General features: G+C 49.8%; 56 protein-coding genes (1 of these 56 running past the window's edge). 26 read left to right on the forward strand and 30 right to left on the reverse strand.

Translation table 11 applies throughout. The features are described from left to right. Positions 1 to 165 precede the first annotated feature (165 nt). From ABD07_RS12355 to smc, 3 genes are all read right to left on the reverse strand, one after another. Positions 166 to 411: a CDGSH iron-sulfur domain-containing protein gene (locus ABD07_RS12355; RefSeq protein ID WP_160818537.1), complete on the reverse strand. Its 246-nt coding sequence runs from the start codon at positions 409 to 411 to the stop codon at positions 166 to 168. Between the two features lie 235 nt (positions 412 to 646). Next, positions 647 to 1,822, reverse strand: coding sequence for a cell division protein ZipA C-terminal FtsZ-binding domain-containing protein (locus tag ABD07_RS12360; RefSeq protein ID WP_240142548.1), 1,176 nt, complete (start codon positions 1,820 to 1,822; stop codon positions 647 to 649). A gap of 101 nt (positions 1,823 to 1,923) precedes the next feature. Next, entirely contained in the window at positions 1,924 to 5,463 is a 3,540-nt protein-coding gene (gene smc / locus ABD07_RS12365) for a chromosome segregation protein SMC (protein ID WP_160818539.1), read from the reverse strand. Between the two features lie 96 nt (positions 5,464 to 5,559). Between smc and queF the strand changes: the two genes are divergently transcribed. Further along, positions 5,560 to 5,979 carry a preQ(1) synthase gene (queF, locus tag ABD07_RS12370; RefSeq protein ID WP_108698869.1) on the forward strand — a complete coding sequence of 140 codons (420 nt, stop codon included), beginning with the start codon at positions 5,560 to 5,562 and terminating at the stop codon, positions 5,977 to 5,979. A 308-nt stretch (positions 5,980 to 6,287) separates the two neighbouring features. Next, positions 6,288 to 7,418, forward strand: a complete 1,131-nt coding sequence (locus ABD07_RS12375) for a LysM peptidoglycan-binding domain-containing protein (protein ID WP_240142549.1) — start codon at positions 6,288 to 6,290, stop codon at positions 7,416 to 7,418. A 28-nt stretch (positions 7,419 to 7,446) separates the two neighbouring features. Here the strand turns inward: ABD07_RS12375 and ABD07_RS12380 are convergent, their stop codons facing one another. After that, entirely contained in the window at positions 7,447 to 8,904 is a 1,458-nt protein-coding gene (locus ABD07_RS12380; RefSeq protein WP_160818541.1) for a M17 family metallopeptidase, read from the reverse strand. 172 nt (positions 8,905 to 9,076) lie between these two features. Between ABD07_RS12380 and ABD07_RS12385 the strand changes: the two genes are divergently transcribed. Beyond that, the gene (locus ABD07_RS12385; protein ID WP_160818542.1) at positions 9,077 to 9,871 is read left to right on the forward strand and encodes a thymidylate synthase; all 795 of its coding nucleotides are present in this window, start codon (positions 9,077 to 9,079) and stop codon (positions 9,869 to 9,871) included. Then, positions 9,868 to 10,377: a dihydrofolate reductase gene (locus ABD07_RS12390; RefSeq protein WP_160818543.1), complete on the forward strand. Its 510-nt coding sequence runs from the start codon at positions 9,868 to 9,870 to the stop codon at positions 10,375 to 10,377. Before ABD07_RS12385 ends, ABD07_RS12390 begins: the two co-directional genes overlap by 4 nt. Positions 10,378 to 10,488: 111 nt before the next feature. Here ABD07_RS12390 and ABD07_RS12395 read toward each other — a convergent pair whose 3' ends face one another. From ABD07_RS12395 to apbC, 4 genes are all read right to left on the reverse strand, one after another. Continuing rightward, positions 10,489 to 11,664, reverse strand: coding sequence for a type III PLP-dependent enzyme (locus ABD07_RS12395; protein WP_160818544.1), 1,176 nt, complete (start codon positions 11,662 to 11,664; stop codon positions 10,489 to 10,491). Positions 11,665 to 12,017: 353 nt separating this feature from the next. Beyond that, a complete protein-coding gene (locus tag ABD07_RS12400; RefSeq protein WP_160818545.1) occupies positions 12,018 to 13,283 on the reverse strand; it encodes a TIGR03790 family protein in 1,266 nt (421 codons plus the stop codon). A 34-nt stretch (positions 13,284 to 13,317) separates the two neighbouring features. Next, positions 13,318 to 13,884, reverse strand: coding sequence for a dCTP deaminase (gene dcd / locus ABD07_RS12405; protein ID WP_108698862.1), 567 nt, complete (start codon positions 13,882 to 13,884; stop codon positions 13,318 to 13,320). A 13-nt stretch (positions 13,885 to 13,897) separates the two neighbouring features. Next, positions 13,898 to 14,986, reverse strand: a complete 1,089-nt coding sequence (apbC, locus tag ABD07_RS12410; RefSeq protein ID WP_160818546.1) for an iron-sulfur cluster carrier protein ApbC — start codon at positions 14,984 to 14,986, stop codon at positions 13,898 to 13,900. A gap of 126 nt (positions 14,987 to 15,112) precedes the next feature. On the opposite strand from apbC, the gene metG reads away from it, so the two are divergent. The 4 genes from metG to ABD07_RS12430 all read left to right on the forward strand — a co-directional run bounded on the left by metG (position 15,113) and on the right by ABD07_RS12430 (position 18,916). Continuing rightward, entirely contained in the window at positions 15,113 to 17,218 is a 2,106-nt protein-coding gene (gene metG / locus ABD07_RS12415; protein ID WP_160818547.1) for a methionine--tRNA ligase, read from the forward strand. Between the two features lie 10 nt (positions 17,219 to 17,228). Then, a complete protein-coding gene (locus ABD07_RS12420) occupies positions 17,229 to 17,609 on the forward strand; it encodes a nuclear transport factor 2 family protein (protein WP_160818548.1) in 381 nt (126 codons plus the stop codon). Between the two features lie 24 nt (positions 17,610 to 17,633). Further along, positions 17,634 to 18,389 carry a YggS family pyridoxal phosphate-dependent enzyme gene (locus ABD07_RS12425; protein WP_160818549.1) on the forward strand — a complete coding sequence of 252 codons (756 nt, stop codon included), beginning with the start codon at positions 17,634 to 17,636 and terminating at the stop codon, positions 18,387 to 18,389. Between the two features lie 203 nt (positions 18,390 to 18,592). Next, entirely contained in the window at positions 18,593 to 18,916 is a 324-nt protein-coding gene (locus ABD07_RS12430; protein WP_160818550.1) for a hypothetical protein, read from the forward strand. A 169-nt stretch (positions 18,917 to 19,085) separates the two neighbouring features. Here ABD07_RS12430 and ABD07_RS12435 read toward each other — a convergent pair whose 3' ends face one another. The 3 genes from ABD07_RS12435 to lgt form a co-directional block, all read right to left on the reverse strand. Further along, entirely contained in the window at positions 19,086 to 19,358 is a 273-nt protein-coding gene (locus ABD07_RS12435) for a SemiSWEET family sugar transporter (RefSeq protein WP_160818551.1), read from the reverse strand. A 233-nt stretch (positions 19,359 to 19,591) separates the two neighbouring features. Further along, positions 19,592 to 20,341, reverse strand: coding sequence for an IS5 family transposase (locus ABD07_RS12440; RefSeq protein WP_160818552.1), 750 nt, complete (start codon positions 20,339 to 20,341; stop codon positions 19,592 to 19,594). Positions 20,342 to 20,431: 90 nt separating this feature from the next. Beyond that, positions 20,432 to 21,256 (reverse strand): prolipoprotein diacylglyceryl transferase, encoded by an 825-nt coding sequence (lgt, locus tag ABD07_RS12445; protein ID WP_160818553.1) that lies wholly within the window; start codon positions 21,254 to 21,256, stop codon positions 20,432 to 20,434. A 99-nt stretch (positions 21,257 to 21,355) separates the two neighbouring features. Here lgt and ilvD point away from each other — a divergent pair, with 99 nt between their 5' ends. The 3 genes from ilvD (at position 21,356) to ABD07_RS12460 (ending at position 24,057) form a co-directional block, all read left to right on the forward strand. Next, positions 21,356 to 23,029: a dihydroxy-acid dehydratase gene (ilvD, locus tag ABD07_RS12450; protein ID WP_160818554.1), complete on the forward strand. Its 1,674-nt coding sequence runs from the start codon at positions 21,356 to 21,358 to the stop codon at positions 23,027 to 23,029. A 204-nt stretch (positions 23,030 to 23,233) separates the two neighbouring features. Beyond that, a complete protein-coding gene (locus ABD07_RS12455) occupies positions 23,234 to 23,545 on the forward strand; it encodes a c-type cytochrome (RefSeq protein ID WP_090315797.1) in 312 nt (103 codons plus the stop codon). Between the two features lie 95 nt (positions 23,546 to 23,640). Then, complete coding sequence (locus ABD07_RS12460; protein ID WP_160818555.1) at positions 23,641 to 24,057, forward strand: OsmC family protein; 417 nt, start codon at positions 23,641 to 23,643, stop codon at positions 24,055 to 24,057. A gap of 60 nt (positions 24,058 to 24,117) precedes the next feature. Here the strand turns inward: ABD07_RS12460 and ABD07_RS12465 are convergent, their stop codons facing one another. The 8 genes from ABD07_RS12465 to ABD07_RS12500 form a co-directional block, all read right to left on the reverse strand. Beyond that, positions 24,118 to 24,975 carry an HDOD domain-containing protein gene (locus ABD07_RS12465; RefSeq protein WP_160818556.1) on the reverse strand — a complete coding sequence of 286 codons (858 nt, stop codon included), beginning with the start codon at positions 24,973 to 24,975 and terminating at the stop codon, positions 24,118 to 24,120. 161 nt (positions 24,976 to 25,136) lie between these two features. Further along, positions 25,137 to 26,081 carry a lipoyl synthase gene (gene lipA / locus ABD07_RS12470; protein ID WP_108698850.1) on the reverse strand — a complete coding sequence of 315 codons (945 nt, stop codon included), beginning with the start codon at positions 26,079 to 26,081 and terminating at the stop codon, positions 25,137 to 25,139. Continuing rightward, positions 26,071 to 26,739 carry a lipoyl(octanoyl) transferase LipB gene (lipB, locus tag ABD07_RS12475; protein ID WP_160818557.1) on the reverse strand — a complete coding sequence of 223 codons (669 nt, stop codon included), beginning with the start codon at positions 26,737 to 26,739 and terminating at the stop codon, positions 26,071 to 26,073. Before lipB ends, lipA begins: the two co-directional genes overlap by 11 nt. A 9-nt stretch (positions 26,740 to 26,748) precedes the next feature. After that, complete coding sequence (locus tag ABD07_RS12480; RefSeq protein WP_160818558.1) at positions 26,749 to 27,015, reverse strand: HP0495 family protein; 267 nt, start codon at positions 27,013 to 27,015, stop codon at positions 26,749 to 26,751. Positions 27,016 to 27,052: 37 nt separating this feature from the next. Then, on the reverse strand, positions 27,053 to 27,904 hold the full coding sequence (locus ABD07_RS12485; protein ID WP_108698847.1) for a D-amino acid aminotransferase: 852 nt from the start codon (positions 27,902 to 27,904) through the stop codon (positions 27,053 to 27,055). 30 nt (positions 27,905 to 27,934) lie between these two features. Further along, positions 27,935 to 29,056: a D-alanyl-D-alanine carboxypeptidase family protein gene (locus ABD07_RS12490; protein WP_108698846.1), complete on the reverse strand. Its 1,122-nt coding sequence runs from the start codon at positions 29,054 to 29,056 to the stop codon at positions 27,935 to 27,937. A 93-nt stretch (positions 29,057 to 29,149) separates the two neighbouring features. Then, positions 29,150 to 29,695, reverse strand: a complete 546-nt coding sequence (locus tag ABD07_RS12495; RefSeq protein WP_160818559.1) for an NUDIX hydrolase — start codon at positions 29,693 to 29,695, stop codon at positions 29,150 to 29,152. Positions 29,696 to 29,736: 41 nt separating this feature from the next. Further along, positions 29,737 to 30,585, reverse strand: coding sequence for a DUF2914 domain-containing protein (locus ABD07_RS12500; RefSeq protein WP_240142550.1), 849 nt, complete (start codon positions 30,583 to 30,585; stop codon positions 29,737 to 29,739). A gap of 100 nt (positions 30,586 to 30,685) precedes the next feature. On the opposite strand from ABD07_RS12500, the gene ligA reads away from it, so the two are divergent. Continuing rightward, positions 30,686 to 32,713 carry an NAD-dependent DNA ligase LigA gene (gene ligA, locus ABD07_RS12505; RefSeq protein WP_160818560.1) on the forward strand — a complete coding sequence of 676 codons (2,028 nt, stop codon included), beginning with the start codon at positions 30,686 to 30,688 and terminating at the stop codon, positions 32,711 to 32,713. 58 nt (positions 32,714 to 32,771) lie between these two features. Here ligA and ABD07_RS12510 read toward each other — a convergent pair whose 3' ends face one another. Both ABD07_RS12510 and ABD07_RS12515 read right to left on the reverse strand, forming a co-directional pair. Then, positions 32,772 to 33,338 carry a hypothetical protein gene (locus ABD07_RS12510; RefSeq protein WP_160818561.1) on the reverse strand — a complete coding sequence of 189 codons (567 nt, stop codon included), beginning with the start codon at positions 33,336 to 33,338 and terminating at the stop codon, positions 32,772 to 32,774. 1 nt (position 33,339) lies between these two features. Further along, a complete protein-coding gene (locus ABD07_RS12515) occupies positions 33,340 to 33,963 on the reverse strand; it encodes an MIP/aquaporin family protein (RefSeq protein ID WP_160818562.1) in 624 nt (207 codons plus the stop codon). A gap of 171 nt (positions 33,964 to 34,134) precedes the next feature. Between ABD07_RS12515 and ABD07_RS12520 the strand changes: the two genes are divergently transcribed. The 3 genes from ABD07_RS12520 to def are packed head-to-tail and all read left to right on the forward strand — an operon-like array spanning position 34,135 to position 35,961. Then, complete coding sequence (locus ABD07_RS12520) at positions 34,135 to 34,680, forward strand: hypoxanthine-guanine phosphoribosyltransferase (protein ID WP_160818563.1); 546 nt, start codon at positions 34,135 to 34,137, stop codon at positions 34,678 to 34,680. 11 nt (positions 34,681 to 34,691) lie between these two features. Next, positions 34,692 to 35,438, forward strand: a complete 747-nt coding sequence (locus ABD07_RS12525) for an S-methyl-5'-thioinosine phosphorylase (protein ID WP_160818564.1) — start codon at positions 34,692 to 34,694, stop codon at positions 35,436 to 35,438. Beyond that, positions 35,428 to 35,961 (forward strand): peptide deformylase, encoded by a 534-nt coding sequence (gene def / locus ABD07_RS12530; RefSeq protein ID WP_160818565.1) that lies wholly within the window; start codon positions 35,428 to 35,430, stop codon positions 35,959 to 35,961. Before ABD07_RS12525 ends, def begins: the two co-directional genes overlap by 11 nt. A gap of 380 nt (positions 35,962 to 36,341) precedes the next feature. Here def and ABD07_RS12535 read toward each other — a convergent pair whose 3' ends face one another. The 4 genes from ABD07_RS12535 to ABD07_RS12550 form a co-directional block, all read right to left on the reverse strand. Then, entirely contained in the window at positions 36,342 to 37,967 is a 1,626-nt protein-coding gene (locus ABD07_RS12535; RefSeq protein ID WP_160818566.1) for an NAD+ synthase, read from the reverse strand. Between the two features lie 22 nt (positions 37,968 to 37,989). Next, positions 37,990 to 39,366 carry a phosphomannomutase/phosphoglucomutase gene (locus tag ABD07_RS12540; RefSeq protein ID WP_160818567.1) on the reverse strand — a complete coding sequence of 459 codons (1,377 nt, stop codon included), beginning with the start codon at positions 39,364 to 39,366 and terminating at the stop codon, positions 37,990 to 37,992. A 110-nt stretch (positions 39,367 to 39,476) separates the two neighbouring features. Then, positions 39,477 to 39,680 (reverse strand): zinc-finger domain-containing protein, encoded by a 204-nt coding sequence (locus ABD07_RS12545; RefSeq protein ID WP_160818568.1) that lies wholly within the window; start codon positions 39,678 to 39,680, stop codon positions 39,477 to 39,479. A 25-nt stretch (positions 39,681 to 39,705) separates the two neighbouring features. Further along, positions 39,706 to 40,626, reverse strand: a complete 921-nt coding sequence (locus ABD07_RS12550) for a branched-chain amino acid transaminase (RefSeq protein ID WP_108698835.1) — start codon at positions 40,624 to 40,626, stop codon at positions 39,706 to 39,708. Between the two features lie 288 nt (positions 40,627 to 40,914). On the opposite strand from ABD07_RS12550, the gene ABD07_RS12555 reads away from it, so the two are divergent. The 3 genes from ABD07_RS12555 to ABD07_RS12565 are packed head-to-tail and all read left to right on the forward strand — an operon-like array spanning position 40,915 to position 45,106. Further along, positions 40,915 to 41,661 (forward strand): hypothetical protein, encoded by a 747-nt coding sequence (locus ABD07_RS12555; RefSeq protein ID WP_160818569.1) that lies wholly within the window; start codon positions 40,915 to 40,917, stop codon positions 41,659 to 41,661. A gap of 41 nt (positions 41,662 to 41,702) precedes the next feature. Further along, the gene (locus tag ABD07_RS12560) at positions 41,703 to 43,997 is read left to right on the forward strand and encodes an integrin alpha (protein ID WP_160818570.1); all 2,295 of its coding nucleotides are present in this window, start codon (positions 41,703 to 41,705) and stop codon (positions 43,995 to 43,997) included. Positions 43,998 to 44,053: 56 nt separating this feature from the next. Next, positions 44,054 to 45,106, forward strand: a complete 1,053-nt coding sequence (locus tag ABD07_RS12565) for a TIGR03032 family protein (RefSeq protein WP_193566063.1) — start codon at positions 44,054 to 44,056, stop codon at positions 45,104 to 45,106. Here the strand turns inward: ABD07_RS12565 and ABD07_RS12570 are convergent. Continuing rightward, complete coding sequence (locus ABD07_RS12570; protein WP_160818571.1) at positions 45,103 to 46,020, reverse strand: hypothetical protein; 918 nt, start codon at positions 46,018 to 46,020, stop codon at positions 45,103 to 45,105. The genes ABD07_RS12565 and ABD07_RS12570 overlap by 4 nt on opposite strands. 178 nt (positions 46,021 to 46,198) lie before the next feature. Between ABD07_RS12570 and ABD07_RS12575 the strand changes: the two genes are divergently transcribed. The 6 genes from ABD07_RS12575 to ABD07_RS12600 all read left to right on the forward strand — a co-directional run bounded on the left by ABD07_RS12575 (position 46,199) and on the right by ABD07_RS12600 (position 52,525). Then, entirely contained in the window at positions 46,199 to 47,116 is a 918-nt protein-coding gene (locus tag ABD07_RS12575) for a hypothetical protein (RefSeq protein WP_160818572.1), read from the forward strand. Positions 47,117 to 47,286: 170 nt separating this feature from the next. Further along, the gene (locus tag ABD07_RS12580; protein ID WP_160818573.1) at positions 47,287 to 48,519 is read left to right on the forward strand and encodes a bifunctional alpha/beta hydrolase/OsmC family protein; all 1,233 of its coding nucleotides are present in this window, start codon (positions 47,287 to 47,289) and stop codon (positions 48,517 to 48,519) included. A 7-nt stretch (positions 48,520 to 48,526) separates the two neighbouring features. Beyond that, positions 48,527 to 48,931, forward strand: coding sequence for an RNA-binding S4 domain-containing protein (locus ABD07_RS12585; protein ID WP_160818574.1), 405 nt, complete (start codon positions 48,527 to 48,529; stop codon positions 48,929 to 48,931). A 17-nt stretch (positions 48,932 to 48,948) separates the two neighbouring features. Next, positions 48,949 to 49,734, forward strand: coding sequence for an aldolase (locus tag ABD07_RS12590; protein WP_160818575.1), 786 nt, complete (start codon positions 48,949 to 48,951; stop codon positions 49,732 to 49,734). A 222-nt stretch (positions 49,735 to 49,956) separates the two neighbouring features. After that, positions 49,957 to 51,207, forward strand: coding sequence for a cyclic di-GMP phosphodiesterase (locus tag ABD07_RS12595; RefSeq protein WP_160818576.1), 1,251 nt, complete (start codon positions 49,957 to 49,959; stop codon positions 51,205 to 51,207). A 136-nt stretch (positions 51,208 to 51,343) separates the two neighbouring features. Beyond that, entirely contained in the window at positions 51,344 to 52,525 is a 1,182-nt protein-coding gene (locus tag ABD07_RS12600; RefSeq protein WP_160818577.1) for a vanadium-dependent haloperoxidase, read from the forward strand. 9 nt (positions 52,526 to 52,534) lie between these two features. Here ABD07_RS12600 and trmB read toward each other — a convergent pair whose 3' ends face one another. Genes trmB through thiS form a run of 3 tightly spaced genes read right to left on the reverse strand, consistent with a single transcriptional unit; the run spans position 52,535 to position 54,305 of the window. After that, positions 52,535 to 53,200 carry a tRNA (guanosine(46)-N7)-methyltransferase TrmB gene (trmB, locus tag ABD07_RS12605; RefSeq protein WP_160818578.1) on the reverse strand — a complete coding sequence of 222 codons (666 nt, stop codon included), beginning with the start codon at positions 53,198 to 53,200 and terminating at the stop codon, positions 52,535 to 52,537. 33 nt (positions 53,201 to 53,233) lie between these two features. After that, on the reverse strand, positions 53,234 to 54,058 hold the full coding sequence (locus ABD07_RS12610; protein ID WP_160818579.1) for a thiazole synthase: 825 nt from the start codon (positions 54,056 to 54,058) through the stop codon (positions 53,234 to 53,236). Positions 54,059 to 54,101: 43 nt separating this feature from the next. Next, on the reverse strand, positions 54,102 to 54,305 hold the full coding sequence (thiS, locus tag ABD07_RS12615; protein ID WP_160818580.1) for a sulfur carrier protein ThiS: 204 nt from the start codon (positions 54,303 to 54,305) through the stop codon (positions 54,102 to 54,104). Between the two features lie 359 nt (positions 54,306 to 54,664). Between thiS and ABD07_RS12620 the strand changes: the two genes are divergently transcribed. Beyond that, positions 54,665 to 56,350 (forward strand): methyl-accepting chemotaxis protein, encoded by a 1,686-nt coding sequence (locus ABD07_RS12620; RefSeq protein WP_160818581.1) that lies wholly within the window; start codon positions 54,665 to 54,667, stop codon positions 56,348 to 56,350. A gap of 156 nt (positions 56,351 to 56,506) precedes the next feature. On the opposite strand, the gene ABD07_RS12625 is transcribed toward ABD07_RS12620, so the two are convergent. Further along, complete coding sequence (locus tag ABD07_RS12625) at positions 56,507 to 56,842, reverse strand: lysozyme inhibitor LprI family protein (RefSeq protein ID WP_160818582.1); 336 nt, start codon at positions 56,840 to 56,842, stop codon at positions 56,507 to 56,509. Positions 56,843 to 57,165: 323 nt separating this feature from the next. Between ABD07_RS12625 and ABD07_RS12630 the strand changes: the two genes are divergently transcribed. After that, positions 57,166 to 57,671 carry the 5' portion of a DUF2726 domain-containing protein gene (locus ABD07_RS12630; RefSeq protein WP_240142551.1) on the forward strand. It continues 67 nt past the right edge of the window, so 506 of the gene's 573 nt are visible here — the first part of the coding sequence; the start codon lies at positions 57,166 to 57,168; its stop codon lies off the right edge, out of view.

A 57,671-nucleotide genomic window follows, 5' to 3' on the forward strand; every position in this document is an offset into this window, starting at 1 on the left:
TACGTTTGTGTATGTTCATCTACAGTATTCTCCTGAATACTGTAAACAACGCTAGAAATTCTTACAGTTAATGGGTAACCAAATCTAAAATTCTTATGCTGTGCCCGGGTATTCACTGAAATATTATTATTTTTGTTTTTTTATGGAGATTTTATTTACCGGTACTTATAGTTTGCGATGTGTGCCATCACAAAAAGGAGCATTACCGGTTTTTTTGCAGGTACATAGCCATGCAGTTTTGTCTTCACTCACACTAAATTTCTTGGGTGTAAATTCTGTATTTTTATGCGAGCCGTCGCAAAACGGTTGCGACTTGCTGCGGCCGCACGTACACCAATAATAGTCTTTTCCGGATTCCAGTTTGACTTCGATCGGTGAGAAAGGTTGATTCGTGTTCGAGGTATTGTTCATTATTGTCTTTTATCAATAGGTTGTTTAATAATTGTCTGATAGTGATTCTAGGTATTAAGTATGTCTTATCACTAAATTATAATATTTATCATCATTATAGCTATCATTCTACAATTATCGCTGAACTATATTGGCTAACTATCTATTGTTAATACTATTTATTGAAACAATTGCCAGTTGTCCTAGCGATTACGGATGCTCACAGATTTAACTTTAATTTTTTATCAAAAAATATTTATACAAATAACCGCAAAGCGCTCGGACTACCCGCGTTGATATGATTCTTTTTCATTGCGGATTGTATTTCGATGAGCTGTTGCTTGCTTCTTTGAATCCCGCTGTCACTGAGCGGCACGCGGTTATCGTCAACCATGATTCCACCCAGTGTATTAGAGAAAATCTTCGCCAGATGCGTCATCTGATCGAATACTCTTTCACCTTGCGCGACTCTGGGTACATCCAATAAGAAAGTAACGCCATGTGTTGTTAACGATTTCATATTTTCCGGCAGGAACGGAGGGGATTCATAATTACTCAATATGAACAATACGTTATTGCTTTCATCGCGATATTTGAATAAACCCTCCGATTCCAGCTTAAATCCGGATGCTTCGGCCAACGCGCGAATTTTAGTGCCAACAAACGCGCCGTTATCCTTGCTGATGATGTTAATGCCGATCATGACATCCACATCGGCGCAGAATTTATCCAGCTGGACGGCTTTTTCGTGTGCGCTGACGATGTCCGGGCATTCCGCTGCGGCATGAACTTGCGCTGCGAAATCCTGCACCAGATCGCGGAATTTGGATAAATTGACTTCGCTGATCGGGCCCGCTCTATCGGCGAGCTGTAAGCAGCCCTTTAAATGGCTGTAACCGTCGCTATCGACATTGGATTCATTGGTGATCTCCTCCCAGGGCTCATTTTTATCTTGCTGACCGAGCCAGTATACCGGCTTGCCGAAATCGAATTTCCGTTGCAGTAATTTCGCGATATGGGTATTGGGGATGACGGACTCCGAGCGGATGTTGACGACGTAATTCGTATTGCCGTCGTAATCCAATAGCGGCGAAGCGGCCGATGAAGTTGTAGCCGTAGCGCTGCTGATAGGGATATTGAGCGCGGCTTGAGCAGGCGGTGCTACCGATGGTCTTTTCGGTTCACTCGCGGGCGTATCGATTGGCGCAAAAGTATCTACCGAAATATCCGATGGGACTTTATTGAATTTTGGCTCAATCCGCTGAAACGGCTCATCGGAATTCTGGTCATCGAGCAGAATGTCATCGTGTTCATGATCGAACGCAGCTTGAATTTTCCGCCGGTAACGCAGTTGTTGCAACCAGTTGAAGACAACGACACCGGCAATAACGATGATGCCGATGATGATCAAGCTTATCTGCAAGTCACTCATACTCAATATCTCCATATTATCTCCCTGCTATTTCGCAAAATTGCCATTACGCGCAGTATTAAAATTAAATTATGTCAGCTTTATGGGATTAATCACAGTCATTAGATAGCAGGCTGTTTTTCACGTTTACCCATTTGCACCGCCGCAGCAAGGTCGACGGCCACTATCCTTGATACCCCTTGTTCTTGCATTGTAACTCCAATTAATCGCTGCGCCATTTCCATCGTGATTTTATTATGGCTGATGAATAGAAACTGCGTTTGTTTTGCCATGGTTTTCACCAGTTCACAGAAACGGCTGGTGTTGCTGTCGTCAAGCGGAGCATCCACTTCATCCAACAAGCAGAAAGGCGCCGGATTGAGCCGGAATAAGGAGAAAATCAAGGCCAAAGCCGTCAATGCTTTTTCTCCGCCGGATAATAATTGAATCGAGCTATTTTTTTTCCCAGGCGGTTGCGCGGTCAACAATAAGCCGGCATCTAAGTTTTTATCATCGCAGAATTCCAGCCGGGCTTGTCCACCGGCGAATATGACCGGAAAAATCTCGCTTAAATAAGTATTTACTTGGGTGAATGTGTCCTGCAACCGTAATTCGGTTTCCCGGTCAATTTGCTGGATGGCGCTTTCCAGCGTTGCAATGGCTGCATTCAAATCCTGTAATTGCATCAGCAGGCTGGATTCTCTGTTTCGGCCGGCCTCGAGTTCCTCCAATGCGGCAAGATTCACAGCCCCCAACGCAGCAATTTCCGCATTCAGTTTTTCAATCTCCGAGAGCAGTCCGGCAACACTTTTCTTGGCGCTTAAGGGTAATAACAATCCGCTATCAACATGAGCGTCCTGGATCAATTCGTCAAATTGGCCAATAGCGATACTGGCGGCTTGTTCCTTGAGCCGGGCTTGATTGATGGCTTCACGCAGCGTGTGCGATTTTTGTTCCGATGCCATCCGGGTTTCTTCGATGCGCCGTAAATGGCTGATGGTATCCTCGACGGCTTGCCGTGCTTGCAATGCGGCTTGCTCAATCGATTTGCGCTGTACGCGGGCAGCCTCTAAGCGTTCTGTTACCGGAGCGGCATTTAACTCATCCATTTCGCTGAGCAAATTGGCTTGGCTTTGCGTTAGATGTTGCAGTTCTTCATCCAGCGACTGGATGCTCAGTTCGATTTCTATGATTTTGTTCTGGCAAGTTTGCGCCTGAAATGCTGCTGCTTGCATTGCTTGAGCCGATTGCTGGATGTGCTGCCGCTGCCGTGCCAGTTGTTGATTGGCTGTTTCCCAGGCGTGCTGTGCTTGTTGCGTTTGCTCCTGGAGAGCGGCAATTTTTTGCTGATTTTCCTGCAAATTGGTTGTTGCGGATTTTCGCAGCGCGTACTCGTGTTCCAGGGCTTGCCGGATTTCCGTCAATTCGGCAGCGATCTGGTTATGCCGGTGTGTTGCACGTTCGCTGGCTTGCGACAATTTCATCGCTTCCAGCTGTAACGCATGCCGCTGTTGTTGCAATTGCTTGCTGTTTTTATCGACCGTTTGCATCGCATTGTTCAGCTCCGCGGATTGCTGCTCGGTTTTGGCCAGCAGATCGCGTTGTGCGCGCAGAGCGGGTTCAAGCTGATCGATTTCTTTCTGTATTTGAATGAGCTCCTGCTGTCTTGATAAAACCCCATGCAATTGCGAATCGGGTGCGTAAAAAGCGATGCTGGCGCGGGTCAGGATGTGTCCCTGACGGGTAACGAGCAGATCGCCGGAACCCAGAGAATTTCTGTTGCTGAGACCTTCTTGAATATCATTGGCAATATATACATTTTGTAACCAATGATTCAGTACGGACTGGATTTCAGGCTGATTGACCGTGATGCAGGTGAGTAATTTCTGACCCGTGTTGTTGCGCACGTCACTGGGCTGTAAATCACCGGCGACGCCGGACTTTTCATGTAGCGACCATTTTCCCTGCGGCGCGTTGTCAATCCAATCGAGGGCACTATCCAGCTGCTCGATCTCGATACTGTTAAGCCGTTCACGCAGAACCGCTTCTAACGCGTTTTCCCACTCCGGGGCAATGCTGATCTTCTGCCATAAGCGCGGCAGGGTATCCAGCTGCCGTTGATGCAGCCAAGCGGCCAAGCTCTGGTTGTTTTCCAGTTTTTGCTGCAGATTGTGCAATGCAGTATGGCGCGCCGATGCTTGCGACAATGCCTGCTGCAGTTCTTGAATGGTTCGGACAATATGTTGTTTGGACTGGGTTATTGCCGAGAGTTGTGTTTCGATTTCCTGATGCTTCAGCTGTTCTTCTTTCAGCTTATTCTCGGTGTGATCAATCTGCTGCTGCAATTGCGCCAATTGGTTGGGGTCAATGAGCACAAATTCGCTTTGTTCTTGCAATAAGCGAGCATGGCGCGCCTCAAGCTGCTGAATGTTTTTTGCTGCATGCAGGAGTTGATTGTCTTCCAGACGGTTGGTTTGTTCGACGAGCAGTAAATCCTGCCGGAGCTGGTTCAATTTTTCCTGGCAGGCATGAAAATTTGCCTCAATGGCCGGGAGTTTGCCGTTTTCTTCATGGCATTGTTGAATGCTGTCTTGCTGCGCCGATTCGGTTTTTATTTTTTCCTGCTGCCAATGCTTCAGATTTTCCAGTTTGCTAGCTTTTATCTGATTATTTTTTTGCAGCTGACTTTCAACTTGCTGCGTTTGTTGCAGCAGGCGATCATGCGTGCTATTCAGGTGGTTGATTTCCTGCTCCAAACGACCTATTTCGGCATCAGCCGTATACAGTTGCCCTTGTGTTTGGAGCAGTTGGTCATTAACGGCATGTTCTTTGGTGCGCGCTGCTTCATAGTCTTTTTCCGCTTGCTGCTGACTTGCAAGCACAGCTTCCAACTCGGCTTCCAGTTTTTGAATGTCTTGTTCCGCGCGCTGCTGCTGTTTTTGCGCCTCGGTTCTACGCAACAGCCATAGCAAGGATTGCGAGTGATGCAGGTTTTCCTGCAATTGTTTGTATTGTTGCGCGATTTTGGCTTGCACTTCCAGATGCTGGAGCTGTGCGCCCAATTCCTGGCAAATATCTTCCAAGCGGGTAAGATTTTTTCTCGATTCAGCAAGCCGGTTGGATGTTTCATGCCGTCTTTCACGATACTGGGAAATTCCGGCGGCTTCTTCGAGGAAATTTCTTAATTCCTGCGGCTTGGCTTCAATAATCCGGGAAATCATGCCTTGTTCGATAATGGCGTAACCCCGGCCTCCGACACCCGTGCCCAGAAAGAGATCGGCAATATCTCGGCGCCGTACGGGCAGATTATTGATGTAATAACTTGAGTTGCCATCGCGTTGAATGACACGTTTGATGGCGATCTCGGCGTAGCTGGACCATTGTCCGGTAATTTTATTGAGATGGTTGTCAAACACAATTTCCACACTGGCGCGGCCAACCGCTTTGCGGTTATCCGATCCAGAGAAAATGACATCCTGCATCGAATCGCCCCGCAATGCGGATGCTTTCGATTCTCCCAGCACCCATCTTACGGCGTCGATGATGTTCGACTTACCGCAACCATTAGGGCCGACGATACCAACCAGATCTTGCGAAACGGGAACTACAGTGGGATCGATGAATGATTTGAAGCCGACGAGCTTGATATGAGCTAGGCGCAATTTTTTGTTTATTGGGTAAGGCAGTTATAATAAATAAAGCGCATGACGCATTTTATCATTGTAACCGAATTAATTTAACCACGAGCATGAAGAAGAATGGCCAGCAAACCTGAAAAAACACTTGAGACCTTCCCGAATCCGTTTACCGGCAGGGACTACCATATTCATATGGAGATTCCCGAATTCACCTGTTTATGTCCGAAAACAGGACAACCCGATTTCGCCACTTTGATTCTGGATTATATTCCGGACAAAAAATGTGTCGAGCTTAAAAGCTTGAAACTCTATATCTGGTCGTACCGGAACGAAGGGGTGTTTCATGAAGCCGTGACGAATAAAATTCTCGACGATCTCGTCGCTGTTTTAAAGCCCAGGTATATCCGTTTAACTGCACGTTTTTATGTGCGCGGCGGTATTTTTACCAATGTTATCGTCGATCACCGGAAAAAAGGATGGCAGCCAGAACCGGTAGTTTTGCTGCAGGAATTCAATAGTCAGTCGAATATTCGCGAATGATTCTTAATAAGTATCTTGAAGATAGTCATATAATACTATGATTATTGATTAGATTTATTAAATTTACATTTTCTTTTTTGTAAAAAATAGTTTGCAAATGCGAAAAATTTATATATCCTGTTAGTCGATATGGATATAGAAAATAATATATGTAAATGATTTTAAAAAGAAATAGCCTTGTTTTACTGATATCGTTAGTACTTGGGTTTTGTTCATTTATATCGCTGAATGCATTTGCGGATACATTAGTACAAAATAAAATTCAGTATCATGCAAATCTGTGGAGTCGTATTCAAAGCGGTTTTGCATTGGCACTGCCGCCCGATAGCAAAACAATCCGCAAAATAGGCGCCTCCTATACACAGAATCCGGAGTTATTTAACCGCATTATTGCCAATAGTGAGCGGTATCTCTTCTATATTGTGGAGGAGGTTGAGCGCCGTGGCATGCCGATGGAAATCGCATTGATTCCGGTCATCGAAAGTGCTTACAATCCGCTGATTAAATCCAACAGTCAAACGGCGGGTTTGTGGCAATTTCAACCCGAAACGGGGAAAATCCTCGGGCTAGCGCAAAATGTATGGCACGACGACCGTCGTGACGTTATCGCTTCTACCCAAGCCGCGTTGGATTACCTGCAATATCTGCATGCGAAATTTGATAACTGGAAGCTGGCCATCGCGGCTTACAATTTAGGCGAGGGCGCAGTCAGCAAGGTATTATCCCGAAGTCTTCATAAAGGCAGGTCGAGCAATTTCTATGATTTGAATCTGCCCAGCGATGCCAAGCATTATGTGTATAAGCTATTGGCGGTTAAAGATATCATCGTCAATACCAAGAAATATGGGATACAAATCCGGCCGATAGCGAATCGACCGTATTTTGATGAAATCAAAATACATGAACACATCGACATTCCTCTCGTTACCCGCCTTGCCAATATTTCCGAAGCTGAATTCAACGCATTAAATCCCGCTTACAATCGTTATGTCATCAAAGTGCTGGACGAACCTCGCACGTTGTTATTGCCCAAAAGAAATAAAGATATTTTTCTGAAGAATCTTGAAACATATCAAGATCCTAGAATCTCTTGGCAAATTTATCACGTGAAGAAAGGGGAGAATATCAATGAAATTGCAGCGCGCCATCAGACTACCGTGAAACAATTGAAGGCAATTAACGGTATTGCGCGCAGCAAAAACCTTACCCTGGGACAAAAAATATTGGTGCCACAGATTGTGGCAGAGAATCATGGCGATACTGCTGCACTGAAGAAGCAGCTACAGATTTATCAATCCAATGTTTATGTGGTGAAAAAAGGAGACACCTTATATGAAATCGCCAAGCGTCACGGTACAACCGTCAATCAGATCAAGCTTTGGAATAACAGCGATGAGAACTTATCCGTTGGCCAGAAGCTCGTGCTTGTGAAAGGCTAACCGCAATTTTCGATTGCACATATCGATTTCAAACACTTTTCAGCAGTTCGATCGCCCAACTGACCCCGAATCCGGTAATATCGCTATCCACCGCGCCTAAACCGTCCTTATGACTGCTGGCCGATAAATCCATATGTAACCATGGCGTATCGCCGACAAAGCGCCGCAAAAAACAAGCCGCGAGAATATGATCGAATTCGCCGCCTAGCTCACATTGCTTGATATCCGCAATGGTGCTTTCAAGACTTTCTTCGTAATCGGAATCCATCGGAAAAACACACACGCGTTCACCGCTTTCTTTGCCTGCGGCAATGGCGACTTGCAACAACTCATCGCGATTGCTGAAAATCCCGCTGTAGCGCGATCCCAAGGCGGTTATCATACTGCCCGTCAACGTAGCGAAATCGATGATCAAATCGGGTTTTAATTGGTTGGCCAATGTCAACGTGTCCGCCAATACCATTCTTCCCTCGGCGTCGGTATGCACGATTTCGATCGATAATCCGCTCAGTGCCGTAATGATGTCATTTTGCTTATACGCACGAGGGCTGATGTGGTTTTGCGCTATGGCTAACCAGCAGTCCATTTTAATTGGGATTTCGGCGCGCGTTGCGGCCAGCAAGATGCCCAATGCGACGGCCGATCCGTTCATATCCTCATGCATTCCTTGCATATACCGGGCCGATTTAAGATTATGGCCGCCGGTATCGAAGCAAATGCCTTTTCCGACAATCGCGATGGTCTTATTGTCCGGATTTTGTTTGCCCTGATATTGTAGATGGACGATGGCGGCGTCTTCGGTATCACTGCCTTGCGCGACTGCCACAAAAGCGCCTGCGCCGATTTCTTTCAATTTATTGAGATCGTATTCCTGGTATTTCCAGCCTTCATTTTCTGCCAGTTTCTTAATTTGCTGGCGATAAGTGGTGGGCGTCAATTCATTGGCCGGTAATGCCGTCAAGCCGCGTGCGAGCAAATTTCCTTCCGCCCGGGCGCGTTGCAGCGTAAAGTTCCCGGCGTCTTTGTAGCCATATAAAAAAATTTTTTCCAGCAGTTTCCTGACGGGTTTATTTTTGCGAACCGGTAGTACGGCGCCATTCACCCAGCTGGTAAAAACAGCCAATTCGGAAAATATTTTTATTTGTTGTGTTGTGCCATGCACAGTAATATGCAATTCCACAGGATTTTCCCCAAGCAGCAATTTGACTGCTTTGCGCACGGTGGTTTGTTGCTCGAATACGGTCTGGCTGGTGTCGACCATCGCCCAAGCGCATAGCTCGCCATCTGGAAGATTGGCGCTGACTGGCGTAGCGATAAGATCCGTTAATTTTATGTCGCGGCGCAAAAGTAATTTATTCAGTGTTTCTTCACCGGGAATATCATACTTTTTAGGGAGTTTTTCTAACTTCGGGAGGATTACGAGAATATGCGATGCTTTAGTAGATGGATCGATCGATGATGTATTTTGGAAAAGGGATGCCAGCATTGAAAGCTTTCCTGTTGTATAGTTTTTTTTGAATGACAGAATTGTGCGTCATTGCATTAAGAATGATAGCTGTAATTAATGTTGATATTATATACGTCTTATATCCATTATGGCGGGGATAGACTGCAACGCATGGTTTTTTTCTGATTCTACCGGGGAGTTTCAAATAGGGATGCATCAATATCTCGAATTAATGCAGCATGTCATTGATCACGGTCATCGCAAACCGGATCGGACGGGAACGGGCACGCTATCGGTTTTTGGCTATCAAATGCGTTTTAATCTGGCGCATGGCTTTCCTTTGGTGACAACGAAGAAATGTCATTTGAAGTCGATTATTCATGAGTTACTGTGGTTTCTGCAAGGTGATACCAATATCGGCTATTTACAGCAGCATGGTGTATCGATATGGAATGAATGGGCTGATGCGAATGGCGATCTCGGTCCGATATACGGCCATCAATGGCGTTCCTGGACGACAGCGGAAGGCGGACATATCGACCAGTTGCAGCAGGTGATCCGGCAGATAAAAGATACCCCCGATTCGCGCCGCATGATTGTATCGTCATGGAACGTGGGGGATTTGCATAAAATGCGCTTACCGCCATGCCACGCTTTTTTTCAATTCTATGTGGCGGATGGCCGGTTATCGTGCCAGCTTTATCAACGCAGCGCGGATATTTTTCTCGGCGTGCCTTTTAATATCGCATCGTATGCCTTGTTGACGCTGATTATTGCGCAGGTATGCTGTCTCAAAGTAGGCGATTTTGTACATACCTTGGGCGACGCGCATCTTTATCTCAATCATCTGGAACAGGCCCGCGAGCAATTGTCACGCGAACCCAAACCTTTGCCAACCATGAAATTAAATCCCGATATCAGAGACATCCTGGGCTTTCATTATGAAGATTTCAGCTTGGAGAATTATGATCCCCATCCTGCTATCAAGGCGCCGGTAGCCGTATGACGCCATTACGCTTATCTATCCTGGTAGCAATGGCGAAGAATCGGGTTATTGGCCGGGATAATCGATTGCCTTGGCATTTGCCGGCCGATTTAAAACATTTTAAGTTCCTGACAATGGGGCAAGCCATTGTGATGGGACGTAAAACTTATGAATCGATTGGCAAACCTTTACCTGGCAGAGCCAATATCGTGATTACCCGCCAAACGGATTATCAAATACCCGGTGCAGTCGTCGTCAATTCCCTTGAAGATGCATTGCTGGTGTGTGAAGAAACCAGCACGACTGACACTGAAAATTTCATCATTGGGGGCGAAAAGCTTTACCGGCAAACGATTAAAATATGCCAGCGTATGTATATTACAGAAATACAGAGCAATTTTGATGGCGATGTGTTTTTTCCGGAATTTGACCCCAATGAATGGGAAGAAGCGCAGCGCGACAAACACACTGAGGGAAATTTAGAATATCACTTTGTCGTGCTCGAGCGTAAATCAAGCGCGGTATAACTATAATTCGGGTGATTTTTGAAGGGCTTGAAGCAGAAATGGTGAAGTATTGCAGCCACTTCACCATTTCTATTGACGATACTTAATCAGACTATACCCAATTCCGGGAACTTAAATCACTTTCACATCGGGTAATGGAAAGCCATTAAAATTGCTGGCGTATGCCGTCGTATAGGCGCCTGCGTTAGGGATATAGATGAAATCGCCTTCTTGTATGTCGTTAGGCAACATCAAGTCATGCATCAGGATATCCACGGAGTCACAGGTCGGTCCGGCAACTGACCATGAAATATTACTGCCTTTCCGGTCGGTGAGAATCTCATAGCGCAAACCCTCGGTCATTTCAATGACACCGCCAAACATGCCTGCGTCCCAGTACATCCAGCGCTTTCCGTTGCGCGTTGCTGTTCCAACCACGCGGCAGACAAAATAAGCCGAATCCGATACCAGATAGCGGCCTGGTTCTGCCATGATGCGGAAATTGTCCGGTAAATCAGCGATAGCGGTATTGATGACTTCGGCAATGACTTCGATGGAAGGAATCGGTTTGATGTGGCGAACCGGGTAGCCGCCGCCGATATTCAGCAAACGGGGATTCAAGCCAGCCAGTTGCATTTCAGCAAATACTTTTTTAGCACGTTCGATGCCGACACGCCAATTTTGCGGATTACGGCATTGCGAACCGACATGGAATGTGACACCTGCGAGATCCGCTTTGAGTTTTGCGGCTTCTTGAATGATTTCATTGATATCGGCCAAGTGTGTGCCGAATTTTCCGGCTAATGGCCAGTCGCTGCCGATATTGGGTGTATCGATGCGCAAATACATTTTGGCATCGGGTTTAACGCTGAAAATTTTACGCATTTCTTCAATGCTATCGAGCACGTACCACTCAACACCTTTTTCTGCGGCATATTCAAGATAGGCTCTGGATTTCATCGGATTGCTGTAGAAAATTTCAGCAGCCGGTACACCTAGTTTGAGTAATATGTCCAACTCGGCGATCGAGGCAATTTCAAAACCAGCGCCTTCTTCGATCAGTGTTTTTAGTACGCGCTCATCAGGATTAGCTTTCACTGCATAATGCGGATGCACTCGAGGCATTGCAGTCTTGAAACGCCGGGTTTTTTGCCGGATTATATTGCTGTCAACCAGTAAAAAGGGTCGTCGGTAACCTTCACTTAAGGCGTTTCGAACATGCTCAAAATTCAGACTGATTTCAGGATGCGTATCAAACAGAACTTCAGATTGATCGGATTTTTGAAGTGTGGATGAGAGTATAGCCATGAATATGCTCCTTTATAAAACGCTACGTTTCAGGAATGTGAATATTTACTAAATCCGCGGGAGCAAAAAAGTTCTTGGTGCTTCTCATGATGACCTCCTTATCGGTGAGTTTCCTGGATTTAAATTTGCACGCATTATAGTCTGCATTCCGGGCAAATCAAGCTTTTTTTATCTGTAATAATATTCAATAAAAAACAATAACTTGTGCATATATAATTTATGCCCTATTAGACGGGTATTTAGCAATAAAGTTTAGAGAGTTTTTGAAGTTTGTTTCGTGTTGCTGTCTGGTTTTGGCACATGGGGATAAACTGAGCGCATAATTTCTCAAATGTTCATTAGTCTTTGATTGATTAATTCCAGTGTAACTTCAAGTAACCATCTGTTCTTTCATTGAACTTCAAAAGAAACCGATTCTCTCCGCGACGAATTGTCTGGGGCCGCGAGGCTAATTTGAATGGTCCGGCAGCGGAATGTGATTTTTCTATTTTTAACCGTCCAGCACGGGGCGAGAAAATTTTCAATTCAAACCGGTCTGGACTCATTTCACGCAGTAGCGGTGCAAATGGTTTTGCCAGGGGTTCGCCGATGAATACACCTTGCCCCGGCCAAGCGACGCTTTTCCAATAAGCCTCAAGCGCACTGGCGCCCAATGCATAATGAAACATGGCGACTACCGGAGACGGAAATTTCTGCGGGAAACTGCATGGTTCAATCACTGTGCCGTAGCTCGCCGTGGCGCCTGCTTCCAGCCAGCGCAAGCTGCTCATCTGGGAGGAATCGGTCAGCATGCCGCCCGCCGATGTCAGGTGATCCGCCAGTGCGCCGGGGATAAACTCGAGTGTGTCCAACGAGGATACGTGGGTAAGTCCGGTAAAATAAAAGAGCACATCCTTGCGATCTGAAATGAAATCGGCTTCCAATAGCTGTACTGGGAAAATGCCGGAAAATTCTTTTGCCGTCTCAGCGAAAATTACTGCGCGCGTACTGCGTGCTTTATCCGAGGTGTTCAACAGATATGCTTGACCTTTGGGAAACGTATGGTCGGATGCAATACCCCGGTCAATCAAATCCTTAACCTGCGTGAACGAAGTACCCGCCAGCATCATAGCCGGGCGCATTTTGTAGTCATCGAATGGATAAGAGCCGAGCGCATTGAAATAAGGACTTGGTGCTGTCGGTTCGCACTTATCGGCGCAGTATTTTTTGTCGAAGCCAAATGCCAAGGCGGAAGTCAGCGACATGCATTCCACGCGGTATGGAGCCGTCCAGGCGACAGCGAAGGCTTGCACATGCTCCGGAGTAAGCCGGTCGATTTTAGCTTTTAGCAGCTTGAACTCCGTTGCGGTCAGAGTGGTACGGTCGGGCGGGAAACGCAGATGAATGACATTGACTTCCGGTATCTGCCGTGCGCGCTGATAGTAGCTGCCTACTTGCCGGGAAAGCGGGTCGCTGTCATTGATGATAATGGCGATATCTTCCGGCGTTAAGCCGGTGCGCGTCAGAGAAATATGCTGCAAAGGTTCTGCTGCAAGTGTCACGGGAAATGCGGAGAATAGAATCAACGCGAGAATAACTGGAAAACTTTTGATTCGTTTTGCGCATATTTGAGTCAGCATCAATGAGTCTCCACATGGTTTTATTCCTTTGACTTCAAATTTTCGGCAATGTTACGCCTTGTTGTCCCTGATATTTGCCGCCGCGGTCTTTATACGAGGTTTCACACACCTCATCCGATTCAAAGAAAATCACTTGCGCCACGCCTTCGTTCGCATAGATTTTGGCAGGTAGGGGAGTAGTGTTGGAAAATTCCAGCGTGACATAACCTTCCCATTCCGGTTCGAAGGGTGTGACATTGACGATGATGCCGCAGCGCGCATACGTCGATTTACCCAAGCAGATGGTCAGCACATTGCGCGGAATGCGAAAGTACTCAACCGTGCGCGCTAGCGCGAAGGAATTAGGCGGAATGATGCACACATCGCTTTTGACATCGATGAACGAGTTGGAATCAAAATTTTTCGGATCGACAATCGTGGAATTGATGTTGGTGAACAATTTGAATTCGTCCGAGCAGCGGATATCGTAGCCGTAGCTTGAGGTTCCATAGGAAACGATACGCTGATCGTTTTTATGGCGGATCTGGTCGGGCTCGAACGGTTCGATCATGCCGTGTTCGAGCGCCATGCGCCGTATCCATTTGTCTGATTTAATCGTCATCCTTCAGTTTTTCCTAGTCATTTTCCATTACGATCTTAGCGAACAATTCCGAGTGATCTTCGGCGGATTCCGCCACCTTAACGGCAATTCGCCGCGCAATTAAACGGTAAATTCCGGCAATTTTGCCGTCTGGTTCCGCCACCACGCTGGGTTTGCCCGTGTCGGTGTGCTCGCGGATCTTGATATCGAGCGGTAATGCGCCCAGGAATTCGACGTTGTAGTCCTGGCACATTTTTTCACCGCCGCCAGTACCGAAAATCGGTTCGGTATGCCCGCATTGCGAGCAAGTATGCGTACTCATATTTTCCACGATGCCCAGAATCGGAATGCCGACTTTCTCAAACATCTTCAGACCCTTGCGCGCATCGAGCAAGGCAATGTCCTGCGGCGTGGTAACGATAACGGCGCCGGTCACCGGAATTTTTTGCGCGAGTGTGAGCTGGATATCGCCGGTTCCAGGCGGTAAATCAACCACCAGATAATCCAGATCCTTCCAATTGGTATCGTTGAGCAATTGCTGCAAGGCTTGTGTCACCATCGGGCCGCGCCACACCATCGGTGTTTCGGCGTCAATTAATAAACCGATCGACATCGCTTGTATGCCGTGTGCCAGAACAGGTTCCATCGTTTTGCCGTCGAGCGATTCCGGATGGCCGCTAATGCCGAGCATTTGCGGTTGTGACGGACCATAAATATCCGCGTCCAGAATGCCCACGGATGCGCCTTCCGCTGACAATGCCAGCGCCAGATTGACCGCCGTTGCCGATTTGCCGACACCGCCCTTGCCGGATGCAACGGCAATGATATTTTTAACGCCAGGAATCAGCTTAACGCCGCGCTGCACGCCGTGAGGAATGATTTTGCTGCTCACGCTCACCTGGATCGCGCCAATACCTGGCACCGCCTGCAATGCCCCGGTAATCTGCTGCTGTACTTGATTCTTGACGCTGTTGGCGGGATAACCGAGCGCAATCTCAATTGTTACGTTGTTTCCTGTAATTTGAATCGCGCCGACGGATTTTGCAGTCACATAATCTTTATTCGTGGTTGGATCGATGGTTTGCTGCAATACAGATTGTATTTGTTGTTCGGAAATGGTCACTACGAAACTCCTTTTTACTACCGCTGAGCGGCTCACAATTTAATCCGGAAATGGTAACAAATATCGGGAATGCACACACAGTTTGTTACAATTGACACTTGTTTAATCCGATTCGTTTAATAATTAATGAACACGCGAAAAATTCTGGTGACTTCCGCGCTGCCGTATGCCAATGGCAGTATCCATTTAGGTCATTTGGTGGAATATATTCAAACGGATATCTGGGTACGCTTTCAAAAAATGCGCGGCCATACAGTTTATTATGTCTGCGCCGACGATACCCACGGCACGCCGATCATGCTGCGTGCGGAGAAGGAAGGTATCACGCCGGAAGCTCTGATTGCACGTGTTCATGCGGAACATTCCAGCGATTTTACCGGCTTTCACATTCAATTTGACAATTATTACAGCACTCACTCGCCCGAAACGCGGCATTTTTCCGAGGATATTTACGGCAAATTAAAAACCGCCGGGTTGATTGCCATTCGCGGCATCGAGCAACTGTACGATCCGGTCAAGAATATGTTTTTGCCGGACCGGTTTGTCAAAGGCGAATGCCCGAAATGCGGCGCCAAAGATCAATACGGCGATTCCTGCGAAGTGTGCGGCGCGGCGTATGCGCCGACCGAACTGAAAAATCCGTATTCCGCAGTTTCCGGTGCTAAACCGGTCAACAAATCTTCCGAGCATTATTTCTTCAGTCTGTCCGATAGCCGCTGCGCCGATTTTCTGCGGCAATGGGCCTGCAATGGTGATCACCTGCAACCGGAAGCGGCCAACAAAATGCGCGAATGGGTCGGCGAAGCCGGAGAAAACAAGCTATCGGACTGGGATATTTCGCGCGATGCACCGTATTTCGGCTTCGAGATTCCCGGCGCGCCCGGCAAGTATTTTTATGTCTGGCTCGACGCGCCGATCGGTTACATGGGCAGTTTTCAGAACTTATGCGCGCGGGAAAAAATCGATTTTGATGCATTCTGGCAACCGCAATCGGATGCCGAACTGTATCACTTCATCGGCAAGGATATTTTGTACTTCCACGCGCTGTTCTGGCCGGCGATGCTGAAAAACGCTGGTTACCGCACGCCGACCAAGATTTTCGCGCATGGTTTTCTGACCGTGAACGGCGAGAAAATGAGCAAATCGCGCGGCACGTTCATCACCGCGGAAAGTTATCTGAAACAGGGATTGAATCCCGAATGGCTGCGCTATTACTACGCCGCCAAGCTCAACAGCACACTGGAAGACATCGACCTGAACCTGGATGATTTCGTCGCGCGCGTCAATTCCGATCTGGTCGGTAAATTCATTAATATCGCCAGCCGTTGCGCCGGTTTTATCACCAAGCGCTTCGACGGTAAACTGGTTTCCGGTGAGCAATATCAAGCGTTGCAAGCCATCGTGAACGAGCATTTTTCCAGCTGGCGTCCCGAAGTTATCGAACAAGCCTTTGAAGAACGCGAATTTTCCGCGGCCATCCGCCAGATCATGAAATTTGCCGACGAAGCCAATGAAATGATCCACGCTTTAGCACCGTGGGAAATTGCCAAGCATGCGGATCGCAGCGACGATTTGCACCGCGCTTGCAGTCTCGGCATTCAGTTGTTCTATTTGCTATCGCGTTACTTGAAACCGATCCTGCCAGGTACCGTGCAGCAGATCGAGGCATTTCTCAATGGTGAGCCGCTGACGTGGCCGCAATTGCGCGCTGATCAACCGGTTTCCGATTTGTTACTGCCCGCGGGACATACCATTAACACTTATCAGCACCTGATGACGCGCATCGACACCAAGCAAATCGACGCGCTGATCGCCGCCAATACGCAAAGCTTGTCCGCTGCGACACCGCAATCGCCGGTGCGGCATGCCGAGAAGCAGCAGCATGCGATTGCACCGGTTGCCGAAACCATTTCCATCGACGATTTCAGCAAAATCGATTTGCGTGTGGCTAAAATCGTCAACGCCGAACATGTGCCGGGTGCGGAAAAATTATTGAAACTGACGCTCGATATCGGCAATGAGCAGCGCACGGTATTCGCCGGGATTAAATCCGCGTACGATCCGGAACAACTGAAAGGGCGCTTGACGGTCATGGTCGCTAACCTCGCGCCGCGGCAAATGAAATTCGGTTTGTCGGAAGGCATGGTGCTGGCGGCCGGTGGTGGCAATCCGGGTGAATTGTTCATTCTGTCGCCGGATTCCGGTGCGCAGCCCGGCATGCGGGTCAAGTGATTTGCTGCGAATGGAATCGAATGCGCTCGCGGAATTGATTCAGCAGCTGGAACTTAACTTGCTGCAAAGCGATCTGACCGCGCACCCTGGATTGATCGACGAATTGCTGGCGGAAGATTTCGAGGAAATCGACCATCAAGGAACAATCCATTCCCGGAACGACGTAATCGACTGGCTAACGCGCAAAGATTCGCACATTCACTGGGTATTCAAGGATTTTCGTATCAAAGTAGTGTCCGGGGATCTCGTGCTGGCGATTTACTCGCTGCAAAAGCCCGATCAGCCCGATCAGCCCGATGCCGGAAGCGGAAGATCGACCCGAACCTCGCTTTGGCGGTACCGCAACAATCAATGGAAAATGGTTTTCCATCAAGCATCCAGGAAAAATTAATCTCTCGCACAACAGGAGCAGGCCGTGGAACTCAACGAAGAGCAACAACAGCAATTTAACGATATCAAGAATAACCTCGCTACCGTCAAGCAGCGCATCGTCGATGCCTGCAACAGAGCCGGACGCGACCCTGCCAGCGTGCGCCTGCTGCCCGTGACCAAAACCGTACCGCCTGAGCGGCTGCGCATCGCCTTTGCCGCTGGCGTCGATGAAATGGGTGAAAACAAAATCCAGGAAGCGCGCGAAAAATCCGAAGTGATGGCCGATCTGGGCATCAAATGGGCGATCATCGGCCACCTGCAAACCAACAAAGCCAAATACTTGGCGCGTTTCGCCAATGAGTTCCAAGCGCTCGATAGCCTCAAAGTCGCCGAAGAACTCGACAAACGCCTGCAAAACGAAGGCCGCGCGATCGACGTCTACGTGCAAGTCAACAGCTCCGGCGAAGAAAGCAAATTCGGCCTGCCGCCCGAAGCCGTGCGCGATTTCGTGCAACATCTGCCGCAATTCTCATCGCTGCGCATCAAAGGCTTGATGACACTGGCAATTTTCTCAACCGACCACGACCGCGTACGCGAATGCTTCGTCAAAATGCGCAACATCCAAGCCATGCTGCGCCAGGAAGCGCCCGCTGGTTTGTCGTTCGACGAACTATCGATGGGTATGTCGGGCGACTATGAGCTCGCCATCGAAGAAGGCGCTACTGTGGTGCGCGTCGGCCAGGCGATCTTCGGCAAACGGCCGCTGCCGGATAGTCATTATTGGCCGGGATTGGGGTGATGAGTGATTGTTGTAAGGTACAATATAGGAAACGTATGGCATCGATTATTGGGATTTGTGATATTGAAAACTCAATTGACACAATTTTTCATAAAAACAAGGGAGTAACGTGTTACTTTCCCATTCATTTCGGACGTCTAATTGCAGTTAGCATCGTACCTAGGAGCGGTATGCGATATCTACTTTTTGTCCTAATGATATCCATGTCATTCAACCTGTTGGCTGAGCCTGTTCCGATGATAGGCGGCGGAACTATATCCTGTGGCAAATGGATTTCTGCGGTCGAGGATGAGCACGAAATGCAGATGCAGATCTCCATCCAATGGGTGGCTGGATATATCGGCTCCTATAATTGGTATCGCGCACAAGGCGGGCAATCCATCACCAGTCAACCGGATCTAGAGACTATAAGTCTCTGGGTTACACTATATTGCCGTAATAATCCAACCGATACTGTGTTCAGTGCTTCTGCCGCTCTAGTGCAGCATTTGGGTGGGAAAAGCACGCCGTTTAGATGGGCGAAATGATGCTAACAAGTAGTTCCGGTCGACGCGTTTCGCGTGCGTGTTTGAGCTTCAACGTTAGGCTTTACTGTGTTACAGCACTTCGCCCATTCTCATCTCGGTAGGTTGAGCTGCCGAAGAAAGCCCAACATTAAACGGCGATCAATTGGAATTGGCTAGATGAAAAATCAATTCATCCATTACTCTCTGCGCGGGCGAAGTGGAAAAATGCGACGACCGTCAAAGAATTGATCGCAATGGCGATAATGTTCCAGACAATGACCGGCAAGGAATCGATCAAGACGCCGTAATAAACCCAAACAATCTGGAACACGCCCATGATGCCGGCCATGGTTGGATTCATACCATAAGAGCTTTTCCGTTTGAGCATTGCATACAAATCGGGGGCGGCGGCGAAAGTGGTGCCGAGGCCGGCTATGAATCCGATGATTTCATGTCCTTCCATCCGAATCTCCTGGTGTTATTTGTTCGTATCTCGCGAATCGAAAGCGCGGTAGGTTACAAGAGTTGGGCTTCCTTTGTCAGCCTAACCTACTTTTCTAACTCATAGGTTGGAATGAATCCGCGCCCCCAGTTTTCTCACTGTTCGTCACAACCCCCGCACCATGGCTATTAATGCCACTGAGATGACAATAATAAAAAGCTAACGCGTAAGAATTTCTAGGGTCTGTTGACATTTCACATAGGTAACCATAGATACCCACAAGCCATAGCGACCATACTTTCGTAATTTCTCTTCAACTTATCGTATCTTGTTGCCACTGCGCGATAATGCTTTAGCCGGGCAAAAGCATTTTCCACCAGGTGTCTGCACCTATACAAACCCCAATCCATATCCGCATTACCCTTCAACGAATTGCGCTTTCTCGGTATTACAGCTTTGGCTCCCTGCTTCGTTATGTGCTCTCGTATGCACTCGCTATCGTAGCCCTTGTCTGCAACAATCACTTCCGCATCAGGTAACTTGGCAATCAAACCGGGTGCTGCAGAGCAGTCATTGACTTCTCCACCGGTAATCTCAAACTCAATCGGCAAACCATAACTATCAACCACCAAGTGAATCTTCGTAGTATTCCCTGCACGGCTTTTACCAATGGCCTGAGGTTTCTTACCAGCTGCTCCCGCACTATGCTGATGCGCTTTAACGTAGCTTCCATCAATGAATCCCCACTCACAATCCGGGTCAATAATCAGTGCCTTGAAAATCCTACCCCACTTGCTACTCAATGACCACGCGTTAAATCTTTTGTAAATGGAATTCCAACTTCCAAATGCCTTCGGCAAATCTCGCCACGAACAACCTACCCGCATTCGATACAGCATTCCTTCTACCGTCATACGCAAATTGCGCTTGTTATAAATCGTTTCTTGAAGCAGAATCTTCTCCAGCTTCGACCAAAACTCATCACTGAGCATCAACCGGGGCATCGCAAACTCGTTTTATTGGTGGTATAGGAACCTCAATATTACGAGTTTGCCTCTTTCTATTGAATACTTATCTTCAATTGTCAACAGACTCTAGCGTTTCTTATTTTTGCGCTGGTTATTTTGTGGAGCGTTGTGTGTTTGCCGTCTTGACCACATCAATGCGGCGATGCCTGCCAGAATCATTGGAATCGATAGCCATTGGCCCATGGTAACGCCGAGTGTCAGAATGCCCATGAAGCCATCTTCCGGTTCGCGGAAGAATTCGGCAAATGAGCGCAACACGCCGTAGCCGATCATGAACATGCCGGTGACTGCGCCGGTTGCGCGCGGTTTCGATGAGTAAATCCAGATGACGATAAACAGCAGCACGCCTTCGAGCGCGAATTGGTACAGCTGGGATGGGTGACGGGGAAATTCGTCGACGTACGGAAAAACCATGCCCCAGGGCACATCGGTGTGGCGTCCCCAGAGTTCGCCGTTGATGAAATTGCCGATGCGTCCCGCAGCCAACCCCAGCGGAATCAGCGGAATGACGAAGTCCGTGACAGTCAGCCAGGATAATTTGTGTTTGCGCGCCAGTAATATCATGGCGACGAAAACACCGAGAAATCCACCATGAAACGACATGCCGCCTTCCCAAATGGCAAAAGTGTGCAGCGGGTGCTCCAGGTAGTAACCGAACTGATAGAACAGCACATGCCCCAGGCGTCCGCCCAGAATCACGCCGAGCATCCCATAAAACAAGGCATCGTCGAGCATTTCGTAAGTGAAAGCCGAATGCGGATTGTGTTTGATGCGATACCGCCCGAGCAGAATGAAGAGCGCGAAACCGAGCAAATACATCAAGCCATACCAATGAATGGAAAGCGGTCCCACGGAGATGGCAACGGGATCAATTTGCGGATGAACTAGCATAGTTTCGGCCTTATTTACGGTAAAATAGCGGTCATTATACCAAGTGCGTTTGTGTGCGCCTGGTCATAAATCGTATTTTTATCTCATTCAGGAGCAAGCATGCCAGACAATAAACGTAGCCAGATTATCACCCAAGGAACACAACACGCACCCAGCCGCGCCATGTTGCGCGCGGTCGGTTTCAGTGACGGGGATTTTAACAAGCCGATTGTCGGCGTGGCTAACGGTTATTCGACGATTACGCCGTGCAATAAGGGCTTGAATGAACTGTCTCTAAAAGCGGAATCGGCGCTGAGGAAAGCCGGAGCGATGCCGCAGATGTTCGGCACCATCACGGTATCTGATGGTATTTCGATGGGTACCGAAGGCATGAAGTATTCGCTGGTGTCGCGGGAAGTGATTGCCGACTCGATTGAAACCTGTGTGCAGGGCGGGAGCATGGATGGCGTCATTGCTATCGGCGGTTGCGACAAGAATATGCCGGGTGCGATGATCGCGATTGCGCGCATGAATGTGCCGGCGATTTTTGTCTACGGCGGCACGATCAAGCCGGGGCACTACAAAAATCAGGATTTGACGGTTGTCAGCGTATTTGAAGCGGTAGGGCAGCACAGCGCGCATAAAATCGACGCGGAAGAGTTATTGCAGATCGAACGGCATGCTTGTCCCGGCGCCGGTTCTTGCGGCGGTATGTTTACCGCCAACACCATGTCGTCCGCTTTTGAAGCGATGGGCATGAGCTTGCCGTATTCTTCCACGATGTCTGCCGAAGACGGCGAAAAAATGATCAGCGCCGGACAATCCGCCGAGGTGCTGGTGAATGCCATCAAACAGCAGATTCTGCCGCGCGATATCATCACGCGTAAATCGATAGAAAATGCCGTTGCCGTGATCATGGCGGTGGGCGGCTCGACCAACGCGATCCTGCATTTTCTGGCGATTGCGCATGCTGCCGAAGTTGAATGGAGCATAGACGATTTCGAGCGGATCCGCGCCAAAGTACCGGTATTGTGTGACTTGAAACCGTCCGGGCGTTATGTGACGGCGGATTTGCACTATGCCGGCGGTGTTCCGCAAGTGATGAAAATGCTGCTGAATCACGGCTTGCTGCACGGTGATTGCATCACCATCAGCGGGCAAACGATCGCCGAAGTGTTGAAGGATATTCCCGACACGCCGCGCGCCGACCAGAATGTGATCCGCCAATGGGACAATCCGATGTATGCGCAAGGACATCTGGCGATTTTGAAAGGCAATTTATCCACCGAAGGGTGCGTGGCTAAAATTTCCGGCATTAAAAATCCGAAAATTACCGGACCCGCACGTGTGTTTGAGTCGGAAGAAACCTGCATGGCGGCGATTCTGGAACGTAAGATTCAACCGGGCGATGTCGTGGTGATCCGTTATGAAGGTCCAAAAGGCGGTCCCGGCATGCGGGAAATGCTGTCGCCGACTGCTGCGTTGATCGGCGAAGGTCTGGGCGATTCCGTTGGTTTGATCACCGATGGCCGTTTCTCCGGCGGGACTTACGGCATGGTAGTCGGCCACGTGGCACCGGAAGCTTTTGTCGGCGGCACCATCGCGCTGGTGCAGGAAGGTGACTCGATCACCATCGACGCCGAACAGCGGCTGCTGCAATTGAATGTATCCGATGATGTGCTGGCAAAGCGCCGCGCGGCCTGGCAACCGCCGCAACCGCGTTATTCACGCGGGGTATTGTCCAAGTATGCAAAATTGGTTTCCAGCGCTAGCGCGGGAGCGATAACGGATTAAATCGATAGTGCTGACAGGAAGAGCGATCTGATCCGGTTTCTTCATGCTCTGCTGGAACTAAATAATTTAACCTTAAGTCTTAGCAACGCAGTATCATCAGAGTTTGCAGCAGCGTCGGTAATCACAAACTTACAGGAATTGCTGCAAGTCTGTAAAGTTCGGGTTAGAATATCAACCCTTTTATAATTTTAATAAGGAAGAGATATGAAAAAAGTTTTAATCGGAGCAGTTGCTGCGTCAGCCATTTTATTAGCTGGTGTTGCTCAAGCTAATGCTGATTTGGCAAAAAACAGTGGATGTTTGAATTGCCACAATGTTGACGCTAAACTGGTCGGCCCAGGCTTAAAAGATGTTGCAGCTAAATATGCAGGTCAAGCGGATGCTTCTGCATACCTGGCAGATAAAATTCTAAAAGGAAGCAGCGGTGTTTGGGGCCCAATCCCAATGCCGCCAAATGCTAATGTTAGCCCAGAAAATGCTAAAGTATTAGCTGACTTTATTCTGTCACTGAAGTAAGTCGTTCTGAATTCGGAAAAGCCGACGCTTAATAACGTCGGCTTTTTATTTGCCCGGATATTTTGCAAGAAAGTTTTGTATCAATGGAGGGAGCAATGAAAACTCGTATCAAATGGAAAGGAAATGTCAGCTTTGAGGCTGAGTCCGGCAGCGGTCATTCGGTATTGATGGATGGTGCGCCGGAAGCCGGTGGACAAAACCTCGGGCCGCGTCCGATGGAAATGCTGTTGATGGGATTGGGCGGTTGCACCACCTTCGACGTGGTATTGATTCTAAAAAAAAGCCGTCAGGACATTACCGGTTGCGTGGTTGAAATCGAAGCCGAACGCGCGCCGGTCGATCCGAAAGTTTTCACTCATATCCATTTGCATTTCATTATCACCGGAAACAATTTGAATCCGCAAACGATTGAACGTGCGATTGACTTATCTGCGGAAAAGTATTGCTCGGCTTCCATCATGCTGAAACAAACGGTAAAAATCACGCATGATTATGAAATTATGAATGCTTGATGATAATTTCCTGCGTCATATTGTTGAATCGGTAACGGCAGGACAATGGATGCCGTATTTCTATACACACAGCGCTTCCATTAACGATCTCACTTCCGCCTCCGAGTCCTTGAGCACAGCGCTCAATGTTTCCTCGTCGGTCAGTAAATCGATATTCGCAATGCTGTAACCCATTTGGTTAGAAGGCAGAATAAAAGGGGATTTGACGGGAGCCAGCTGATCGGCGAACAACAGCGTATCGCCAAGTGTGGAAGGGGGGAATACCAAATAACCGCGCCATAAACAGACGATGCCGTCGATCACAAGCTCCGGAACCGATAATGCCTTGAGAATGGCGGTGCCGATTTTAATTTCACACTCCAGTTCCGTTTCGTCTTCCAAATCTTCGTCACTGTTCCACGAACTGGCGATGCTCTCATCGGCCAATCCCGGATAATACTTTTCTCGCGCCAGCAGATAAAACCAGCTGATTTCATGGATAATTCCGGCAAACATTGCCGTATCCGGATCTTGTTTCGTAATCCGGCGGGCAATCACCTGCGCCAGCGCAGCCACGTAGGCGGAATGTTGCCATAATTGCGTAACCATTTCGTTCCGCACCTGCGGCCCGGCAAGCTGCTGCACCACCACAGCCGTTGCTAGATTGCGCACGGTACGCAAGCCAATCAAGGTCACTGCCGACCGCACATCGGTGATTTTTTTCCCTGACCGGTTGAATACCACCGAATTGGCTATCGCCACGACTTTGGCCGACAACAGCGGTTCCAATTGAATGAGCTTAATTACCATCTCAAGATTGCAATCGGGATCATTTAACGCTTTATTGATTTTGATTGCCGCATGGGTTGAGGTGGGAAAAATTAATCTTCCCTGTTCGATTTCAGCAGCCAACGCACTTAAAATTGCGCTTTTTTCCATACAAATCCCTTTTCACTAGTGAGCCAAGGCATGGGCTATCTTCCATGCTTCTCAGCTTACGCTAGGATTGTGAATAGTGATTTGATAAAAAGCGCAATGAATGGAAGCTATTTCCAATTCTGTTTACTTGTATTGCTAATGCGCAGCAAGTGCGTTCCGGTTTAAAGCAAGCCGGATTCGTGCGCCTGCTGATCGGCGTGATAGCTGGAGCGTACCATCGGGCCGCAGGCAGCGTGGCTGAAGCCCATATCCAGCGCAGCTTGTTCAAAAATTTTGAAACCTTCCGGTGTCACGTAGCGCATAACCGGCAGATGGCCGATGCTGGGTTGCAAGTATTGACCGATGGTGAGCATTTCCACATTGTGTTCGCGCAGGTCGCGCAATACTTGCATGATTTCTTCGTCGGTCTCGCCCAGCCCGAGCATCAAGCCGGATTTGGTGGGGATGTGCGGAAATTGTGCTTTGAAATCCTTGAGCAGTTTCAGCGAATTGGCATAATCCGCGCCGGGACGGCATTGTTTGTACAAGCGAGGCACGGTTTCGAGATTGTGGTTCAAGACATCCGGCGGGCAGGCAGCGAGTTTTTCCAGCGCCACTTCCAGGCGGCCGCGGAAATCCGGCACCAAAGTTTCGATTTTGGTATGTGGCGAATGCGTGCGGATTTCACGGATACAGTCGGCAAAATGCTGTGCGCCGCCGTCGCGTAAGTCATCACGATCCACGCTGGTGATGACCACATAGCGCAATTTCATGGCGCCGATCGATTGCGCCAGATGCAGCGGTTCGTCCGCATCCGGTGGTTTTGGGCGGCCATGCGCGACATCGCAGAAGGGGCAGCGGCGGGTGCATAAATCACCCAGAATCATAAATGTAGCGGTGCCTTTACCGAAGCATTCGCCGATATTCGGGCAGGATGCTTCTTCGCACACGGTATGCAATTTATGTTCGCGCAGCAGCCGTTTGACTTCGTAGTAATTTTCGCTGTTGGACGAACGTACGCGAATCCACGAGGGTTTACGCAATAATTCGTCACGCGATTGCGGTGCTATTTTGACGGGGTTGCGCGCTGTTTTATCAGCGCCTTTTTGGCGGGTGTCAGTGGTCATGTTGTTCCGTTAATCGTTTTGTGAGAAGTTTTTCTTGTAATTGATCGGCCAGTTTGGCGCTTAAAATATCCACGCCATCGGGAATACCCAGGTTTTTGGTTTGCGTGACTTGCAATCCTTGATAACCGCAGGGGTTGATGTAGGAGAACGGCGTCAAGTCCATATCCACATTTAGCGCAATGCCGTGATAGCAGAAGTTTTTCCTGATTTTGAGTCCCAACGAAGCAATTTTGGCATTTCCTACGTAAACACCGGGGGCCTCAATGCACCCGGCAGCTTCGACGCAATAATCATCGAGTAAGCCGATCACGGCGCTTTCCATCAGTCTGACCAATTCACGCACACCGAGTTTCAAGCGGCGGATGTCCAGCAGCAGGTAAGCGATGATTTGTCCCGGTCCATGGTAAGTAATTTGGCCGCCGCGATCTGTTTTAACTACCGTGATTCCATGATCGTGCAGCAGATGCTCGGGTTTGCCTGCAATGCCTTGGGTAAAAACCGGCGGGTGCTGCAATAACCAAATTTCATCGCGCGTTTGTTCGTTCCGGTTGTCCGTAAAATCCTTCATGGCCTGCCAGGTCGTCTGGTAATCGCATAATCCCAGGGTTTTGACGATGAAATGCTGCGGTGTGCAAACAGACGTGGAAAGATTTTGCATCGGGGATGATCACAGTACCACGGCAACCAAGGGATGGCTCGATAGCGCTTGGTACAGGGCGTCTAATTGTGTCCGGGAAGTGGCGCGAATGGTGCATGTCAGGCTTAAATACGTGCCTTTTTTACTGGTCTTGACCGCCATCGTCTCAGCATCGAAATCGGGAGCATGAAATTTAACGATCGCCAGCGCAATTTGTGTGAAATCCTGCTGCGCTTTACCCATGATTTTGATGGGAAAGTCGCAAGGATATTCGATCAGTGACGGTTGTTCTGACATCGGAAAATCAAATCATCGGTTATGAATTCGAGCAACCTCAGGAATGGCCGCGCATATTGGTGGCTTTATAGTCCTGGTACAGTGCGTGCAAACGGGCAAACAGCGGCCCCGGTTTTCCCTGTCCTACCGGCTGATTATCCAGTGACGCGATCGGCATGATTTCTTTGGTCGACGATGTCAACAGAATTTCATCCGCCGTGCGGACTTCCGCCTCCGAAATTTCACGGACTTCATGCGGTATTTTATTCGCCGCCGCCAATTCCAGCACCACATCGTAGGTAATGCCGGGCAGCATCAGATTACTTTTCGGCGGAGCCAGCAGCACGCCGTTTTTAACGACAAAAATATTGCTCGCGGCGCCTTCGGTCAGGAAGCCATCGCGAATCAGAATGGTTTCAAGCGCATGAACATCCACCGCCAATTGCCGCAACAGCACATTCGGTAATAACGAAATGGCTTTGACATCGCAGCGGATCCAGCGGTTATCGATCGCGGTAATGGCCGAAGCGCCGCTGGCCAGCAATTCCGCGGGCGGTGGCAGCAGCGGGTTGCTCATGATGAATACAGTGGGCGGTACGTTGACCGGAAACGCGTGATCCCGTTTGGCGACACCGCGCGTGATGTGCAGATAGAGATATTGATCCTCTGCATCGTTTTTCGCGATGACCTGCTCCAGCAGATTCTGCCATTCGTCGTTGCTGAACGGGTTTTTCAAGCGGATGCCATCCAGGCTGTGCTGTAGCCGCCTGAGATGTTTAGGGAGACGGAAGGGTTTGCGCGAATAAGCCGGGATGACTTCATAGATGCCATCGCCAAAGATAAAGCCGCGATCCAGTACGGGAATGCATGCTTCTTCAATGGGCATAAACTTACCGTTCAGATATATCATGCGAACCTTCTGTGATGTGTTAAGACTGGATTAATTAAAGAGTAATTTTACACTATCCCAAGCACGGCCGATGAAGTTCGCGGTGTCGACTTTCTCCAGAGCGACCAATGGATAGGTTTCAACGGTTTTGTCATCCAGCGTGAATTTTACCGTGCCGACTTCCTGCCCCAATTGCACCGGCGCGATCAGTGGTTGTTTGTATTCCATGGTGGCTTTGAGTTTATCGCCCTGGCCTTTAGGGAGGGTGAAATAAACATCCCGGTCGAAACCGGCTTTCAGCTCGTTTTGCGTGCCTTTCCACAAATGGATGGTGGTCAGTGAATCATTCTTTTTGTAGAGATGCAGCGTGTCGTAAAACTGGAAGCCGTAATTGAGCAGGCGCTGGCTTTCGATGCTGCGCGCATTGGCGGATTTCGCGCCGATCACCACCGATATAAGCCGCCGCTTGTCGCGGATCGCGGAAGTGATCAGGCAATAACCGGCGGTTTTAGTCCATCCGGTTTTCATACCGTCCACATGCGGATCAATCCATAACAACCGGTTTCTGTTCGGCTGCGTAATGTTGTTGTAGGTATATTCCTTTTGTGAATAGTGCGGATAAAATTCGGGAAAATCGCGGATGATGGCCGTCGCCAGCAGTGTCAGATCATGCGCCGTGGTGTAGTGCTCTGGATCGGGCAAACCGGTCGAATTGGTAAAATGCGTGTTTTTCATACCCAATCGGCCTGCTTCTTTATTCATCAGGTTGGCGAAGCTCGCTTCCGAGCCTGCAACCGCTTCCGCCAATGCGATACAAGCATCGTTGCCGGATTGCACAATCATGCCGCGGATCAATTCTTCCACGGTGACCTGTTTATTGGGTTCGATAAACATGCGCGAACCGATCATGCGCCAGGCGCTTTCGGATACCGGAACCGGTTGATCCAAGGCAATCTGCTTTTGTTTGATGGCGGAAAACACCACGTATGCGGTCATGAGTTTTGTTAACGATGCGGGTTCGATGCGTTCATCCGCATTTTGACCGGCCAACACCTGGCCGGTTTGGAAATCTGACAGTAAATAAGCTTTGGCTGCGATGGAGATATCTTGTGATTGGGCAGGTACTGACGAGACGGCGAGGCATACTAGCAATAGAACGAATAAATGCTTCATAAGAGTCTGGAGTCTGCAAAAAATGAACATTATAGCTTGCTGTCGGGGAATCTAAAACCTTGTAATTTTTGAGCGAAGAAACAATGACCTTGTTCAGGAACTGCTGGATGGTTTGTCGATGACACCCATGTGAAATCCCAGTTTTCCTTCGCTGCGCTCCTTGAAATACTGTTTCAAGGGATCATGAATGACGCGAAACGCCATCTCGTTCCAAGGAATTTCGTGTTCGGAGACCAGTTTGACTTCCAGGCTTTCAATGCCGGGTTTGAAATCGAGATCGAGCAATCGTGCGCGGAATAAAAAATACACCTGGCTGATATGCGGCAGGCTGTAAACGGCGTACAAGTCGCCGATTTCAACGCGTGCAGTGGCTTCCTCCAATGTTTCGCGCGCGGCAGCTTGCGCCAGTGTTTCATTATTTTCCATAAAACCGGCCGGCAGAGTCCACCAACCTAAACGCGGTTCAATGGCGCGGCGGCACAATAAAATTTTATCTTCCCATTCCGGAATGCACCCGACCACCATTTTGGGGTTCTGATAGTGAATGACCTTGCACGTCGTACATACATAACGTGGCAGCGAGTCGCCTTCGGGTATGATCAACTCAACGGTGGCACTGCAATAACTGCAATATTTCATGGGTAAATCCTTTAGTGCATACGGTAGGATGTGAGCGCGTTTTACTGTTGGGTGACGGTAAAGCTCCGGCTTGCCAATTGATTTCCGGATTCATCGGCTAATTCAACGCGCCATTCGCCCAGCCGCCGTTGATCCAATTGCTTGCTGGCATGCGTGCGCCAATTGTTGTTGTGCACCTGCAAGTTTAATTTTGAATCCAGTTTGTCATTGTAATACCAGTCAATACGGATTTTCTTTCCCCGCATATTTTTTAAATGCAGGTAAAAATGAATCGGTTTGGATTCACCCGGTTGCAGCTGCACGGTGTCAATCGAATCGACCGGTTCTCGTGCGTCTATCGCATGACTTAATTGCGCGCGGACAACTTCGGCATGATCGGATGGTTGCTGCGGTTTTGCTTGTACAGCCGTTTTCGGCGCCGTTTTTCCGGCGTTACCGGATGCGATCCGCTGCGGTTTTTTTGCGGGTATTGGAACTGGTTTAGCGGCAGCGTGCTTTGTGCCGGACTCGGCTGGTTTCACTAGGGGTTTCTGCACGCTGATCGATTCACCCGGTTGCGCTCCGGTAGTATTGCCGGTTGTGGCGGGTTCCGCCTCGGTTTTTTCCGGGGAAACGGCCTGTCCGGAAACTGCAACGGCGGTGTGGCCGGATGCAATCGTTTCATCGGCGGCTTTCTCAGTGCCGCCGCTGGAAAAGAGCAAATAACCGGCCAAAACGAGAATGGCTAACAGCAATGCTGCTGCGATGGCGATTTTGTTCCAATCCAGCGTTTCTTCGTAAGTGACTTCCGGTTCGGGATAAATCTCTTCGATGGCTTGTGGCGGTTGCTGAATTTGAATACGGATTTTTAATTTATTGTTGCTCATGTCGCGTGTCGTTTCTTGAGACATTGGGATTTCGTAAAGGAATTTTTCGATGGTGTGTGCAGTATAAAGGATTTTTTGCCAATTACTGAAACCGTGTCTTACCGCTATTCGCTATACTTCCGCTATGGAAGAGAACATTCATGAAATAAGCCATCGTGCGCAGGCGCTGCGAGCCGAGATCGAGTTGCATAATTACCGTTATTATGTGCTCGATAATCCATCTATTCCCGATGCGGAATACGATCGATTGCTGCGTGAGTTGCAGCAAATCGAGCAGGATTTCCCGCAACTGATTACCGCCGGTTCACCGACGCAGCGGGTGGGTGCTGCACCGCTCAAAGCCTTCGCGCAAATCACACATACTGTCCCGATGTTGTCATTGAGCAATGCGTTTGACGAAAGCGAAGTCGAAGCTTTCGACCGGCGTGTGCGCGATGGTTTGTCCGTTGATAGCGTGGAATATACCGCGGAGCCGAAATTCGACGGTCTGGCGGTCAGTTTGCGGTATGAACATGGTGACTTTAAAACCGGTGCAACACGTGGCGATGGCTATACCGGTGAAGATATTACGCTGAACCTGAGAACGATCCGGTCGATTCCCCTGCGGTTGCCGCTGACTCATCCACCGGCTTTGCTGGAAGTGCGCGGTGAAGTATTGATGTTGCAAAAAGATTTTCAGCGGCTGAATCAGCAGCAATTGGCCAAAGGTGAAAAGGAATTCGCCAATCCGCGCAATGCAGCGGCGGGTTCGCTGCGTCAACTCGATCCCGGCATTACCGCAACCCGGCGCCTTACTTTTTTCGCGTATGGCATCGGGCAATGCGACGACGCGGATTTGCCGCGGGATACGCATTACCGGATGCTGCAATATCTGTCTGCTTTGCATTTTCCGGTCACGCAGGAATGCCGGGTGGTGACGGGATTAACCGGATTGCTGGATTACTATCGCGCGATTGGCGCGAAGCGCGATGCTCTGCCGTATGCCATCGATGGCGTCGTCTATAAAGTCAATTCGCTGGCATTCCAAGAAAAACTCGGTTTTGTGTCGCGCGCGCCGCGCTTCGCCATCGCGCACAAATTTCCGGCGCAGGAAGCCATCACGCAATTGCTCGATATCGATGTGCAAGTCGGCAGAACCGGCGCGTTAACGCCGGTGGCGCGGCTGCAACCGGTGTTTGTCGGCGGCGTGACCGTGACCAATGCAACTTTGCACAACGCTGACGAAATCGAACGCAAGGACGTACGCATCGGCGATACCGTCATCGTGCGCCGCGCCGGTGATGTGATTCCGGAAGTAGTTTCGGTGGTAGCGGAAAAACGTCCAGCGGATGCGCGGATGTTTGTCATGCCCGGGCATTGCCCGGTATGCGGCGCGAAAGCCGTGCGGCTCCCGGACGAGGCGGTCGCGCGTTGCACCGGCGGTTTATTCTGTCCGGCGCAACGCAAACAGGCGATTTTGCATTTCGCGTCGCGCCGCGCGCTGGATATTGAAGGATTAGGAGACAAACTGGTCGATCAGATGGTCGATAACGCCATTATCCGCACACCGGCGGATCTGTATAAATTGGGATTGGCAGCATTGGCCAGCCTGGAGCGCATGGCGGAGAAATCGGCCGGGAATATTCTGCGAGCGATTGAGAAAAGCAAGCACACCACACTGGCCAGATTTATCTATGCGCTCGGCATCCGTAATGTCGGCGAAGCGACGGCGAAAGAACTGGCCGCGCATTTGGGCAGTCTGGACCGGTTGATCGAAGCGGATAGCGAACGCTTGCAGCAAATCCCGGATATCGGTCCGGTGGTGGCGCAAAGTATTGTGGATTTTTTTGCCGAGTCGCATAACCGTGAAGTCATTGAACAGCTGCGCGCCTGCGGCGTGCATTGGGATGAGCACGAAGGCAAATCCGCGCAAAACAGCTTGGCAGAGCCATTAAGCGGCAAAACATTTGTGTTGACGGGCACTTTGCCGACGATGAGTCGTGAAGAAGCCAAGGAAAAAATCGAGGCGCTGGGTGGCAAAGTCAGCGGCAGCGTTTCCAAAAAAACCGATTATGTCGTCGTCGGCGCCGATCCCGGCAGTAAGTACGACAAAGCGGTGAGTATCGGAATTACCCTTCTTGATCAAGAAGGATTAGAGGCGTTGCTGAAATAATTCATCGCTGTTGCCACGAGAATAGAATGACAACACTGTTGCCATTCTATTCTTTGAGCTACAGCGTGTTATCTTTGGTTAACGTGAATGTCCCGGCAGGGATGCCATTGACACTATACCCATAAGTTCCAGCCGGAAGTCCGAAGACCTCGAGGGGGATGATTTTTTCGTACGGCACAAGTGCCATTGTGCATGCTATCCCTTCAGGGAATGGATTAGGCCCGGCATGAAGAATAACTTCAAAAGTATTGTCCTTGAGTACCTGATTGATTTGCTGAAAGTACCCGCAACCATTTGAAAATTCCCCGGTGATTTTGAGAAATACCTGGACCGGTGACGAATCTACAATGATAGCTTCAACTTTTTCATCATAGGTTGCAGGACCGGGAGTAATTTTAGTTTCGACAAACTTGTTGAGTTTCCAGCTGTTGGTGGAACTTTCAAACTGTAACTCCGCGTTCTGAAAGTTACCCGGCTGCGCATCGGTATCAACACGAGGAATGATGAGCTTTCCATCGCGAAAGACTGGGTAATCGGAGGCATGGACATTGCGTTGCGAAAAAACAAGACTTGCGAGTAAAACGGTAATTCCGATCGCCCAGTATTTTGTTGTGAAGATTTGCATTTTATTGATCATCGCCGTTGAGCATATTAAAGACAATCGCTGCCAATGCGCCACCGGCAAAGTCAGCAGAAATGTGAATCCAGATATTGTTCCAATCCATTAAGCCCATCAACGGTGCGGCAATGGCAACAGCCGGATTAAACGCGCCACCGGAAATTCCGCCCACGGAGAATGCGCCTGCCATGACCACGAAGCCAATGGCTAAACCGTAAAAGGAATTGCCACTGGTTCCTTTTGCCGTGGCGACATTGAGCACGACGTACGCCAATGCAAACGTAAACAAAAATTCAGCGATCAACGATTTGGTCACATCGATGGTTCCGGCGGCAGTGCCTGAACCCACCAGGAATTGTGCAGTCAATGCGCCTGCTACCGCGCCGAGAATTTGCGCGGTGAAATACACCGGCACGTCAGCGATGGTGCATTTTCCGCGGATGAGCACCGCCAACGTGACAGCCGGATTATAGTGCGCGCCGGAAATATGTCCGCCGGCATAAACCAGAACCATTAACACGGAACCGATGGCAAGAGGTGCAATGACACCGGCGCTGCCCGGTATTACCGTCAAGCCTATGGTGAGCAGCAAGAAGAAAGTGCCAATGCATTCAACGATAAATTTATTCATGGTGAGTTACTCCTTTCAATGAAGTACTTTCATTTAATCATAAAAAATTTTTCCGTGTAAGAATTTTTTACCTGCATGAATTGAATGGGAAGTATTTGAAGCTTTCAGTCCGGCGCTATAATATTCTTGTAAAAAACGCGATTTTATTCAAACTATAACCTTAAATCTTTCATGCAAACTTACCAGCAACTGGAGCAAATTCTGAATACGGCGGAATTAATTCATTCCGAGCAAACCGTTACGCAAACGGTGCAGCGTATGGCGGCAGATATCACGCGCGTGTTGTCGCATCAGCAGCCGCTGGTTTTGTGCCTGCTGGGCGGAGCGGTCATCTTTACCGGACAATTGCTGCCGCAATTGCGGTTTCCGCTGGATTTCGATTATGCGCATCTGACGCGTTACGATAAGAAAATGCAGGGTGGAGAAATTTACTGGCGGGTGGAACCCAGGGAAAGCGTCAAGGATCGCGTCATTCTGGTGCTGGACGATATTCTCGACGAAGGTGTTACATTGGCTGCTATCCGCGCCAAAGTGCTGGAGAATGGCGCAAAAGCGTTTTACAGTGCGGTGTTTGCTGAGAAAGAAACGGGGCGGCCCAAGTCGCTTAAAGCCGATTTTGTCGGATTGACGGTGCCGGACCGGTATGTGTTCGGTTTTGGCATGGATATCCGTGGCGCATGGCGGAATCTGCCAGCAATTTATGCAGTAAAAAACTGAAAGGGGAAGCTATGCTTGCAATAATTGGCGGCAGCGGATTGACGCAATTATCCTGTCTTGAAATATCCCACCGGCAAATCATACGCACGCCGTATGGCGAGCCTTCCGGGCCGCTGACATTTGGTAAGCTGCACGGCGAGGACATCGTTTTCCTGGCGCGGCATGGTCACGGCCACACGATACCGCCGCATGCGATCAATTACCGCGCGAATTTATGGGCGCTGCATTCCCTGAAACCGGCGCATGTGATTTCCGTGGCGTCGGTGGGCGGTATCCGTGCCGATCTGACGCCGGGCAAGCTGGTGGTGCCGAGTCAGATTATCGATTATACCTATGGACGCAATTTCACTTTTTTTGAAGGAAAGGATCAACCCGTGACACATATCGATTTTACGCAGCCGTACAGCCAGCAAACACGTGCATTGCTGCTGCAAGCGGCCAACGATGCTTATGAAGCCATCGTCGACGGCGGCGTCTATGCCGCAACGCAAGGGCCGCGGCTCGAAACCGCCGCGGAAATCAACCGGCTGGAACGCGACGGCGCGGATATCGTCGGCATGACCGGCATGCCGGAAACGGCGCTGGCCAGGGAGTTGGGTCTAAGTTACGCCACGCTCGCTGTGGTCGCCAACCAAGCCGCCGGACGGGGCGCCAATGTGGACAGTATTCCGCTCAAGGAGATTTATGCCGTGCTGGAACAAGCGATGGTGCGTGTCAGAAACATTCTGGAACATGTGGTGAGCTGCCATGGCCATTAGATCCGTACTGAAAATGGGCGATCCGGTATTGCTGCAAGTCGCCACACCTGTCGAACGATTCGATACCGCCGAGCTGCACGCATTAATCCAGGATATGCAAGACACCATGGCTTATCTCAACGGTGCAGGCTTAGCCGCACCGCAGATTGGCGTGAGCTTGCAGGTGGTGATTTTCGGTTTTGACCAGAATCCCCGCTACCCGCGCGCCGAAGAAGTGCCTTTCACGGTTTTGATTAACCCGCAGCTGAAACCGTTATCCGACGACAAGGAAGACGATTGGGAAGGCTGCCTCAGCGTCCCCGGCATGCGCGGCATGGTGCCGCGCTACAAGCAGTTGCGCTATCACGGCGTGGATCAATACGGGAAAACGATTGACCGCAGCGTCAGCGGTTTTCACGCGCGTGTGGTGCAGCATGAGTGCGACCATCTGCAAGGAATTCTCTACCCGATGCGCATCAACGATTTCCGGCAGTTTGGGTTTACCGATGTACTGTTTCCGGGACAGGGTATTGCGGATGATTAGAACTTTATTGCTCATTCTTAGCCGGGAAACCCTGCCGGAGTAAAGATTCATTGAAAAAGCACCGGTACTCCCTGCGTCACCGGTGACTTACTGAGCTGCATGGGATGCGGTGTGGCCGTTCTTGCCGCACATCATTGGAAGCCTTCCACATGAAAAGAATCAGCTTGCTTTTGCTCGTTTCATCGATTGTTTACGCCACTTTTTTTACTGAAAAAGACAAATTGCTGAGAATGAAGGTTTTAATTCACTGGTGAAACATATTTTTATCAAAGAATGAAGAGGGGTAGGGAGTGAAGCAATTTATTGATTATTTCACGCAAGCTGAGTTAGCTTTGACTGCCTAAGTACAGAGTTTGGAAATCAGTCACCGGGTTATTGAATTATGAGGATGCAGTTGACCAGACTGAGTAGCTTGATGTAATGGGATAGTGCCATGCGGTGCCGAAATCGTGCCGGGTGATGCGGATGCCGGGCGGGGATTGGCGTCTTTTGTATTCATTCAGATGAATCAGGCGGATGATTTTGGTGACGTCCGCTTCGCTGTAGTTCATGGCGATGATTTCCTGCGGCGAGCAGTTCTTTTCCACGTAAGCTTCCATAATGGCGTCGAGAATGTCGTACGGCGGCAAACTGTCCTGGTCGGTTTGATTGGCGCGAAGCTCGGCGGACGGTGCGCGCCGGATGATGCGTTCGGGGATCGCGCGGCTGATGCGGTTGCGGTATTCGCACAATTGGTACACCAGGGTCTTGCTGACATCCTTCAGAATCGCGAAACCGCCCGCCATATCGCCGTACAGCGTGCAATAACCGACCGCCATTTCGGATTTGTTGCCGGTGGTCAATACCAGCGAGCCGGTTTGGTTGGATAGCGCCATCAGCAAAGTGCCGCGGATGCGCGCTTGCAGATTTTCCGGCATGGTTGTTGTTTCCGCGGCGTCAGGCGAAATTCCAAAATCGCTTTCGACAACCGATAAATAATGCTGGAACAATGACTGAATGCTGGATTCGTAGTGCTCAACGCCGAGTAATCCAACCATTTCGTTGGCGTCTTCCAAACTGATGTTCGCAGTGTATTGCGACGGCATCATGACGGTTTTTACCTTGTCCGCGCCCAGCGCATCGACGGCAATCGCCAGCACCAATGCCGAATCGACGCCGCCTGAAAGTCCCAGAATCACACCGGGGAAGCCGTTTTTGCGCACATAATCGCTGACGCCCAAACATAAGGCTTGATACACACTGGCGGCCGTTGCCGGTGAAACGGGCAGGTTGTTTTTCTGCGGTTGTTTGCCGTGAATGTCGGCGATTGCGATGGTTTCAACAAATTCATCCAGTTGATGCGTGAGTTCGCCTTGTCCGTTCATGACGAACGAAGCGCCGTCATAGATCAATTCATCCTGTCCGCCGACCAGATTGACATGAATCACCGGAATACCGGTTTGCTTGCTGAAGCGGTGCGTCGTTTGGCAGCGCGAAACTTGCTTGTCGATATAAAAAGCCGATGCATTGAGCACCAATAAGATATCGCAGGCGGAGCGATCCAGCGTATCGATCAAATTCCCGTGCCAAAAATCGGCGCAAATCACCAGGCCGAATTGAATGCCGGCCAGTTCAAACACACAAGGCTTGACGCCGGTATCGAAGTAGACCGTTTCATTGAAAGGCGATCTGTTGAGAATTCGCTTGAAATAAGTGTGCAGGATTTCGCCATCGCGAATCACCGAGGCGGCATTGTAAAGCTTGCCTTCTTGAACGTGCGGGTGGCCGACGATCAAGGTGATGCCATGAATCGCCTTGACCAGCCCGGCCAAGGCAGTGGTACACAATTGGCAAAAGGTTTCGCGTAATAGACAATCGCCGGGAGGATAACCGGACAGCGCCAGTTCGGGTGTGACGATCAGTTCAGCGCCGGATTGCTTGGCGTGTTCCGCTGCGGCGAGAATTTTGGCGGCATTTCCGTTGATATCGCCAACCGTGCAATTAATCTGTGCAATCGCAATGCGCATCGGTTGGGGATGTTATTCCGGATTAAAACGGCAGTTGCGCATCGGGCTTGGCTTGCAGGATATTGCGGCGGAAATCTTCCTGAATACGTTTCAAAGCTGCGTGATTATCGGCTTCAAAGCGCAAGACCACCACCGGCGTGGTGTTGGAAGCGCGCGCCAGACCGAAGCCGTCGGGGTATTCCACCCGTAAGCCGTCGGTGGTGATGACTTGCTGCGGGTTATCGAACACGGCGTTTTTTTGCAATTGCACGATCAGCGCATGATTCTCGCCTTCCGCCGTGCGCACTTGCAATTCCGGCGTGTTCAGACTATCGGGCAGGTTATTCAGCGTGGCGCTGATATCCTGAACACGGCTCAGCAGCTCCAGTAATCGCGCGCCGGCGTATAAACCGTCGTCAAAACCATACCAGCGTTCTTTAAAAAACAAATGACCGCTCATTTCACCGGCTAACAAAGCTTTTTCTTCGATGAGCTTGGATTTGATGAACGAATGCCCGGTTTTCCACATGACCGGCGTGCCGCCGTGCTGACGGATCCACGGCGCGAGATTGCGCGTGCATTTCACGTCGAAAATGATTTTTGCGCCGGGGTTGCGTGACAACACGTCGGCGGCGAATAGCATCAGCTGGCGATCCGCGTTGATGATATGGCCATCCTTGGTGACGATGCCGAGCCGATCGCCGTCGCCGTCAAACGCCAGACCGATTTCCGCATCGCTCGTTTTTAGCGCCTGAATGACATCGGTTAAATTCTCGGGCACCGACGGATCGGGGTGGTGATTGGGGAAATTGCCGTCCACGTTGCAAAATAATTCGTTCACCTGACAGCCTAATTCACGATAGAGTGCCGGTGCATATGCGCCAGCCACACCGTTGCCGCAATCGACCACGATTTTGATCGGGCGCGCTAATTTGACATCGCCGGTGATGCGCGTGCGATACGCATCGGCAATCGCGTGTTCGGAATAGTTGCCCGCGCCGTGCGTCAGGTCGTTGTTTTCGATGCGCAAGCGCAGTGCTTGGATGGTATCAGCCGCCAAAGTCTGACCGCCGAGTACGATTTTGAAGCCGTTGTATTCGGGTGGATTGTGGCTGCCGGTGACCATGACACCGGAATATTGACATAATTCGTGCGCGGCGAAGTACAACATGGGTGTTGCCACCATGCCGACATCGACGACATCGATGCCGCTTTTGCGGATGCCGCGCGCCAGTGCTTGGGATAACTCGGTTCCGGATAACCGGCCATCGCGGCCGATGGCAATCGCGGTCAGATTCCTGGCGCGTGCTTCGGAGCCGATGGCATGGCCGATTTTTTCTACATTTTCGGCGGTGATCGTTTTGCCGACGATGCCGCGAATATCGTAAGCCTTGAAAATTTCATGAGGAATTGCTTGCATAATTTAATCGATCCGGAAGAAAGGTTATTGATAAAACGCGGTAAATCGTTATTGATCGCATGGCAATTTATCATCGGAACGCAAGTTTCCGCAGAAATTAACCGGTTACATCAGTGATGCCCCGCAACCGCACCGCCTTTCAGGGTGTAATGCGTGCCGCAGTAGGGACACAGCGCTTCGCCGGTGGCTTCGATCGGCAGAAAAACCCGCGGATGGGAATTCCATAACAGCATGGCCGGGGTCGGACAGTGCAACGGCAGATCGTCGACGGTAACTTCGATTTCCCGGGGTTTATTATTGCTTGGTTGATTCATAGAAAATAACTCCAAAATAGCGGTATTAAACTAAAGTGAGCCAATCGGTGTGATTTTTGGCCCGGCCTTTAACGCAATCAAAGAATAGGGTTTGCAGCTGCGCGGTAATCGGTCCGCGCTTGCCCGGCCCGATGATACGGTTATCCAATTCGCGGATCGGTGTGATTTCCGCAGCGGTGCCGGTGAAGAACGCTTCATCGGCGCAATAAATTTCATCGCGCGTGATGCGTTTCTCAATCACCGGAATGCCGAGTTCAGCGGCTAATTCGATGATCGAAGCGCGCGTGATGCCTTCCAGGCAGGAAGTCAAATCCGGCGTGTATAATTTGCCTTGTTTAACGATGAAAATATTTTCTCCCGAACCTTCGGCCACATAACCTTCCACATCCAGCAGCAAGGCTTCGTCATAACCGTTCAATGCCACTTCCTGGTTGGCCAGAATCGAATTGGCGTAGGTCGTGACCGATTTGGCGCGACACATGTTGATGTTGACATGGTGCCGGGTAAACGACGAGGTTTTGACGCGAATACCGTTTTCCAGCGCTTCCGGCCCTAAATATGTTCCCCATGACCAGGCGGCGATGGCGACGTGCACCGACAAGGTTCTGGCGGAAAGTCCCATCGCTTCGGCGCCATAAAAGGCAATCGGGCGGATGTACGCGGACGACAGTTTGTTTTGTTTCACCACATCGCGTTGCGCTTGCATGATGGTGGCCTTGTCGTAAGGCATTTTCATCATGAAAATATGCGCTGAATTGAATAAGCGGTCGGTATGTTCCTGCAACCGGAAAATCGCCGCACCCTGCGCGGTTTCATACGCGCGTAATCCTTCAAAAACACCCAAACCATAATGCAACGTGTGCGTTAGTACATGCGTATTGGCATCCCGCCAGGGAACCATTTTCCCGTCATACCAGATTACACCGTCACGGTCAGCCATTGACATTCAGGAACTCCCGATAAAATTCTTAAAAGCCGTATTCTAACTTATTTTTGACGCGCCGTTGAAACATGCCCGCCCGTGTGGCGGCGAATATCGTCACTCAGGTGAGGCAATTTGCCGCATTGCGAACGGCAAGGTTCCGGCTGATAATTTTAAACCATTGCATGGACGGTAATTTTTGAATCAATAGCGCATTGCCTCAGTTTTGCTTTACTTCTCCAATTACCCGCAGATTTACTTCACCACATCTGATCCATTCACCACCGTAGCGCATTGGAGGCGCTTATTACTATGCTACTAAAATCAGCGATTCATAGTGTATTACCTGTAATTGTGTTGTTTGGGGCTATTCAATCCGATGCGTTCGCGCATACGGTGATCGATCCGCCGCAGGTTACGGAGGGCAAGCAATCGAATAATCACACCGTGATTACGCACGGTTGCGGCGATGCGGCTGTCATCGGTCAGAGTGTCGTGATACCGGACGGGATCAGTTCTACCATCGTGGCCAATGGCAATCCGCATGCCGGACCGCTCAGCGATTTCCTGCAGAATTGGGGCGGCATTACATTTGTGCAAGATCGCTCGTTATTTACTGAGCAGGACCGGAAGGTGGATGCGAACGGAAATACGATCGGATTCTGGTTTGGCGGCGGCAATGCGGTGGCATCGTATGCTTGGGGACGCATTCCATTCGTATCGAAAGCGGTGCTATTCGTGCCTGAATCCTGTGCCAAGGCGGTGCGGTTTGCTTTCGCAGTGGCTGATATTTGCAAGATCACCAATATCGGCGATATGAACGGAACGGATACGGTTAATTTCTGGACTCCCGCTGTCGGATCGAAATACGACGGCACACCGGGAGATCACGCTTACGATTTTCCAGTGTATTTCACGATCAACCGGGATTTGGAAACGAATCCGCTGCCGGAATCTTGTGGCGCAGGTTTGCAAGTGATGGTAAAACCCTCCGCTGCGCAGATCGATCGCGATATGCCCATCATTTTTAACGGCACACAAGTGTGGCCGCAACTTTGATTCATGGTCATCGCACCGCACACATTTAAGGAATAAATACTATGGCGCTACCCGCTCAACAACAAACTGTCATGCTTCAACTGACACAGGCAATGTTCAATGCAGCTCCGGGCGCGATTCATCTGGAAGCACTCATCTCCCCGGTTGAGGCCGGTCAAACTGTGGCCGATCTAGTGCAGTCATTGATGGGAAGTACATTATTTTTTGGCAAGAGTTATGAAACTGATCTGACCCCGGAGGCGTTTGCAGACGCCTTTATTCATGACTTTGCCGACGATAACGCCACCATGGAAAGCAAAGCGCTGGCGATTGATTATATTGCCGGCAAAATGGCTGCCGGAGCAACCCAAGGTGAAATCATCGCCGATGTAACCTGCATACTGTCAGCAATTCCGGCGAGCGATCCGGTGTGGGGAACGGCCGCATTAGCGTACAACACGGCGAATGCGGCAAAAATTATTGATAACCTGACAGGAGACACGGTGTCAGCCGGTGATAAATCCAGCGCGGTCGATTACATCCTGGCGCAAATGGCTGCAGGACAGACTTTCGGCGCGACGGTCGTAGCGCTCATCAACGTGCTGGACGGCATGGATCATGCCGATTCTACTTGGGGTCATGCAGCGGCGCTGTTTGATAACTGCATTGAAGTCTCGCGTTATTATTCGATCGAAAAAGCGGGCACTGCGACTGACTTGGCAACGCTCCGGCAAATTCTCACAGGGATTACTCCGGATGTGGCCACAGTCGCAACGGCCAAAGCTGCGGTTGATAAGCTGTTCGACGATCCGGTCATCGATCTGGCCCAGCTGAATGGCGAAAATGGCTTCAGATTGGATGGCGCGATCGGCAGCGATGACACTGGCGAATCGGTAGGCAGTGCGGGCGATATCAATGACGATGGATTTGATGACCTGATCGTGGGCGCGCCGCATAATTTTGACGATTTTTACTCCGGCGCCAGTTTCGTGGTGTTTGGCAAAGCTTCCGGTTTTGACGCGGCGATTTCCTTATCCAGCCTGAATGGCGCGAACGGATTCCGCCTCAATGGCGTGGCGGGCGGGGATGCCGCTGGTAATGCGGTGAGTAGCGCGGGCGACATCAATGGCGATGGCTTTGACGATCTGTTGATCGGTGCGCCGATCTCCGATGTGCCAAAAAACGATACCGGATACACCTACGTTGTATTCGGCAAATCTTCAGGTTTCAGCGCGACGATGGAATTGTCGAGCCTGAACGGCAGTAACGGTTTCCGCATGCATCTTGATAAAGCCGACCAGCTTTTAGGCTGGTCTGTCAGTGGCGCGGGTGATATCAATGGCGATCATGTCGATGATTTGATCATAGGCGCGCCGATTGGCGAGCGCAGCTACGTCGTTTTCGGCAAGACTTCCGGCTTCGATGCAGAATTGGATTTAGCCAGTTTGGACGGCAGTAACGGCTTCCTGATGAATGGCTTGGAAGATGGCGCGCAATTCGGCAATGGTGTAAGTGCCGGGGATATCAACGGCGATGGTATTAACGACTTGATCGTCGGTTCCTACTATGGGGGAAGCGGTACCAGTTATGTGGTCTTCGGTAAAGCATCGGGTTTTGACGCCATACTGGATTTGTCCGGCTTGGATGGCAATAACGGCTTTAGTGTGGAAGGCGCGGCGGAAGGCGACGAAGCGGGTTATTCGGTCGGCAATGCGGGAGATGTCAACGGCGATGGATTCGACGATGTGATCATCGGTGCGCGGTCCGCGGGAATCGATGGTAAAGCATCCGGTGCTGCTTACGTTGTATTTGGCAAGGCTGACGGCTTTGAAGCCACCTTGAATTTATCCAGCTTGAATGGCGCGAATGGTTTCCGTCTCGCAGGTGCGGCGGAAGGCGATCAAGCCGGCCGATCGGTGAGCAGCGCTGGAGATTTTAACGGCGATGGATTCGCCGATGTGCTGGCCGGTGCTGCTAGTGCCGATGCGAATGGCGTGGATTCGGGCGCTGCCTATGCTGTATTCGGCAAAGCGTCAGGGTTTAGCGCGTCGCTGGATTTATCCAATTTAAGCAGTACCGGCGGCTTTGCCCTGAGTGGATTGGCGGCGGGTAATTCATTCGGTAAATCGGTCAGTAGCGCGGGGGATCTCAACAACGATGGTTTTGATGACCTGATCATTGGCGCTTCTTCGGCCAACGGCGGTGCTTTCAATTCTGGCGCAGCTTACGTTATCTTCGGCCGTAGTTTCACCAGTGCGGCGGTTGCAAAAACGGTTGCAACCGATAGTCTTGATGGGGCCAGTCAGGACGCGGCGGTGCTGTTGGCTGGAATCAATGCGGCGATGGATTGGATATAAACGCGCTCCCAGCCTCCCTATGATCTGTACCCATTCAATGAAGCATTCCGTTTTTTATGGCGGCTAACGAAATTCCGGTTACAGCAATGCTGGAAATTACAACCTCACGCCAACTGCTGTCGTGGTTAGCGGAGCAAAGAATTTCTATTGCACTGACGACTTACCAGATCGGCAAACTGTATTTTATCGGTCTGAAACCTGGCAATGCGCTTTCGGTGTTTGAACGCAGTTTTAACCGTTGCATGGGACTGTGCACGACACCGAATGGTTTGTACATGAGTAGTTTGTATCAGATCTGGCGCTTTGAAAATGTCTTCGAACCGGGACAGCAGCAGGATGGCTACGACCGGCTATATGTGCCGCAAATGGGTTACACCACCGGCGATCTGGATATTCACGACATCGCCGTGGACCGGAATGGCCGGCTGGTGTTCGTCAACACGTTGTTCAGTTGCTTGGCGGCATTGAGCGAAGCGCATAGTTTTAAACCGCTGTGGCAACCCGCTTTTATCAGCAAGTTGGCGGCGGAAGATCGCTGCCACCTGAATGGCTTGGCGATGCGGGACGGTCAACCGGCCTACGTCACCGCGGTTGGCCGCTCCGATGTCGCCGACGGCTGGCGTGAGCACCGCGCCGGTGGTGGCGTTGTTATCGATGTAAATACCAACGAGATCCCGTGTTCCGGGTTGTCGATGCCGCATTCTCCGCGATGGCATAACGGCAGGTTATGGCTGCTCAATTCCGGCACCGGGGATTTCGGCTATGTCAATCTGCAAACAGGACAGTTTGAACCGGTTTGTTTTTGTCCCGGCTATATGCGCGGACTCAGCTTTCACGGCGATTTTGCCTTGATTGGAATATCCAGACCACGCCACAATAAAACATTCAGCGGCTTAGCGCTGGATGAAAATCTTAAAACACGGCATGCCGAGGCGCGCTGTGGCGTTCAGATCGTGGATTTGCGCACGGGAGATGTGGTGCATTGGCTGCGCATGGAAGGCGTGGTTGAAGAACTGTACGATGTCGTTGTACTACCCGGTGTCCGGCGCCCGATGGCGTTGGGTTTCAAAACCGATGAAATCCGCCGGATATTGAGTATTGAAACTTAGTGTTGCGGCGGGTGTTGAAAAGCTTGCTTGAAATAACCGTCGAATTTTGACCGCACATTGTGCGGATTTTGCACGATTTCGCCGATCAGCTGAAAAAGCCGGTAATTTTGTGTATCTAGCAGCCGGTGTTGTTTGATCATCTTGAGGGTATGTGGTCCTTCACCTGAAATATCCTCCGTTTCTTCTCGCGCCAGTTTGCGGCCCAATTCGTGATGATGCGAGCTTTCGCTGGTGGCGGTGGTGATCAGATCCCCCAATCCCGCCAAGTGATACGGGCTGCCGGCTTGACCGCCCATGATCTGCACGATTTGATTTAATTCTTGCAGAGCTGCCGTTGCCAGATACCCGCGCACATTATCGCCAAGCTTGAGCTCATCGGCCATGCCGAACGCCATCGCGTAGATATTTTTTAGAATCACCGCCCAGCTGATACCGGCGATATCAGATGTGTGTTCGATACACAGTCTGGTGTGATTAAAACACGCTTGCATGGCATGAAATGGGGCAAGATCCCGGCAACCCAGTTGCGCAAATGCGTACCGGCCTGCGCGGATTTCCTCGGAAATCATCGGACCATACAAAAGTGCATACGGTTGATGTGCGGGCAAGTTTTCCGCCAAAATTTGCGCTGCGGTTTTGCCGGATTCATCGAGTCCTTTGGCAATACTGACGCACAGGCAGGTTTTCTTCAATAACGGCGCGATGCGCTGAGTCACTTCGCGGTGCGGATTGACGGGCAGGCAGAACAATACGATGTCCGCAAGCGGCGCGCTTTGTTCCAACGTAACGTAAGGGTGGCCGCTGCGTGGAAATTTCTCCCAAATCGCGCATGTGTGCCGGTCCTTGAGCAGATATTCCATCGCATGCCCCATTTCACCGTGACCGAGGATGAGAATATGTAATGTTGTTGTCATAAATTAAAATGATACTTTTGGTTAATTCTTACAACGATTGCTCGAGTGCGGCAATTTACCGCATTGCTAACGATTACAATTTCATGAACAATAAATTGAATAAGCCAGATTAGCGGTTATTATTCCTCCCGGTTTTTTTGAATCCTTTTTTAAGCACAATACAAGCTGCCTTATCACTATGATCGCACAAAAAATTCATACCACCCATGCACCGGAAAATCAACGTATGGCGTTTACCCTTCAACAACAGACTTCTATTCTTCAGCTGATGCTGGCTATGTTTAACACAGCGCCAGGCGCGTCGAATCTGATGTTTCTGGGCTCGCTGCTGCAGAACGGCCAATCCTTAGCAAATCTGGCTCAATCGCTGGCGGAAAGTTCTTTATTCTTTGACCGGCAGTATGCCGCGTATTTGAAGCCGGATGAGTTTGCGGCCAAATTTGTTAACGATCTGGCGGGCGACCGGGTGTCGATCGGCGATAAAAACCTTGTCATTGATTATATAACGCACCGGATGATCGCTGGCGCCACTCAAAGCGAGCTGATTGCAGAACTCTTGAGTACTTTATCGCCCATCCCGGCTTCGAATCTTAATTGGGGTAAAGCCGCCTCGCATCACAATACGCGGAATGCAACCAAAGTCGTAACGCATCTGCTCGGAAGCACCTTTACGCCAGCCAATATCGCAGTAGTGGTCGATTATATGCTGGCGCAGATGGCTGCCGGTAAAACATTCGGTGAAATGGTCGTGTGGGCTATCGATACCGTGATTAGCGTTGATCATGGCAATGTGGTATGGGGAAAAGCTACGGTGCTTTTCAACCATCGCACTGAAGTTTCAAAATATTATTCGATTGATAAAGCCGGTACGACAATCGATAGAGCGGCTCTGCGGCAAATTCTGGCGAAAGTGACGGTTGATACCGGAACGGTAGCCGCTGCTAAAACGGCCATCGATCAGTTGCTGAGCAATGTCAGCGGTTTTTCCGATGATGCCGGTGATGACTTTCAGTTCGATAAGGTGCTGGTGGTGAGGAAGAATAACGTATTGCCCATGCCGCGGGGAACGGCAAAACGAGCCGAACTGATGATGTAAGCACGCATGTCCTGGTTTCCTGCCGGAAACCTGTAATACGAAGTAATCCGGAATTAACCGACTTTTCTAGCGAAGAAAAACATTTTCCGGTTCAAACTTTGGTACTATTTGCACACAGCATTCCGTTCGAGAAAGCGCTGTTTGATCGGTTGTTATAAGGTAAATAGTCCATGCCGCGTATCCAAGCAGTATTTCAAAATGCGCAAGGCGAATCGTTATCCGGTTTGCTGGAAATGCCGTCTGGCGCGATTAAATCGTACGCGCTCTTCGCTCACTGTTTCACTTGCTCCAAAGACAATCCCGCAGCTGCGCGTATTGCACTCGCATTGGCGGATCGCGGTATTGCAGTATTGCGTTTCGATTTTACCGGCCTTGGGAATAGCCAAGGCGATTTCTCGAATACCAATTTCTCCTCCAATCTCCAGGACTTGTTAGCCGCTGCGCGCTACCTGGAGCAACACTACGCTGCTCCCGCGCTTTTGATCGGACACAGCTTAGGCGGCGCGGCGGTACTCGCGGTGGCGCAAGAATTGCCGCAGGTCAATGCGGTGGTCACGATCGGCGCACCGGCGACTGCGGCGCATGTCAAACATTTGTTTGCCGGTTCATATCGGGAATTGCAGAATCAACCGTCCGTACAGGTCGAATTGGCTGGAAGAAGCTTTAAGATTAAACGTCAGTTCATTGATGATTTGGAGAAATATAATTCAGTTGAGCATATCGGTGCGTTAAAAAAAGCATTGCTGATTTTTCATTCACCGGTCGATGACGTTGTTTCGATTGACGAAGCAGGGCGCATTTTTACCGCAGCCAAACACCCGAAAAGCTTCGTGTCGTTGGATCATGCCGATCATCTGTTATCCAATCCGGAAGATTCTCATTATGTCGCGGAAGTTTTGTCGGCTTGGGCCAGCCGTTACCTGAAAACGGATCAAGCGCCGGTTAAAACAGACGGTGCGTTGCGGCCAACCGTTGAGGCGGGTAGTGTGATCGTGCGCGAATACGATAAAAAATTCACGCGCGAGATTCTGACGCCGCGCCACCGGCTGATCAGCGATGAGCCAATCGCGCTGGGCGGCGCGGATCTTGGACTCAATCCCTATGAATTATTACTCGCCGCACTGGGCAGCTGTACATCGATGACGCTGCGCATGTATGCGAACCACAAACAAATAGACTTACAGGACATTACCGTGGAATTGCATCACAGCCGGATTCACGCCGAAGACTGTAGCGATTGCGAAAAGCAAAAAACACAAATCAATGTCATTACGCGCGCAATTCAATTGAACGGTAATCTGAACGATCAGCAGCGAGCTCGATTGCTGGAAATTGCCAATCAATGTCCGGTACATAAAACCTTGCAAAGCAAGATTCAGATAGAAACTAACCTGATAGATTAACTTCGATATGCAATCAGATGATACTATAGAGAAATATCGTATTGATAAATGGCTTTTTGCGACGCGTTTTTTTAAGACGCGATCATTGGCCGCCGAAGCGATTGATCGCGGACGGGTTACGGTGAATGGTCAACGGGTAAAGCCTGCGAAGATACTTGCAGCAGGAGATATGCTGACCATTCGCATTGATAATTATCAATATACTATTGAAGTATTGGGGTTATCCAATAAAAGAGGATCTGCTACAGTGGCGCAGCAGTTGTACCGGGAAACCGAAGAAAGCAAGCAACAGCGAGAGTTGCTGGCCGCTCGCTTAAAAGCGCAGCCACCGCCATTTAATATTAAAGGACGGCCGACCAAACGCGATCGCCGCGTCATCCAGCGCTTCACTTCCAATCACGACGAATTTTAAGAATCCAGCGAGAAATCATGAGTAACGACACATTTAATTTAGGCAAAGAGCAACTGATCCAACAATCTTTTGTGCAAATGGACAAGCATTTGCAAGGCGCGAATTACACACCGGCGCAGAAGCTGGCATTAACTTGCCGGATTCTGTTCGATAACGGTCATGATTCCGGCTTGGCCGGACAAATTACCACGCGCGGCGAACAGCCGGGCACATACCTGACGCAACGGTTGGGCTTCGGGTTTGACGAAACTTGCGCGAGCAATTTGTTACTCGTCAATGAAGACTTGGAAGTTTTACAGGGCGATGGCATGGCTAATCCGGCCAATCGCTTTCATTCCTGGCTGTATCGCGCCCGGCCTGACGTGCAATGCATCATTCATACGCACGCTGTGCATACCGCTGCGCTCAGCATGCTCGAAGTGCCGTTGGATATTTCGCACATGGATAATTGCGTGCTGTACGACGACGTGGCTTTCCTGCCCAAGTGGCCTGGTGTACCGGTGGGTAACGAAGAAGGTGAACTGATTGCCAAAGCCATCGGCAACAAACATGCGTTACTGCTGGCGCATCATGGTTTGCTGATCGCCAGTTCCAGTGTTGAGCAGGGCTGTATTTTGGCGCTTGCCTTTGAACGGGCGGCACGCTTGCAGTTGCTGGCGGCCTCCACCGGAAAAATCCAAGCGATTGATCCCGCTTTGGGACGGGAGGCGCGAGACTGGATTCTGCGCGGCCAACGCAGCGCAGTCGCATTCGCTTATTACGCGCGGCGCACTTTGAGAAAAGGAGCGGATTGTTTGCAATAAATTGCGTGTTTCCGATGTGCCGCTTCACTTTAGCACTTGATGGATTGAATACCCCTATAAAAACCCTGCAATCCAACCGATAACCGTCTCACTAAAAAGTGCACAATACGCAAAGTCCATTCGACAGTTTGATTTCTGAATCTGTAGAACCGGAGCATTCAGTAGTAATTTAAAGAATTATTAGTGCAATAAGCATCTTTTCTACTTTTTATATTGAGCCTTATGATAAAAAAAGTGCAAGCAAGTGAAGTCAGGCTGGGAATGTATATCCATGAACTCCGCGGCAATTGGCTGGAGCATCCATTCTGGAGAAAGTCGTTTAAACTGGCGCAACAGAAAGATTTGGATAAACTTGTCAGCTGCGATCTTGATGAAATATGGATCGATACTGCTAAGGGGCTTGATGTGGCTCCCGTTGAAACCGGTCTGGTGGAAAACCTCAAGACCGCCAACAAAGTTACTGCGGAAAATACAATTGCCCCGCAAGAATCACCTCCATCAACATCGCCACCATCGCCACCGGTAAAGAAACCGGCCGCGCGCGTTTCGGTTGAAGAAGAACTGGATAACGCTAAAAAGATTCAGAAAAAAACCAAGGAAGCAGTCACTTCGATGTTCAGCGACGTGCGCATGGGTAAAGCGCTTGAAATCGAAGGCGCGGAATCCCTGGTGGAGGAAATCAATCAATCGATGGAGCGCAATCCCAATGCGCTGCTTACGTTGATCAGGCTGAAGAATGTCAATGAATATACTTACATGCATTCGGTTGCGGTTTGTATGCTGATGGTGGCGCTGGGTAGGCAGATGGGTCTGGACGAAGCGCAAATCAAACAAGCAGGCACAGCCGGATTGTTGCACGACATCGGGAAAATGGTGATTCCAAACGAAGTGCTGAACAAACCGGGAAAATTGACGGACGAAGAATTTGCCGTCATGAAAAGCCACCCGGAGCGCGGCTGGGAAATTTTAAAATCCTGCTACCAAGTCCATGAAACAACTTTGGATGTGTGCTTGCATCATCACGAGCGTGTCGATGGCAAAGGTTATCCGGAAAAATTATCCGGTGATGCGCTGACATTGTTTGCGCGCATGGGCGCGGTGTGTGACGTTTACGATGCCATCTCGTCGGATCGCTGTTACAAACCGGCCTGGTCTCCAGCCGAATCGATCCGCAAAATGGCTTCCTGGAAGGACGGACATTTTGATGAAGTCATATTTCAGGCATTTGTGAAGACCATCGGTATTTACCCCAGCGGTACCCTGTTGAAACTGAAATCCGGGCGGCTCGGTGTGGTGATGGAACAATCCACGAAAAAATTAACCACGCCGATCATCAAAACTTTCTTTTCGACACGCTCCAATGTGCACATTCCGGTTGAGATTCTGGATCTGTCAAAAGGCACGGACGGTATCGAAAATATCGAAGATCCAGCGAAGTGGGGTTTTGATATTAATAAGCTCCAGGGAATTTGAAGCCAGCTTCAGTGTTTTGATTGGTGAGCGCGACAAATATTTTTTATAATGCCATATTATTAACAATAGCTTGAGAAATAAAGATAAAGTGAAAAATAAATACCAAAGTATAAGTACTGCGATATTGTTTTTAATTATGCTGGGATCGTCCCATGTCAGCGCGGATGCGGTGACGGATTGGAATCAACGCGCTGGCGATATCGTTGTCAATGCCAACATCGGACCATTGCCTGCCGAGCGAGCGTTAGCGATTGTACAAACATCCGTATACGAGGCCGTCAATGCAATTACCCAACGCTATCCAATCAGCGATGTAAAACTGCGAGCTGCGCCGGGTGCATCCATAGTGGCTGCGGTAGCAGCAGCGAACCGCGCAGCATTAACAAAGCTCGTACCATCCCGGCAAACTGAGATTGATAGTGCTTACCAAGCAGCACTGACCGCCATCGCCGATGAAGCAGCGAAAACGGGCGGTATTGCAGTAGGTGAGGCAGCGGCGGCAGCGGTTTTGGCGCTCCGCATCGACGACGGTGCAACCGCCGGTGAGTCTTACCGCCCTTACACGCAAGCCGGGGTATATGTGCCGACCGTGTTACCGGAAGCGCCGCAATGGATGTACCGCAAGCCTTGGTTAATGATCCAGCCGTCGCAATTTCGCCCGGCGCCGCCACCCGAATTGGGGAGTGAATTGTGGGCGCGCGATTTCAACGAAGTAAAAGCGCTGGGAAGTAAAAACAGTCAGCAACGAAGCGCTGAACAAACTGAAATTGCCCGATTCTGGGAAGAAGTCATGCCACCGATTTATCATGGCATCGTACGCTCGGTTGCCAACATACCCGGAAGAGAAGTGACGCAAAACGCCCGCCTGTTTGCGGCGGTGACACAAGCTTCGGACGATGCGCTGATTGCCGTATTCGACGCCAAATATCATTACGGTTTCTGGCGGCCGGTGACCGCAATCCGTAATGCGGATATCGACGGCAATGATGCGACCGCACGAGATCCATCGTGGATACCGTTTATCGATACACCGATGCACCCGGAATACCCGTGCGCGCATTGTATTGTTTCCGCGGCGGTGGGTACGGTACTGCAAGCAGAAATCGGCGCTGGCCAAACCCCGCTATTAACAACCACCAGCAAAGCAGCAGGTGGCGTGGCGCGTAGCTGGGCGAAGTTGGACGATTTTATGCAGGAAGTCGCCAGTGCGCGTATTTACGATGGCGTGCATTACCGCAATTCGGGTAAAGTCGGCTCTGAAATGGGCAAACAGATTGCCCGACTGTCCGCGAAGAAATATTTACTGCGGGATAAGTAGACAGAAAAATTAAATTCTCCAGAAAATCAAATCCCATACGCCATGACCAAGTTTGATTCCCCGTTGCTCAAACTTGGTCAATGGCCGGTAATCCGGCCGTTCTGCATAGTCTGCCGCGGAATTGACGAGTTGCGTTTCCTGGCTCAGCACGTGCAGGATTTGCTGGGCATAATCTTCCCAGTCGGTCGCCGCATGAATATATCCCCCCGGTTTCAGATGGCTGCATAAACGAGCGGCCAAATCCGGCTGGATCAATCTGCGTTTGTGGTGCCGGGCTTTGGGCCAGGGATCGGGGAAAAAAATATGAACACCATCCAGGCATGCGGCAGGCAGCATATGCTGCAAGACTTCAACGGCGTCATGCTGAATGATGCGTAAATTGGTCAATTCCAGTTGCTCGATTTGATTGAGCAAACTGCCCACACCGGGCGTATGTACTTCAATGCCCAGATAATCATTCTCCGGGTGCGATTGCGCGATAGTTGCGGTGCTTTCGCCCATGCCGAATCCGATTTCTAGAATTTTAGGCGCTTCACGGCCAAAAATTTGATTGAGATCGAGCAGATTTTCGCTAAATGGAATACCGTATTGTGGCAACAAGGTTTCGCAGGCGCGGCGCTGCGCATTGGAAACACGCCCTTGACGAAGGACGAAACTGCGAATGGTCTGCGGCATGAATTGATGACGTGGCAATAAATAGCGGAATGGTTATTTGGATTTGCCGCCTGCCGGTTTTTTTGCAGCTTTTTCTGCGCGGGCGATGACACCTTCCGTAGGAGAGCTGGGGCTGGCGCTGTAGAGTTTTTTCGCCATGCGTCCGGCCAGATACGCTTCGCGTCCGGCTTCGACCGCTTTACGCATTGCCGACGCCATCAACACCGGATGTTGCGCTGCGGCAATCGCCGTGTTCATCAGAACACCGTCACAGCCGAGTTCCATCGCGATGGTGGCATCCGATGCGGTGCCGACACCGGCGTCGACCAGCACCGGGATTTTGGCGTTATCGATAATGATTTGCAGATTCCACGGATTCAAAATACCCATGCCGGAACCGATCAACGAAGCCAGCGGCATCACGGCGACACAGCCCATGTCTTCCAATTGCTTGGCGATGATCGGATCATCCGAGGTATACACCATCACCTGAAAATCCTCTTTGATGAGAATTTCCGCGGCTTTCAGCGTTTCCACCATATTTGGGTACAGCGTTTTCGGATCGCCTAATACCTCCAGCTTGACCAAGCTGTGACCGTCGAGTAATTCACGCGCCAGCCGCAACGTGCGCACCGCATCGTCGAGGGTGTAACAGCCTGCGGTATTGGGCAGCAGGGTATATTTGGAGGGCGGCAGCACATCCAGCAGATTGGGTTCACCGGCATTTTGCCCGATATTCGTGCGCCGGATCGCCACGGTAATGATTTCGGCGCCGCTGGCTTCAACCGCTGCGCGCGTTTCGTTGAAATCCTTGTATTTACCCGTGCCGACCAGTAACCGGGATGTATAGGTTTTACCGGCAATAACTAAATTATCCATGAAATTCTATTGATATCGATGTGTAGTGATTGAATAGCGGAACTTAACCGCCGCCGACGGCGACGACGACTTCCAGCTGATCCCCGTGAACCAGCATTTGTTGCGGAAATTGGCTGCGTGGAACGATCTCACCATTGCGTTCGATGGCAATCCGCTTGCCGTGCAAAGCCAGATGGTCGATCAATTGCGCAACGTTAATCGGCGCTTCAAACTGCTGCGGTTGTCCATTAATGATGAGTTGTATCATGGAAGAAAAACGAGAATTGATATTTCAGGTTAACTGGATGAACGATCAAGAATCCGCTTGGATTTTATCATGTGGGGCGTGCGGATTTGGAATAATTTATTCGATCGGCTAATCAGGATTTCAGATAAAAAAACCGCGTAAGTCAGTTTGATTATTCACAGCGAGCAAATGAAATGAGGCATAAAAGCAGCTCAGCTCTTGAATGAAAATATATGAATTTATAGGGTTTTTTGTCGATAAAAATACCTTGTTGGCAAAAAACTTTTACTCGAATCAGTGTCATCTTGATCATTAGATTGAAACTAGGAATAAGCGGACAAAGAAAAGCCATTAACGAAGAAATACTTTAGGAGATTCTTATGTTGAAAGATATGACAGTGAAAACGGAGCTGATCATTGTGATCGGCCTTCTGTCAGTATTATTGGTTGGAATTGGCGCGCTGGGTTTACATGGAATTAAGCAATCGAATGAAGGATTGAGGACGGTTTATCAGGATCGTACGGTGACAGCTGTCGATCTGGCGACCATTAACGATATTTGGGAAGTTGTGCGTAAGAACGTTACCGCTGCGGTCAGTGCGAAAAGTACTGAATTAGCGAAAGAAAAATCGGAAGAAACCTCGAAGACGATTAAAGGTGCTGAAGAAATCTGGGCGAGATTCATGTCGACTGAATTGACTACCGTGGAAGCGCAGCTTGCCCAAGAAAAATTGCAATTGCATGCAGCCTATGTAGCGGCAGTAAATAAAATATTTGGAATGGTCATGACCGGTGATTTCGATAGCGCGGCAAAAAGCCTTAAAGACGAAGCGGAGCCGCTGTTTTACCGTTTGCACGAAAAAATTTACAGCATGATTACCTTGCAAGGCAGCGTTGCGGCCGAAGAATATAACAGTGCGTTAAGCGATTACAGCTCCATTTTCATGATCATGGTGGTTACGATCAGCTCGGGCTTGCTGCTTGCGTGTGTGCTGGGATACATTCTGCTTGGCGGTATAGTAAAACCGCTGCATGAGGCGATTGCGATTGCCAATGCCGTTGCCGCGGGGGACTTGTCCACCAAAATTGAACCCCGTTCGACGGTTAACGGATTTGGCCGCTTAATCAACGCGCTGAAAGTCATGAACGATAATCTGATTGATCTGGTCGAAAAAGTGCGCTTGGACGCCAATCTAATCCAAACATCCGCCGGTGAGATCGCATCGGGAAACTCGAACTTAAGCCAACGAACTGAAGAGCAGGCATCCAGTCTGGAAGAAACCGCGTCTTCAATGGAGGAGCTGACTTCGACCGTGAAGCAAAATGCGGATAATGCGCGCCAAGCTAATCAACTGGCCGTGGGCGCTTCCGAAGTTGCGGTAAGGGGAGGCGCGGTGGTCGGTCAAGTGGTGCAGACCATGAGCTCGATCAATGAAAGCTCCAAAAAAATTGTCGACATCATCAGTGTCATCGACGGTATCGCTTTCCAAACCAACATATTGGCGCTCAATGCCGCGGTTGAAGCAGCGCGCGCCGGTGAACAAGGCCGCGGATTTGCGGTGGTAGCCACCGAAGTGCGCACACTGGCGCAGCGTTCCGCAACGGCAGCGAAAGAAATCAAGGAACTGATCAATGACTCGGTAGCGAAAGTGGAAGTCGGCACACGCTTGGTCGATGAGGCGGGCGACACGATGAATGAAGTCGTTACCGCGGTCAAACGAGTAACAGACATCATGAATGAGATTTCCGCCGCATCGCAGGAACAACATTCCGGAATCGAACAGGTCAATCAAGCGGTTAACCAGATGGATGAAGTTACGCAGCAGAACGCGGCCTTGGTTGAACAGGCGGCATCCGCAGCTGAAACCATGCATGATCAGGCGCAGGCGCTGGCGCAAGCGGTCAGTATCTTCAAACTATCGGAAGGCAGCGATTCCGTCGTTGCCAAGCCAGTTAAAAGAAGCAACCGGCCGGTTGCAAGATTGCCGAATCGCAATAAGGTGATAGCATCCACACCGCCTCGAAAGATCGCGGCGAATGGCGGTACTGACTGGGAAGAGTTCTGAACGTAAAATTATTAAACAACAAGAAGTAGCGGGCTGGGGAGTGCAAAAAGAAGCATCTGGCAAACTCAGGCTGCTGCTACGGTAGGAAATCGTTTCAATGAAAACGCCTGTGCACTGCACAGGCGTTTTATCGAGCAAATTGGCAAGAACCGAAAATTATGTTGATTTCTCGGTGCTTAAATTTCTTAAAAAATCTTTAAGATGTTGAATTCTCTCCTTGGTTCTTGATTCCAAACAATATAGAGGATTTACACCCAGGTTTAGACAGTCCGAGTTTTTGAACCTGTTCCAATGCCTTTGAGACGTTATAAAGTTTTCCTTATCTTCATCAATAAGTTTCTCCATTAATTGTTTTTGCGTGTTTTTCAGCTCTATCAATGCGGCTTGATACCGTTCCATTTCGGAACTTTGCGCATACGTTAAACTCGTGAGCGATAATCCAATGCCGCCAAACAGAAAAACAAGTAGATATTTATAAGCAGTTCTCCGCATCTTTATTTCCTCCATTTTTGTGCCGCAAGTCAATTGCTTTGGAGCCTGAATACTTTCTTAAAAAATTTAAAAATAAGCAAAGCTCAATATAAAAGATGGATTGCTTCACAAAAAGTTCACAATTTGAGTTTTTGCTCAGTCAGATCAACTCCCAAGGGTCCCACCACTAGCTGGTGCGAGGCACATTCAGGGATAAATCTGAAACGCTATCCCGACCTTCGCTGCGCTAAATTTTCTTCTGCTATTCCTTATTGCCGAGCTGGTTTATATTTTTGTTTGCTTGCCGCTAAGTTCTCGATGATTATTATTTCGGATGTTTAAATATGATTAACGTTCAGGCAGTTTTTGCAGAATCACTAGCGCATTCAGTGAATGCAGTGCTGAATCAACCTTTAATTCCATATCTTGCTATCGGTTTTTTAACACTGGCTTTTTTATTGCTGCTTTTGAAGCTCATGCGGATATCACTTGAGAGGCTTGTTGATTTTAAATACAGATCTGTAGGGAAATTGTTTTCTGACGCTGAACAATGTTTTTTCCACGTATTAAAACAATCTCTATCTGATCAGTACGAAATCTTCGCAAAAGTACGCATTGCCGACATACTAACTCCAGACCATGCATTGAATCGGAGAAGCTGGAGATCTGCATTTTTCAAAATTTCATCCAAGCATTTTGACTACGTGCTTTGCGACAAAGAAACGCTTGCCGTAGTTGCTGTTATTGAATTAGACGATAGAAGCCACGAATTAAGCAAAGTCCGCAGCCGGGATATTTTTGTTCAAGAAGCCTGCAGAACTGCCGGCTTGAAATTGCTTCGTTTTCCTTG

This window comes from Nitrosomonas oligotropha (assembly GCF_009833085.1).
Classification (GTDB): Bacteria; Pseudomonadota; Gammaproteobacteria; order Burkholderiales; family Nitrosomonadaceae; genus Nitrosomonas; species Nitrosomonas oligotropha.

Bases quoted from the DNA above. Each gene is read 5' to 3' on its own strand.
- dcd (WP_108698862.1), bottom strand. From the start codon at position 13,884: ATGACGATTAAATCAGACAAATGGATACGGCGCATGGCGCTCGAACAC.
- def (WP_160818565.1), top strand. From the start codon at position 35,428: ATGGCCATTAGATCCGTACTGAAAATGGGCGATCCGGTATTGCTGCAA.
- ABD07_RS12420 (WP_160818548.1), top strand. From the start codon at position 17,229: ATGGAATCGAATGCGCTCGCGGAATTGATTCAGCAGCTGGAACTTAAC.
- lipB (WP_160818557.1), bottom strand. From the start codon at position 26,739: ATGCAAAATCTTTCCACGTCTGTTTGCACACCGCAGCATTTCATCGTC.
- ABD07_RS12455 (WP_090315797.1), top strand. From the start codon at position 23,234: ATGAAAAAAGTTTTAATCGGAGCAGTTGCTGCGTCAGCCATTTTATTA.
- ABD07_RS12595 (WP_160818576.1), top strand. From the start codon at position 49,957: ATGATAAAAAAAGTGCAAGCAAGTGAAGTCAGGCTGGGAATGTATATC.
- ABD07_RS12535 (WP_160818566.1), bottom strand. From the start codon at position 37,967: ATGCGCATTGCGATTGCACAGATTAATTGCACGGTTGGCGATATCAAC.
- ABD07_RS12480 (WP_160818558.1), bottom strand. From the start codon at position 27,015: ATGTCAGAACAACCGTCACTGATCGAATATCCTTGCGACTTTCCCATC.
- ABD07_RS12495 (WP_160818559.1), bottom strand. From the start codon at position 29,695: ATGAAATATTGCAGTTATTGCAGTGCCACCGTTGAGTTGATCATACCC.
- ABD07_RS12570 (WP_160818571.1), bottom strand. From the start codon at position 46,020: ATGACAACAACATTACATATTCTCATCCTCGGTCACGGTGAAATGGGG.
- ABD07_RS12395 (WP_160818544.1), bottom strand. From the start codon at position 11,664: ATGGCTATACTCTCATCCACACTTCAAAAATCCGATCAATCTGAAGTT.
- ABD07_RS12565 (WP_193566063.1), top strand. From the start codon at position 44,054: ATGGCGGCTAACGAAATTCCGGTTACAGCAATGCTGGAAATTACAACC.
- ABD07_RS12575 (WP_160818572.1), top strand. From the start codon at position 46,199: ATGATCGCACAAAAAATTCATACCACCCATGCACCGGAAAATCAACGT.
- ABD07_RS12485 (WP_108698847.1), bottom strand. From the start codon at position 27,904: ATGATATATCTGAACGGTAAGTTTATGCCCATTGAAGAAGCATGCATT.
- ABD07_RS12520 (WP_160818563.1), top strand. From the start codon at position 34,135: ATGCAAACTTACCAGCAACTGGAGCAAATTCTGAATACGGCGGAATTA.
- ABD07_RS12560 (WP_160818570.1), top strand. From the start codon at position 41,703: ATGGCGCTACCCGCTCAACAACAAACTGTCATGCTTCAACTGACACAG.
- ABD07_RS12440 (WP_160818552.1), bottom strand. From the start codon at position 20,341: ATGCCCCGGTTGATGCTCAGTGATGAGTTTTGGTCGAAGCTGGAGAAG.
- ABD07_RS12515 (WP_160818562.1), bottom strand. From the start codon at position 33,963: ATGAATAAATTTATCGTTGAATGCATTGGCACTTTCTTCTTGCTGCTC.
- metG (WP_160818547.1), top strand. From the start codon at position 15,113: ATGAACACGCGAAAAATTCTGGTGACTTCCGCGCTGCCGTATGCCAAT.
- ABD07_RS12545 (WP_160818568.1), bottom strand. From the start codon at position 39,680: ATGAATCAACCAAGCAATAATAAACCCCGGGAAATCGAAGTTACCGTC.
- ABD07_RS12360 (WP_240142548.1), bottom strand. From the start codon at position 1,822: ATGAGTGACTTGCAGATAAGCTTGATCATCATCGGCATCATCGTTATT.
- thiS (WP_160818580.1), bottom strand. From the start codon at position 54,305: ATGATACAACTCATCATTAATGGACAACCGCAGCAGTTTGAAGCGCCG.
- lipA (WP_108698850.1), bottom strand. From the start codon at position 26,081: ATGACCACTGACACCCGCCAAAAAGGCGCTGATAAAACAGCGCGCAAC.
- ABD07_RS12600 (WP_160818577.1), top strand. From the start codon at position 51,344: ATGCTGGGATCGTCCCATGTCAGCGCGGATGCGGTGACGGATTGGAAT.
- ABD07_RS12385 (WP_160818542.1), top strand. From the start codon at position 9,077: ATGCATCAATATCTCGAATTAATGCAGCATGTCATTGATCACGGTCAT.
- ligA (WP_160818560.1), top strand. From the start codon at position 30,686: ATGGAAGAGAACATTCATGAAATAAGCCATCGTGCGCAGGCGCTGCGA.
- ABD07_RS12625 (WP_160818582.1), bottom strand. From the start codon at position 56,842: ATGCGGAGAACTGCTTATAAATATCTACTTGTTTTTCTGTTTGGCGGC.
- ABD07_RS12555 (WP_160818569.1), top strand. From the start codon at position 40,915: ATGCTACTAAAATCAGCGATTCATAGTGTATTACCTGTAATTGTGTTG.
- ABD07_RS12500 (WP_240142550.1), bottom strand. From the start codon at position 30,585: ATGTCTCAAGAAACGACACGCGACATGAGCAACAATAAATTAAAAATC.
- ABD07_RS12580 (WP_160818573.1), top strand. From the start codon at position 47,287: ATGCCGCGTATCCAAGCAGTATTTCAAAATGCGCAAGGCGAATCGTTA.
- lgt (WP_160818553.1), bottom strand. From the start codon at position 21,256: ATGCTAGTTCATCCGCAAATTGATCCCGTTGCCATCTCCGTGGGACCG.
- queF (WP_108698869.1), top strand. From the start codon at position 5,560: ATGGCCAGCAAACCTGAAAAAACACTTGAGACCTTCCCGAATCCGTTT.
- ABD07_RS12540 (WP_160818567.1), bottom strand. From the start codon at position 39,366: ATGCAAGCAATTCCTCATGAAATTTTCAAGGCTTACGATATTCGCGGC.
- ABD07_RS12550 (WP_108698835.1), bottom strand. From the start codon at position 40,626: ATGTCAATGGCTGACCGTGACGGTGTAATCTGGTATGACGGGAAAATG.
- ABD07_RS12510 (WP_160818561.1), bottom strand. From the start codon at position 33,338: ATGCAAATCTTCACAACAAAATACTGGGCGATCGGAATTACCGTTTTA.
- ilvD (WP_160818554.1), top strand. From the start codon at position 21,356: ATGCCAGACAATAAACGTAGCCAGATTATCACCCAAGGAACACAACAC.
- ABD07_RS12585 (WP_160818574.1), top strand. From the start codon at position 48,527: ATGCAATCAGATGATACTATAGAGAAATATCGTATTGATAAATGGCTT.
- ABD07_RS12465 (WP_160818556.1), bottom strand. From the start codon at position 24,975: ATGGAAAAAAGCGCAATTTTAAGTGCGTTGGCTGCTGAAATCGAACAG.
- ABD07_RS12610 (WP_160818579.1), bottom strand. From the start codon at position 54,058: ATGGATAATTTAGTTATTGCCGGTAAAACCTATACATCCCGGTTACTG.
- ABD07_RS12460 (WP_160818555.1), top strand. From the start codon at position 23,641: ATGAAAACTCGTATCAAATGGAAAGGAAATGTCAGCTTTGAGGCTGAG.
- ABD07_RS12400 (WP_160818545.1), bottom strand. From the start codon at position 13,283: ATGCTGACTCAAATATGCGCAAAACGAATCAAAAGTTTTCCAGTTATT.
- ABD07_RS12525 (WP_160818564.1), top strand. From the start codon at position 34,692: ATGCTTGCAATAATTGGCGGCAGCGGATTGACGCAATTATCCTGTCTT.
- ABD07_RS12430 (WP_160818550.1), top strand. From the start codon at position 18,593: ATGTCATTCAACCTGTTGGCTGAGCCTGTTCCGATGATAGGCGGCGGA.
- ABD07_RS12390 (WP_160818543.1), top strand. From the start codon at position 9,868: ATGACGCCATTACGCTTATCTATCCTGGTAGCAATGGCGAAGAATCGG.
- ABD07_RS12620 (WP_160818581.1), top strand. From the start codon at position 54,665: ATGTTGAAAGATATGACAGTGAAAACGGAGCTGATCATTGTGATCGGC.
- ABD07_RS12490 (WP_108698846.1), bottom strand. From the start codon at position 29,056: ATGAAGCATTTATTCGTTCTATTGCTAGTATGCCTCGCCGTCTCGTCA.
- ABD07_RS12435 (WP_160818551.1), bottom strand. From the start codon at position 19,358: ATGGAAGGACATGAAATCATCGGATTCATAGCCGGCCTCGGCACCACT.
- ABD07_RS12590 (WP_160818575.1), top strand. From the start codon at position 48,949: ATGAGTAACGACACATTTAATTTAGGCAAAGAGCAACTGATCCAACAA.
- ABD07_RS12355 (WP_160818537.1), bottom strand. From the start codon at position 411: ATGAACAATACCTCGAACACGAATCAACCTTTCTCACCGATCGAAGTC.
- ABD07_RS12380 (WP_160818541.1), bottom strand. From the start codon at position 8,904: ATGCTGGCATCCCTTTTCCAAAATACATCATCGATCGATCCATCTACT.
- trmB (WP_160818578.1), bottom strand. From the start codon at position 53,200: ATGCCGCAGACCATTCGCAGTTTCGTCCTTCGTCAAGGGCGTGTTTCC.